A 56483-nucleotide genomic window follows, 5' to 3' on the forward strand; every position below is an offset into this window, starting at 1 on the left:
TCATGCCCAGCCCGTGCGCCATCGCGATGACCGCACCGACGAGGTTGCGGTGCCACTCCTCGTCGGCGCCGCGCTCGACCTTGACCACGCTCACGGGGAACCGGGGCAGGCGCGCGAGCGACGTGTACGTCGCCCCGAAGTCGTCGACCGCGAGGCGCACACCCAGCAGGTTCAGCGCCTCGAGGGTCTCGCGGGCGTCCGGCCCGTCCTGGACGAGCGAGCGCTCGCTGAACTCGAGGCAGAGCTGCTCGGGGGCGAGCCCGTGCCGGTCGAGGACCGTGCACACCTGCTCGAGCAGGTCGGGCTCGCGCAGCTGCCGACCCGAGACGTTGACGGCCATCGACAGGGGGCGCGCCGTCGGGCCGCGCTGCGCGCACCACAGGGCGAGCTGGGCGCAGGCCGCGTCGAGCACCCACGCGCCGATCGGCCCGATCAGGCCGCGGCTCTCGGCGGCCGCGAGGAAGTCCTTGGGCCCGAGGAGGCCGCGCTCGGGGTGCTCCCAGCGCAGGAGTGCCTCGAACCCGAGGAGGCGCTGGTCGCTCAGGCTCAGCAGGGGCTGGTACCGCAGCCGCAGCTCGTGGCGCTCGAGCGCACCCCGGAGCTCGGCCTCGAGGGTCATGCACTCCGTGGTGCCCTCGTGCTCGCGCGGGTCGAACACCTGGAACCGGTTGCGCCCGCCCTGCTTCGCCTTGTACATCGCGGCGTCGGCGCTGCGGATGAGCTCGCCCGGGTCCGACGTGGGGTCGTCGGTGATCACCGCGCCGACGCTGCCCGACAGGCGCAGGTGGAGCTTGCCCTCCACGAGGGGCTGGCCGAGCGCGTGGACGATGCGGTCGGCGATGTCGGACGCGTCCTCGTCCGTGAGCACCCGGTCGCACAGCACGACGAACTCGTCACCACCGAGGCGCGCGACCGTGTCCTGCTTGCGCGCGACGCCCTCGAGCCGGCGCGCGACGTCCGCGAGCACGCGGTCGCCGACGTCGTGCCCGTACGTGTCGTTGACGTCCTTGAAGTAGTCCAGGTCGATGAAGAACAGGGCGATGCGCGCGGGGTAGCGCTCCATGCGGACCAGCGCCTGGGCGAGGCGGTCCGTGAGGAGGTAGCGGTTCGCCAGGCCCGTGACCGAGTCGTGCATCGCCTGGTGGGCGAGCGCCTGCTCGGCGCGCTTGACCTCGGTGATGTCACGCGTCGACGTCAGCACGCCGACGACGTCCCCCGTGGTGTCGCGGTCCGGGGAGATCGTCGTGTGGAACCAGGTCTCCTCGCCGTCCGCACCGTCGGGCACGCTGAACTCGACCTCGTCGGGCTCGCCCGTCTCCAGGACGCGGCGCAGCGCCGGCTCCCAGATCTCCAGGGACGCCTCGGCCATGCCCGTCTCACGGTCGGTGCGCCCGAGGAGCTCCGCGAGGCTCGTCCCGCGGGAGCGCTCACCGGCGGGGTTCATGTACTGGTAGCGCAGCTCGTGGTCGTAGCGTGCGATCGCGTCCGTCGAGCCGTCGAGCACCGCCCGGAGCTGCGACTCGACCCGGCTGAGCTCCGCGTTGGCCTCGACGGTCATGTCCGCGAGGCGCGCCATCTCCTGCTCGTTCTGCACCAGGGACGTGACGTCGCGCGAGATGCCGAAGGTGCCGATGATCGACCCGTCGGGCGCGCGGAGCGGGAACTTGCTGCTCGAGACGAACGTGTCGGGCCGGTCGACCCAGCGCTCACGCTCCTGCTTGTTGAGCATCGGCTCACCCGTGGCGATGATCTGCTGCTCGTCCGCGTACGCGGCGCTCGCGTGCTTCTCGTCGAACAGGTCGAAGTCGCTCAGGCCCAGGAGCGCGTCCTGCGTGGTCCGGTGGAGCTCGGCGCAGCCCAGGCTGACCCGGATGAACCGGCTCTCGAGGTCCTTGAAGTAGATGACCTCGCGTGACGAGTCCAGGAGGTTGCTCGTCCAGATGTGGTCGAGGCCGGGGTCGAGGCCGTTCGGCGCCGAGCCCGTGCCAGGTTCGTGGCTCATCGTCGCGCCTGTCAGTCATGTCGGAGGTTGTGTGGAGGTTACTAGACCGTGCGGCCACGATCGGGCACCTGTGAGCGTTTCACGCCACGCAACCGCGCAGGTGCGTCAGTTCGGCCTAGCCGAGCGTGGCACCGAAGGCCGTACCCAGGCCGTAGGTCACGGCCGCCGCGCCGGCACCGATGGCGAGCTGACGCAGGGCCCGGCGCACCGGCGGACCGCCCGAGATGAGGCCGACGATCGCACCCGTGACCAGGAGCGCGACGCCGACCGCGACGGTCGCGGCCACCAGGGCGGCGGTCGAGGACAGGCCGAGCAGGAACGGCAGCACCGGGATCAGCGCGCCGGAGCCGAAGAAGCAGAAGCTCGACAGCGCCGCACCGACGTCCGTGCCCACGACCTCGTGCTGGTCGGCGGCCGGGTAGTCCGCGTGGAACTCGCGGCTCGCGGGGCCCAGCGCGGCGATGTCGTCGAGGACCTCGGTCGCGCGCCGCTGGGCCTCCTCGGGCGTCATGCCCCGGGCCCGGTAGACGAGGGTCAGCTCGTTGCGGTCGACGTCCAGGTGCGGCAGGGCACCGGCCGCCTCGGCGCTCGGGTTCGACGCCGCGAGGAGCTCGCGCTGCGACCGCACGGAGATGAACTCCCCGGCGCCCATCGACAGGGCGCCGGAGAGCAGGCCGGCGAGCCCGGTGATGAGCACCGTCCCCGTGGGCGTGCCCGCGGCGGCCACGCCGATGACCAGGGCGAGGTTGGACACGAGGCCGTCGTTCGCGCCGAACACGGCGGCACGGAAGGTCCCCGAGAGCTGGTTGCGGCCGCGCGTCGCGAGCGCACGCACGACCTCCTCGTGGATGCGCTCGTCGGCGGCCATGGCGGGCGTCGCGTCGATGTCCACCTCGTACGTCGCGCGGGCCTCGGCACGCTGGGCTAGCGCGAGGACGAACACGGACCCGAAGCGCCTGGCGAGCCACACGAGGATGCGGAAGCGCGGGTCGCTGCGGCGGGGCTCGCCGACCTGGTCGCCGAGAAGCCGCTCCCAGTGCTCGGCGTGGCGCCCCTCGGCGTCCGCGAGCGCGAGCAGGATCTCCTGCTCCTCGCCGCTGCGGTGCCGGGCGAGCTCGCGGTACACGCCGGCCTCGGCGCGCTCGTCGGCCAGGTGACGGCGCCAGCGGCGCAGGTCGGCCGGGGTGGGGGCGCTCACGCCGTCAGCCTGCCACGGTCACGTCATGGTCAGGTCGCGGTCACGCCACGGGGACGCCGCGGGCCCGGGCGGCGCGTGCGGCCGGGTCGGCGAGCCCGGCGCCCTCGAGGAGGTCGACGACGTCACGCGACTGGTTGAACGCGTAGAGGTGGAGGCCTGGCGCACCCGCGTCGAGGACCGCCTCGACGAGCTCGACGCCCATCGCGACACCTGCGGCACGGCGGCGCTCGTCGTCCTGCTCGGCGTCGAGGCGGGCCAGGATCGTGGCCGGGACGTCGACGCCGCTGATCTCCTGCAGCCGGCGCAGACGCTGCGGGTCGGCGAGCGGGACGATGCCCGGGAGCAGCGGGATGTCGACGCCCGAGGCGCGCGCGACCTCGACGTACCGCACGTAGTCCTCGGGGCGGAAGAACACCTGCGTGATGGCGTGGTCGGCGCCGGCGGCCTGCTTGGCGACGAGCGCCTGGAGGTCGCCGCAGCTCGCCGGGCCTCCGCCGTCGGCCGTGGCCGCGACGAGCGCCGCGGGGCTCGCTGCGACGGCGATGCTCAGGGGCTCGCCGGCCGCGCGCTCGACGTCGCGGAGCAGCTCGACGAGCTCGCTCGCGCGCTGGAGGCCCGCCGGGTCGGGGCGCCAGTCCGGGACGCCCGCGGGCGGGTCCCCGCGCAGCGCGAGGAAGTCGCGGACGCCGTCGGCGACGAGCTGCTCCGCGACGGCACGCACCTGCGCGTGGGGCGAGCCCAGGCACGTGAGGTGCGCGACCGTCGTCGTCGCCGTGTGCTCGAGGATCCACTGGACGACGGCGCGGGACGTCTCCCGGGACGACCCGGAGGCGCCGTAGGTGACGGAGAAGAAGTCGGGCGTGACCTCGGCGAGCCGCGGGATCGTGCGCCACAGGGACGCGGTCGCGGCCTCGCTGCGCGGTGGGTAGAGCTCGAACGACACGGTGGGGCCGGCGTCCGACGCGCGGAGCCGTGAGGGCAGGGCCGGGAAGGCGGCCGGGCCGGTGGGTGCCGCGGGCGCGGAGGCGGTGGTCGGGTGGGCGGGTGCGTCGCTCATGCTGCTCCATCGGTTCTGGCGTGAGCACCCGCACCCTGTCGCGAGGGGGGTTGCTGCGGCGTCGACGAGCCAGATCTCTCGGCCGCTCTTGATGGGTCGCCCACACTGTAGGGCGTCCCGGGCCGCGATCCCAAGGCCAACCGTCCCGGCTGTCGAGACACGCCGTCTCACGTCGGCATCGACCTCCGACGGCGCGCCACCGTCCGCGGGGCCCGGCACGACCCGGCGGCGCGCCGGCACAGGCCGTGATGCCGCCGACGACGCGGGCCCTACCTCCTCATCCCCCCGGGGACGCCGCGCGCAGTCGCTCGAGCAGCGGGCCCGCGGCGTCGTCCAGGAACTCCTGCTGCTTCTCGTCCCCCACCTGGAGGATCGCGAGATCGGTGAACCCGGCCTCCCAGAACGCTGACGCCGCCTCGACGACCGCGTCGAGGTCCGGCCCGCACGGGATGGTCTGCGCGACGTCGTCGGGCCGCACGTACTGCGACGCCGCGTCGAACGCCTGCGTCGTCGGCAGGTCGGCGTTGACCTTCCAGCCGCCGCCGAACCACCGGAGCTGCTCGTGCGCCCGGGCCTTCGCGGCGGCGGGGTCCGGGTCCCAGGAGATCGGGAGCTGCCCGATCTTGCGGGACGGGCCCAACCCGGCGCCCTCCCGCACGCGGTCCCACCGGCCGACCACGTCGGCGTCGGGTTCCGTGGTCACCAGGTGGTCGGCCATCGTCGCGAACCGCTCCACGGACTCCGGCCCGGACACGGCGACGCCGATCTCGACGGGCGCCTCGGGCCTGTCCCACACGTACGCCTGGTCGACACGGAAGTGCTCACCCTCGAAGGTCACGTGCTCGCCGTCGAGGAGCGGGCGGATCACCTGGAGCGCCTCGTCGAGCATGTCGTGCCGCTCGGCCACGGCCGGCCACCGCTCACCGACCACGTGCTCGTTGAGGTTCTCGCCGGCGCCGACGTTGAGCTGGAACCGTCCGTCGCTCAGCACCCCGAGCGTCGCCGCCTTCTGCGCGACGACGGCGGGGTGGTACCGCATCGTCGGGCACGTCACGTACGTCATGAGCTCGGTGCGGGACGTCGCCTGCGCGACCGCGCCCAGGACCGACCAGGCGTAGGGCGAGTGGCCCTGGGCGTCGAGCCACGGGAAGTAGTGGTCGCTCGAGACCTGGAAGTCGAAGCCCACCCGCTCGGCCCCGACCGCGTACCCGACGAGCTCGCGCGGCCCGCTCTGCTCGGTCATCAGCGTGTATCCGAATCGCATGCCCCCAGGCTCACACCGCGAGCGCCGCCCGGCATCCCGGGGCCGGCCGCGCGGGCGGGCGGCCCGTCGGCGCACGCAGGATCTCCACACGGCTCCGAGGCTGCTCCCAGGCAGAGCACGTAGAGTCGGCGGGTCCGCACGAGCGGACACGTTCCCGCGCCACCGGCCACGTCCGGTGACAGCGGCTTCGATGACCGATCACGAAGGACCTGCCCGTGCGCCGACTGGCTGCCGCACTCATCGCCACGACCCTGCTCCTCGCCGGATGCTCCGGCGGCTCCGGGGACGCCGAGGCCGAGAAGACGAACGACTCGACAGCGACGCCCGACGACGCCGCGACGCTCGAGGCCGTGGAGGTCGAGGGCGACCTCGGGGCCGCCCCCACGCTGACCTTCGAGCAGCCCTTCACGATCAGCGAGCCCGTCGCCCGCGTGGACGTCGAGGGTGAGGGCGAGCCGCTCGAGGACGGCCAGACCCTGAGCATCCACTACGTCGCCGTGTCGGGCGACGACGGCACCTCGTTCGGGTCGACCTGGGACCTCGGCACGCCCGAGTCGCTCATCCTCGGCGACGAGGCGATCCTGCCGGCGCTGACCGAGGCCCTCACGGGCCAGAAGGTCGGCGCGCGCGTCCTGTTCGCCGCACCCGGTGGTGCGGCGACCGAGACGTCGGAGGCCTACCCGGCGACGATCATGGCCATCGAGGTCCTCGCGGCGAAGACGCTCCCGACGCGCGCCGAGGGCGAGGCCGTCGCGCCGGCCGAGGGCCTGCCGACCGTGACCCTCGCGGAGAACGGCGAGCCGTCGATCTCGATCCCCGCCGGCTACCCGACGCCCGCCGACCTCGTGGTCCAGCCCCTCATCGAGGGCACCGGGCCCGTCGTCGAGACCGGGCAGAGCGTGACCGTGCAGTACAGCGGCTGGACCCTCGACGGCGAGCAGTTCGACTCGTCGTGGGCGCGGTCACCCTTCACCACCACGATCGGCGCTGGCGCGGTCATCACCGGCTGGGACGAGGCGATCGTCGGGCGCACCGTCGGCAGCCAGCTGCTGCTCGTGGTCCCGAAGGAGAAGGCGTACGCGGGCACGGAGAACGCGCTCGCGGAGGAGACCCTCGTCTTCGTCGTGGACATCCTCGACGCGAGCTGACCTCCGCACGACCGAGACGAGGCCCCGGCCGGACCGCCCCACAGGCGGCCGACCGGGGCCTCGTCGCGTCCGGGGCCGCGCCCTCAGAGGTCTTTGCGCCCGTAGATGCGTCGGCTCACGAGGCAGGACGCGACGAGCACGGCGAGCGAGGTGACCACGACCACGGCTCCGGCGCCTGCGGACGGCTCCAGCCAGGCGGGCAGGCTCTGGGCGTCCGGGGCGGCCTGCGTGAACGCCACGACCGCTGCGAAAACCAGCAGGAACGGCAGGTACGCGAGGAGCTTGGCGCGCGTGTAGCCGAGCGCGAAGAACAGCGGGAACTGCACGCCGATCGTGAACGCGAAGATCGCGAAGGACACCGCGAGGACGGCGAGCACCTCGGTGGCCGTCAGCGTCTCGCCCTGGAAGGCCGAGAGCAGCGCCGCGAGCGCCGTGGAGACCGCGCCGATGACGACGAACATGAGGAGCGCACCGACGTAGCGGCCGACCACCACGACGTCGCGCGGCACCCGGAGCGTCCCGTACAGGACGGAGAGACCGTCCTTGTCCTCGATGGCGAACGCGTATGACGACGTGAGGATCCCGTAGACCACGGAGATCGCGATGACCGAGGACGAGTCCTCGAGCATGAGCCCGAACAGGACGCCCATGCCCAGCAGGAACAGGTAGGACCGCAGCTGGGGGCGCACCGTGAGCGCGTCCAGCCGCACGAATGCTGCGACGGTCGACATCACAGGCTCCCTTCTGCATGGTCGAACGCGCCGTCGGACGCACGTCCGACGTGGATGACGATGTCGTCGAGGCTCGCGGGCTCGACGACGACGCCGTCGGGCAGGTCCCGGACCGCTTCCGCGCGGGCGAGCGCCTCGAAGCCGCTCCCGTGGCGGCGCGTGCTGACGAACCCGGGCGTCCCCGGGGGTGGCGCGTCCTGCGGCCCGCCGCGCACCACGCGGTAGGCGTCGAGCAGGTCGTCCTTGGTGCCGGTGGACACGATGGCGCCGTCGCGGATGAACGTGACGTAGTCGGCGATGCGCTCGAGGTCGGTCGTGATGTGCGTGGAGAACAGGACGCTGTGCTGCTCGTCCTCGAGGAACTCGGAGAGGATGGTCAGGAGCTCGTCGCGCGCGGCAGGGTCCAGGCCGCTGGTCGGCTCGTCGAGCACGAGCAGGCGTGCGTCGTGCGACAGGGCGGCCGCGACCATGAGCTTCATGCCCATGCCACGTGAGAGGTCCTTGACCTTGCGGCGCCGGTCCAGCTCGAACCGGTCGAGCAACGAGGACCAGCGGTCGCCGTCCCAGCGCGAGTAGAACGGGCGGAGCGCGCTCTCGACGTCGTCCAGCCGCCAGTCCGAGACGTAGTAGGGGCGGTCGAGCACGACGCCGACGTCGTCCGCCGGGCCCGGCGCACCGGCGTCGACCCGGCGGCCGAGGACCTCGACGGTCCCGCCGTCGATCCGCAGCATGCCGAGCAGGCACTTGATGGTCGTCGTCTTGCCCGCGCCGTTGGGCCCGACGAACCCCATGACGTACCCCGTGGGGAGCGTCAGGGTGACGTCGCGGAGCGCGAAGCCGCCGAACGACTTGGTGAGCCCCTGTACGGCCAGGGCGTTCTCGGTGGTCACTGGTTCCCTTCCTCGTGGATGGTCAGGAGCTGGTCGAGGACCGCGACGACCTCGTCCCGGCCCAGGCCGGCGACGCGTGCCGCGGTGAGCGCCGCCGTCAGGCCGTCCTCGACGTCGCGGAGCAGCTGCTCGCGCACGAGCTCGGAGCTCGCGGGGAGCACGAAGCTGCCCTTGCCCTGGACGTTGGTGACGAACCCCTCGCGGGCGAGGTCCGCGTAGGCGCGCGTGGTGGTGATGACGCTGATGCGCAGGTCCTTGGCGAGGGAGCGCACGGACGGCAGGGCGTCGCCCTCACGCAGCTCGCCGGCGAGGATCGCGGCCTTGACCTGCTCCTTGATCTGCTCGTAGAGGGGCACTCCGGCCGTGTTCGAGATGACGACCCGCATGCTGCCTCCCGCCTGTCATGTGTCGACGCCTCGTGCGCCGCTCGCTGCCTCACTGTATATGTGCAGTACGAACAGTATGCACAGTCAGGGCGGGACCGACGCCGGGACCATCGACCCACCCCCCCACCCCCACCCCTTCGCCCCCTGCACCCCGCGAGATCGCACATCCGCACCCAGATCGCACCGTCACATGGCCGGCCTCGGTGCGGATGTGCGATCTCGGCAGGGCGACCTGGGGCTGGCGCCGGGGGCGGGGGCGGGTGTCGACGGTGGGGCCGGGCGGGCGGGTGGATGCCGGCAGGCAGACGGCGAGGCGTTGCGCCGTGCGCTCAGGCCTGATTCAATGCATCAACTCATTGATTCATTGGAGCGTCATGGCTGGTGTGGTCCTTCTCGTCCTGCTCACCTTCGTGGTGGGCCTTCTCGCGCTCGTCGCCCTTGTGGTGGCGGCCGTCGTCGCCGGCAGCCCGGCCGCCGACGCCCCCACCGTGGCGCGCGCCGCCCGCCGCCACGAGGCCCTGATGTCGCTCGGAGCCGCCGTCGCGAGCCTCGGGTCGGTCATCGGGGTGACGACGCTCCCGGTCGTGTGGACGTCCGGCTTCGAGCCGACCCCCGCGGCGCCGGGCATGCTGGTCTACACCAGCCCGTTCCTGGGAGCCGTCGTCTTCTGCCTGGCCCGCGCCCTCGGGGAGCTCTGGTGGCCGCGGCCGAGCGGGACGGTTCGGACGGCGACGCTCGCGCGGCGCACCGTGCGCGAGCTCGGCGGCCGCCGGCTCCTCGCGCTCGCGGCGACGGTGGCGCTGGGCCTGGTCGCCGTCGTGGCGTACGGGCTGACAGCCGCACCGGGCGGGCGCACCGTCGCGCACGTGCCGACGCTCGACACCGACGGCACGGTGATCGGCACCGGGGCGTCAGGCCCCTACCCCGGGTGGCCCTTCGGTGTGCCGATCGCCGTCGGGATGCTCGTGTCTCTCGCAGCGGCGGTGCTCGTGCTGTGGGTGGTCGCCCGGCGACCGGCGCTCGCACTGGTCCCGCGCGAGCACGACGACGCCGTGCGCCGCACCTCCGCGGCACGCGTGCTCGCCGGGGTCCAGGCCTGGGTCGGCGGCGCGACGGCGCTGATGATGGCCGTCGCCGCAGTGCCGCTCCACGGTGCAGAGCACACGGGCGGCGCACTCGTCTCGCTCGTCGGCGCGCTCGCCGTCGGCGCTGCGTCCCTCGCGCTCGGTGCGTCCGCCCTCCCGGGGCTGCGCGCTCGCCCGTCACTCACCACCGCGACGGGGACCGCGAGGGCATGACCGAGCTCCGCGTGGACCTGGCCGCGCCCACCCCCGTCTACGAGCAGATCCGGGCCCAGGTCGCCGGGCTGGTCGCGGTCGGCGCGCTCACCGTCGGGGAGCGGCTGCCCGCGTCGCGGGACCTCGCCCGCGACCTCGGCGTCGCCGTCGGCACCGTGCAGCGGGCCTACCGCGAGCTCGAGGCCGCCGGCGTCGTGACGTCCCGGCGCCGCACGGGCACGGTCGTGGCCGGGCTTGCCGTGGCGGGGCCGGACCCCGGGCCGGCGGACCCCGGCGCGCCCCGCGCCGGGGACGCGGGACCCCTCGACGACCTGCTCGAGGACGTCGCTGCGCTCGTCGCGCGTGCACGCGCTGGCGGGCTGGGCGACGGCGAGCTGCTCGCGCTCGTGCGCGGCGCGCAGGCGGGGTGGGGTGACGCCGGAGGGCAGTGAACGTTGCCGGCGCGACGTTCCTCGCCACCGCACTCAGAGCAGAAGAAGGCGCCATGGAGGTCGTGCAAGCCAGCGACCTGTCGGACGGCGACGAGAGAGCAGTCCAGATCCTCACTAACCACCGGTTGTCCGCGACATGAGGAGCGAACCGGCCCGGCTATCGAGCACAGCGACCGGACCGGCTCGCCGACACTGCGTGACGCGGCTGCGGGGTTCGACGCCCGGCAGCCGTCAGGGTTCGCAGGGCTCGACGCCCGGCAACCGTCAGAAGGCGTAGGGACCGAATCGGCCCCAGGCCACGAACAGCGCGAGCGCGAGCAGGACGACGTTGACCGCGATCATCGGCCTCTCGCCGCGCCTGCCGTGGGTGACGATCGCGCCGACCATCACGACCGCCAGACCGACCGCAGCGAGCGGGGTCAGCACCTGGGCGATCCCGGTCAGTGCAGGCAGGACTAGACCGAGGGCGCCGAGGACCTCGACCGCCCCGATGAGCTTGATCGAGGTGGGGCTGAAGCTCTCGGCCCACGCCAGCAACGTGACGAGCTTCTCCTTGGGCTGAGTCAGCTTCATGGCCCCGGCACCGAGGAAGGCGACGGCGAGCAGGGCCTGGACGATCCACAGAGCGATGTTCACAAGGACTCCTTCGGGGGGCACGCCGAGGCCGGCTTTGTTGCCGCGGAAAGCAACCTTGTCCGGCTTTCACTTGCCGTGTCAAGTAGTCTGAGTCCATGAGCGCGACGGAGCCCCGGTGGCTCGACGAGGAGCAGACCAAGGCGTGGATCGCACTGTCCGCCGTGCTGGTCGAGCTGCCCACAGCCCTGGACGCCCAGCTCCAGCGCGACTCCGGGATCAGCCACGTCGACTACCAGGTGCTCTCGTGGCTGTCGATGACCCCGGGCCGCGCCGCGCGCATGAGCCAGATCGCCGAGATGGCCAAGGTCAGCCTCTCCCACCTGTCACGCATCGCCGCCCGCCTCGAGCGGCAGGGCTGGCTCCGACGCACCCCCGACCCCCACGACGGCCGAGCCACCCTCGCGGTGCTCACCGAGGCCGGGTGGGACAAGGTCGTGGCCGCCGCACCCGGCCACGTCGAGGAGGTGCAGCGTCTGGTCTTCGACAACCTCACGCCCGCGCAGGTCCGCCAGCTCGAGAGCATCGGGCACCGCGTGCTCAACGGCGTGCGCCCCGGCTTCTCCCTGCGGCTCCCCACCGCGTCCCCCCCGGCGGACTGAGCCGGACAGGCGGCGAACGGACGTCAGGCGTCCGGGAGCACCGGCCGACCGCCCTCCCAGGTCAGCGGGAGCACGTTCATCGCACGGTAGGTGGTCGAGCCGTACCAGGAGTGGAAGACGAGCCGGTCCTCGCCGTCCGGGCCGGCGACGACGTCCTGGCCGCCGGGCCCCGCGTACCTGCCCTCGAAGGTGTCGGTGGTGAACAGCGGCTCGGGAGCCTTCGTGTACGGGCCGAGCACCGACGTCGCAGTGGCGTAGCCGATCGCGTACGCGGGCCCGCCGTAGTCGTTCGCCGAGTAGAGCAGCACGTACGTCCCGTCCCGCTCGACGAGCGTCGGCGCCTCGACCAGGCTCCCCTCCCACGGCTGGTCCTGCTGCACGAGGCGCACCGGTTCACCGGCGAGGGCGGTGCCGTCGGCCGAGAGCGGCGCGAGCTGAAGCCACGTGTCCAGCCCGCAGCAGTTGCCGTCGTTCTTCCACAGCAGGTACCGGGTGCCGTCGGCGTCGGTGAAGGTCGACGCGTCGATCGCGCCGCCCTCGGCGTCGGGGCACACGAGCATCTGCTCGCCGACCGCCACGAACGGCCCCTCGGGCGAGTCCGCGAGCGCGACGCCGATGCACTGCGCCGTCGGGCGGAAGCTCGTCGCGGTGAAGTAGAGGGCGAAGCGGCCGTCCTCGAGCCGTGTGACCTCGGGCGCCCACGTCTTGCCCGGGATGACCCACGTCGGCAGGTCGGGCATCGCGTCGGGCAGCTCCTCCCAGGTCACCAGGTCCGCGGACCGGGCCACGCGCACGTTGCGCGAGTTCCCGTTGGTCGCGTACGCGTACCAGGTGCCGTCGACCTCGAGGACGTCGGGGTCGGGGAAGTCCGTGTCGATCACAGGGTTGGCGTCGTGGACGCCTCCCGCTCCGGACTCCCCGTCCGCGCCGTCGTCGTCGCCGCCGTCCTCATCCGGGGACGCCGAGCCGCTCGGCCCGGGGCTCGACACCCCGTCCCCCGCCGGTCCCCCCGTGCACCCGGTGAGGAGGAACGCGATCGCGGCGACGACGGCGCCGGTCCCGCGGGCCCGGGCGCTCACCCCTTGAGCCCCGAGCGTGAGACGCCCTCGATGATGAACCGCTGCAGGAACGCGAACAGCACGAGCACCGGCACGCTGGCGATCACGGCGCCCGCCATGAGCAGGTCGTACCGCACCGCGTTGGCGGACTGCAGCGTCGACAGCCCCGCGGGGAGCGTCTGCATCTCAGGGCTGAACAGCACGTACACGGGCCACAGGAAGTCGTTCCAGTTGGTCAGCAGGGCGAGCAGCGCGAGGGTCGCGAGCGCCGGCCGGGACAGCGGCAGGAGCACGCGCAGGAAGATCTGCCACGCGTTGGCGCCGTCCAGGCGTGCGGCCTCCTCGAGCTCGGCGGGGATGCTGAGGAAGAACTGGCGCAGGAAGAACACGCCGAACGCCGACGCGGCGGTCGGGACGATCACGGCGGCCAGGGTGTTGAGCCAGCCGAGCTCACCGACGACGAGGTAGTTGGGGATGATGAGGATCACGGGCGGCACGAACAGGGTCGCGATGATGGCGCCGAACACCAGACCGCGGCCGCGGAACTCCATGCGCGCGAGGGCGTAGGCGGCCATGGCCGCGGTCCCGACGACGAGCGCCGAGTTCGCGAGTGCCGCGACGAGGCTGTTGGCGAACCACCGGAGCACGGGTGTGCCGCGCGCCGTGAGGATCGACTCGTACGCCTGCGTGGAGAACGGGTCGGGGATCCAGGACGGGGGGATGCCACCGGCGTCGCCGCGCGTCTTGAAGGACGTGACGACCATGAACACGAGCGGGCTCAGGAACAGCAGCCCGAGCAGGACGAGGAGCGTGTAGCGGACCACCTGGCCCGCGGTGCCGGCCCTCATCGGGTCCTCCTCTCGCGGAAGAGCCAGAAGATCGCGACGGACAGCACCATGAGCACCGCCGTGAGCACGTAGCTCATCGCCGCAGCGCTGCCCATCTGGTAGTTGCGCAGACCCGTCTCGGCGATCTGGTAGATCGCGGTGCGGGTCTCGCGGCCGGGACCGCCCTGGGTGATCAGGTAGGACTGCCCGAACATGTTCGCCGAGGCGAGGATCGTGATCATCGTGACGAAGGCGAGCACGGGACGCAGGCCCGGCACCGTGACGTTCCAGAACTGCTGCCAGGCGTTCGCGCCGTCCACGCGCGCCGCCTCGTAGAGCTCGCGCGGGATGTCCTGGAGCGCGGCGAGGTAGATGACGGAGTTGTACCCGAGCGTCCACCAGACGGTGACGCCGACGAGCGCGACCCACGCGGCGGGCAGCGACGTCGTCCACGCCGTGTCGTCGGGCAGCCCGAGCCGGCCGAGGTAGTAGTTGATGAGGCCGATGTTGTTGTCGAGCAGGTAGCGCCACAGCACGGCGACGACGGCGACGCCCAGCACGTACGGCGCGAAGAACACGGCGCGGAACAGGTTGCGCCCCCGGAACCGCTGGTTCATCACGAGGGCGACCAGCAGCGGCACGACGAGCAGCAGCGGGACGCTGAAGAGCGTGAAGACCCCGGTCGCACGCATCGACCGCCAGAACGACTCGTAGGAGATGGACTCGGGGTCGAACAGGTCGCGGTAGTTGTCCAGGCCCACGAAGGGCTTGCCGGGCAGCGTGAAGTCCCACTGGTGCAGGCTGATCCACGCGCCGAGCACCACGGGCAGGATCACGAACGTGACGAAGAGCGCGAGGTAGGGGGCCAGGAAGAGCCAGGGCGTGGCCTTCCCGTGCCGCGGGACGCCACGCCGCGGCGCGCCCCGGCCGGCGGCCCCCACGGCCAGGCCGGCCGGGGGCGCCGCGACGGGCGTCGACGTCATCTCAGCCCCCGAAGCTCTCGAGGTTGCGGGCCATGAGCTCGGTCGCCTGCTCGGCCGCACCGGTGAGCGCGGCGGCGGGTTCCTGTGCGCCGAGGGTCGCGTCGGCGACGGCCGGCTCGAGCGCCTCGGCCTGCACCGAGCCGAGGCCCGGGACGGGCGGCAGGAACCGCATCTGGTCGATCTGCTCGGCGATCGGCTGCTGTGCCGCGCCGTCGAGCACACCGCTGTCCCGCACCGACTGGCGCGCCGGGATCATCCCGGAGCCCGCCCAGTCGCCCGAGTGCTCGCTCATCCAGGCGATGAAGACCTGCGCGGCCTGGTACTTGTCGCCGTCCTCGGTCGCCTGCTTGGTGATGAAGAAGTTGTGGGAGTTGGCCCAGACCGCGGTCTCGTCGCCGATGGTCGGGACCGGCGCGAGGGCGAACGGCGTGCCCGAGTCCGTCAGGTCGTTGATCTGCCAGATGCCGTCCCAGGTGATCGACGTCTCGCCGTTCTTGAACGCGACGTACTGGGAGTCGATCGCGACGTCGCTGGGGCTGTAGCCGCCGTCGATGATCGACCGCTGCCACTCGAGCGCCTCGACGCCCTCGGCCGAGTCGAACAGCGCCTCCGCGCCGTCCTCCGAGTACGGCTCACCGCCGTTCTGCCACAGGAGCGAGAGGAACATGAGGTGGCTCGGCCACAGCGACGGCATCCAGAACGGCGTCTCGTAGCCGGCGGCCTTCAGGGCGTCCAGGGCGGCCATGAAGGACTCGGCGTCGGTCGGTGGCTCGGTGATGCCCGCGGCCGCGAAGTGCTCGGTGTTGTAGTACATCGCGAGCGAGTGGACGTCGAGCGGGATGCCGTACCGCTTGCCCTCGTAGACGCCCGCGTCCCACACCTCGGCGGTGAAGTCGTCGGCGCTCAGCTCGAGGTTCTCGGCGAGCTCGTCGACGGGGACGATGACGTTGCGCGCGGCGTTCGTCGCGAGCTGGTCGAGGTGCATGACGCCCACGTCCGGGCCCTCGCCCGCCTGCACGGCGGCGGGGACGCGCTGGTAGAAGTCGGACCACTGGATCGTGTTGGGGACCACGGTGATGTTCTCGTGCTCCTCGTTGAACTGGTCGACGAGCTCCTGCATGAACGGGCCGTCGCCGCCCGTGAAGCCGTTCCAGTACGCGAGCTCGACCTCGGGGCCCGTGTACTCGCCCGTGAACTCGGCGGCGTCCTCGGCGCCGCCCTCCGCGGCCTCCTCGGGGGTCATGCCGCCGCCGCACGCGGCGAGCGCGAGCGCGGCGGTCACTGTCAGCGCGCCGGCGGTAAGCCTGCGCGGTCGGGGGATCCCGGCGTGCCGGGAGGGTGCGGTTCTCATCGTTGAGCTCCTCTGCGGTGAGGTCGGCCGGCTCGCCGCGGTGCGTGCCTGCCAGGGGACCCGGACAGACCTGTCGAACGGCGGTAAACCTTGTACCGCAGTTCCTACCTCATCACGGTAAACCTTTACAAGGGTTCGTGGTAAACCTTGTATCGATCCTGCCGATCTCAGTAGGGTCGCCCCGTCGCACCGGTCCCGCGACCGGAGACGGCGAACGTCCCGACGAGCAGCGAGGGAGGTGCCCGTGGCCCGCATCCGGCTTCAGGACGTCGCCGAGATGGCAGGCGTGTCCATCAAGACCGTCTCGAACGTCGTCAACGGCAAGGGCACGATCACGCCGTCGACGCGCTCCAAGGTCGAGGACGCCCTGGCCCAGCTCCGGTACCGACCCAACGTCGCGGCCCGGCACCTGCGCCACGGCAACAGCGGCATGATCGCCGTCGCGCTCCCCGAGCTCACGCAGCCCTACTTCGCGGAGCTCGCGTCCGAGCTCGTGCGCGCCGCCAAGGCACGCGACCTCACGGTGCTGCTGAGCCAGACGGACGGGACGGCCGACGCCGAGCGGGCGATCAGCGACGGCATCGACATGCCCCTCATGGACGGCCTCATCCTCTCCCCTCTCGTCCTCGGCGCGAACGACCTGCGCCACCGCCTCGACGCCGGACCCCTCGTGCTCCTGGGCGAGCACGTGGGTGACGACTCCCTCTTCCCCCACGTCGCGATCGACAACCGGCAGGCGGCCCTCGCGGCGACCGCGCACCTCGCGTCCCTCGGCCGCCGCCGGATCGCCGCGATCGGCGCGAAGGTGCCCGGGCAGAACGCGACGCCCGCCGAGACCGCTGAGCTGCGGCTCGACGGGTACCGCGCAGCGCTCGCGGCGGCCGGACGCCCCGCGGTCCCCGAGCTCGTCGGCCACGTTCGCGACTTCCACCGGGCCGACGGCGCGGCCGCGATGCACGCGCTCCTCGACCTGCCCGAGCCGCCCGACGCCGTCTTCTGCTTCAACGACCTGCTCGCGCTCGGGGCACTGCGTGCGCTGCGCGACCGCGGCCTGACCGCACCGGCCGACGTCGCGGTCATCGGCATCGACGACATCGAGGAAGGCAGGTTCAGCGCCCCGAGCCTGAGCACCGTCGCACCCGACAAGCGTGCGATCGCGGAGACCGCCGTCGACCTGCTCCTGCGCCTGCGCGCAGGAACCGAACCACACCCCGTCCACGCCGTGGTCGGGCACCGCGTGGTCCCGCGTGAGAGCACCCTCGGCCCCGGAGGCACCCCATGACCGCACCGCAGCGCTCACCCGAGACCCCCGACGTGCGCGCTCGGCGCGACGCCCACGCCGCCGCCGTGGAGGGCCACCCCGCCTCGGGGACGCTCCGCGCGAGCGCGCAGGACGGCACCTACCCGCGACCCCAGCTCCTGCGCCGCCACTGGGCCGACCTGTGCGGCCCGTGGGAGTTCGCGGCCGACCCGGACGACACCGGTCGCGACGCCGGGTGGTGGACCGGGACGGACGCGACGGCACCCGGCACCAGCCCGTTCGACCGTGTCATCCAGGTGCCGTTCCCGCCCGAGTCCGCGGCCTCGGGCATCGCCGACCCGCGGCCGTGCCGGGTGGTCTGGTACCGCCGCCGCCTCACCTCCGACGACCTCGACGCCGCGGGCCTCGACGTCCAGGGGGACCGGCTCCTGCTGCACCTGGGCGCCGTGGACCACTCGGCGGACGTGTGGCTGGGGGGGCACCACGTGGGCCGTCACGTCGGCGGCCAGTCGCCGTTCACGGTGGACCTCACGCCCGTCCTGCTCGACCACGGCCGCCGGTCCTCCACCGGACAGGTGCAGCCGGCGCCGGGGACGGCTCGGGAGGGCGGACGCTGGAGCGACCTGCTGGGCCCGCAAGGCCTCGCCCTCGTGGTCCGTGCGGAGGACGACCCCGCCGACGTCGCGCAGCCGCGGGGCAAGCAGGACTGGCGCGAGCGCCCGCACGTCATCTGGTACGAGCGGACCACGGGCATCTGGCAGCCGGTGTGGCTCGAGGCGGTTCCCGGGGTGCACCTCGAGCACGTCGCCTGGCGCACGGACGTCGCCGACGGCAGCGTCCTGCTCACGGCCCGCCTGAGCGCCCCGCCACGCGCCTGCACGACGCTCGCGGTGAGCCTCCACCTCGGCGAGGAGCTGCTCGCCGAGCACCAGGTCCGCGTGCTCGACCGCGACGTGCGCGTGCGCGTCGACATCCCGCGGCAGGCCAACGGGCAGCAGGAGGAGGAGCTGCTCTGGTCACCGGAGCGCCCGACCCTCGTCGACGCGGAGGTCGTGCTGCACGTCGCCGACGACGGCCTCACGGGCGCCGGCACCGCGGCCGACCTCGAGCGGGACGTCAGCCCGCTGACGCACCACGCGGGACCGCACGTGACGGACACGGTCGCCTCCTACCTCGGCATCCGCAGCGTCGCGGTGCACGACGGGGTCCTCCTGCTCAACGACCGGCCCTTCTACGTGCGCTCGGTGCTCGAGCAGGGGTTCTGGCCGCAGAGCCACCTGACCGCCCCGAGCGCCGCCGCGCTCCGCGAGGAGGTCGAGGTCATCAAGGCGCTCGGCTTCAACTCGGCGCGCGTGCACCAGAAGGCCGAGGACCCGCGGTTCCTCTTCTGGGCGGACCGGCTCGGCCTGACCGTCTGGGCCGAGACGGCGAACGCGTACGCGTTCTCGCCCCGCTCCGTCGAGCTCCTCACGCGGGAGTGGCTCGAGCTGGTGCGCCGGGACGCCTCGCACCCGAGCGTGATCACGTGGGTTCCGCTCAACGAGAGCTGGGGGCTCCAGCACGTCGCGCACGAGCCGGCTCAGCAGCACTACTCGCTCGCGCTCGCCCACCTGACCCGCGCCGTCGACCCGACCCGGCCCGTCGTGTCGAACGACGGGTGGGAGCACACGGACTCCGACATCTGGACGGTGCACGACTACACGGCCCACGGGTCGCAGGTCCGCGCCCGGTACGGGACGCCCGAGGCGGTGCACGCCCTGCTCGACGGCATCGGCCCCGCCGGGCGACGCATGCGGCTCGACGACGCCGCACCCACCGTGGACCGCGGCCAGCCGCTCATGCTCACCGAGTTCGGCGGCGTCAGCTACGCGGGCGGCCGCGAGGACGCGTGGGGCTACTCGACGGCCACGGACGACGCCGACTTCGAGGCCCGTGTCGCCGACCTGCTCGACGCCGTGCGCGCGAGCGCCCCGATCGCGGGCTTCTGCTGGACGCAGCTCACGGACACCGGCCAGGAGACCAACGGGCTGCTGCGCGCCGACCGCACGCCCAAGCTGCCGATCGAGGTGCTGCGCCGGCTCGTGACCGGGCACGGCTGAGGCCGGGCGTCAGCCGGGCACCGGTCCCGGGTCAACCGGTGTCAGCCGGGCGTCAGGTCGCGGTAGAGCCGCAGGTAGTCGAACTGCGCCGTCGCGCCGGCCCCGCCGTGGGAGACGAGCCCGACCTTCACGTCCGCATCGGCCGGGAACGTCCAGACCCCACCGGCGACCCACGTCGCGCCGTCGGTGCTCGTGAACGCCTGGACCTCCTGCTCGCCGTCGCGCACGCGCAGGGACAGGCGCAGCCAGGTCGTGTCCGCGGGCGGCCCGACGATGGTGCCGCCGAAGGCGAGCCGTCCGGCGTACGGCACCTCGGTCCCGAACTCCGTCTGCCGCGTGTTCCAGATGGCCACGTGGGACAGCCGCGCCCAGCGGTCGTCGTCGACGTACGCCACGAGGCCCGCCTGCTGGAAGTTGCGGACGTCGTCCGTGCCCAAGTCGATGGTCACGCGCGTCTCGGCCGTCCACGCCCCGTCCGGTGGGTCGCGGAGCAGCACGCCCGCGTCGTTCCCCGTACCGACGAGGTCGGCCGCCTCGGTGGGCCACACGAGCGACCCACCCTCCACGCGCACGTCAGGGTCCCGCAGCGCCGTCCAGCCTGCACCGAGGGCCGTGCCGTCGAGCTCGTCGCTCGCCGCCGGGTCGGGGATCCCGGGCACCGGGACGGGAACCACGTCGGCCACGGGGATCGCCCGCGGCAGGACGCTCACGTTGTCCACCTGGACGCCCGGCCCACCGGCGACGACACCCGCAGCCCCTGCCGTTCGGGTCCCGTCGGGAAGGGCGAGCCGGACCTCTGTGGCGTCCCCGAGCCGAGCGTCGCTGACCTCGGCGCGCGCGACACCGTCCGCGACCTCGAGCACGGCGGAGTGCCACGCCGACGCCGCGAAGCCCGACGGGAGCGGCCCGGCCGCACGGGCGACCTCGGCACCCCGCGCCTCGACCGTGACGACGAGCTCGCCGGCCACCGGGTCCACCACTGCCCGGATCGCGTCGCCCTGGTGCCGCGAGCCCGCGACGAGGCCGGCCGTCGTCGGCTCGTCCCCCTCGGCGAGGCGCACGTCGGCCTCCACCCGCACCGGCTGGGCGATGGTCCGCCGCGTCACCAGGGCCGCCTCACCGCCCGCCTGCGCCAGGCCGCCCGAGTCGGCGTCCCGCGTGGCGGTCCACGGGCCCGCGAGTCTCCAGGCGTGGCCGAGGCCACGGCCCAGGCCGTCCTCGAGACCGGTGACCTGGCGCCCGGACGTCACGGGCGCGACCTCCTGGCCCTGCGACGCCCAGGCGCCCGCCCGGACGCTCGGCCAGCCGTCGACCCAGTCCAGCCGGTCCAGGAGCATGGGGCGCTCGTTGATGCCGTCCGTGCCCTCCAGGTACGGGTCCTCGCGGTCGATCGCGTGGTAGACCATCCAGTCCTGGCCCGCGAGGTCGGTCACGACGGCGTTGTGGCCCGTGCCGACCCAGCGGTTCCCGTTCGGCGCCAGGACCGGCGTGCCGCCCGCGCGCGACACGTCCAGGCGCGCACCCTCGCGGTCCACGTAGGGACCCGTCACCTGCTCGGACCGGCCCACGTGCACGCTGTAGCCCGTCGTCGGGCCCGCGCAGCAGTTCGCCGACGACGCGAAGAGGTACCAGTACCCGCCGCGGCGCACCACGTACGCGCCCTCGTACTTGTTGTCGACGGCCACGGGCGTGGGCTCGCCGACGGCCGTCCGCCCGTCGTCCGACAGCGCGGTCACGTGGATGCCGCCGTAGTAGGAGCCGTAGAACAGGTACTCGGTCCCGTCCGGGGCCGACACGTGCGACGGGTCGAACGTCCACAGGAAGTCACCCTCCCCGCCCGCACCGTGCCGCGGCCCGACGACGGGCGCGCCCGTGTCCGTCCACGGGCCCGCGGGCGAGGGGGCGGTGGCGACGCCGATCGCGTTGTCGTTCGGCTCGGGAGTGAGCGTCGTCTCGGTGACGACGTAGTACAGGCGGTACTCGCCGTCGACGTACCGGACGTCCGGCGCCCAGAGCGCAGCGCCACGCTCGGCGTCCGCCCAGGCCGGCAGCGCGCCGTCGGCGAACGCGTCGCCGACGTGCTCCCACGTGACCAGGTCGGACGAGCGCGAGATGGGCAGCATGCTGCGCTCGTCACCCTCGCGCAGCGGGTCGGTCGTGCCGTACGCGTACCAGAGGCCATCCTTGCCGCGGATCACCGCGGGGTCGGCGTAGGTGTCCGCGAAGCCCGCGCTCACGGGGTTCGTGTAGGTCGCGGGGGCGCGCCCGGGGCCGCCCCGCGCGGCGTCCGAGTCGTCGGACCTCGGCGGTGCGCCCGGGGCGCCGAGGGGCAGGCCCGCGGCGAGCGCCGCGGCGGCGAGGACGGAGACGAGGGCGATCCGCTGCATCGAGGTACCCATCGAGGTCGGGACGGTTCCCCCGTTCTACGCCCCGTCCCCGACCCTCGCACCCCGAGGCCTCGCCCGGCGAGGTGGCCGGGTACCGGGCGCAGCGGCCCGCGTCGGGCGGAGGCCAGCGTCGGGCGTCACTCGGGTACGGCCGCGCCGAGCCCCGCCGTCAGGCGCTCAGGACCTCGCCGGAGAGCGTCGCGACCGACGCGGCGACGGCCTCGCGGGCCGGGCGCAGGTAGCCGCGGGGGTCGGTCGCCGCTCCGTCGGACGCGAGCGTGCGGCGCACCTCGCCCGTGTAGGCGACGTTGAGCGCCGTGCCCACGTTGATCTTGCGGATGCCACGCGCGACCGCCTCGCGGATCATCGCGGACGGCACGCCCGAGGAGCCGTGCAGCACGAGCGGCACGGGGACGGCCTCGGCGAGCCGCTCGATGAGGCCGAGGTCGAGGGTCGCCGTCGCGGTCGTCATGGCGTGCGTGCTGCCGACGGCGACCGCGAGCGCGTCGACGCCCGTGGCCGCCACGAAGGCGCGCGCCTCGTCGGGGTCGGTCCGGACGCCCGGCGCGTGGGCACCGGCCTTGCCGCCGATCTCCCCGAGCTCGGCCTCGACCCACAGCCCCACGCGGTGCGCGGCGGCCGCGAGCTCCGCCGTCCTGGCGACGTTGTCCTCGTAGCCCAGATGAGCCGCATCGACCATGAGGGAGCTCACGCCGATGCCCTCGGCGGAGGCGATCACGTCCTGGCACAGGTCGAGGTCCTGCACATGGTCCAGGTGCAGGGCGACGGGTACGCGTGCCGCGCGGGCGACCTCGCGGCAGGCCGCCACGAGGGGTGCGATGGCGCCGTCGTGGAAGCGCAGAGCGTTCTCACTGACCTGGAGGATCCCGGGCAGGTCGGCGCGTTCGAGGCCCGCGACGATGCCCTCGGCGTGCTCGAGCGTGATGACGTTGAACGCGAGCACCGCGCTGCCCGACGCGACGGAGGCGTCGACGAGCGCGCGCGTCGTCGTCCAGGTCACAGCGTGCCCGCCGGGACGGGCACGCGCAGCGCCTCCGGGAGCAAGGACCCGTGCGCGGCGACGAGATCGTCGCACAGCAGCCAGATCTGCTCGGGCGTGAGGCTCGACGACGCGTTGGGGTCCATGAGGACGGCCTGCCGCACGAGGCGCGGGTCGCCCGTGCGGGCCGCCTCGATGGTCAGCCGGTTGACCGAGAGGTAGGGCTGGTTGGCGGCGGCGCACTGGACGGGCAGGGCGCCCATCGCCACGGGGTGCAGGCCGTCGGCGTCGACCGCGCAGGGGACCTCGACGACGGCGTCCTGCGGCAGGTTGTCGATGAGCCCGCGGTTGACCACGTTGACGTGGACCTCGCGCTGCGTGCCGGTGACGATCGAGTGGATGATCTGCGGCGCGTACTCGCTCGCGCCCTCCTCAAGGGGCAGCGGGGTGCCCTCGGCGAGCATGGTCCGGGTCGCGGCGAGCTCGGCGAGGTTGTCGCGGCTGATGCCGATGTACTGAAGCGGCTCGATCCGGTACCGCTCGACCTGCGCGTCCGAGCGCAGGAACCAGGAGAGGTACTCGGCGGAGTGCTCGCTCGTCTCGGTCGGGTAGTAGCCGAGGCGCCGGAACATCTCGACGCGCACGCGGCGCTCGAGCTCGGGCTCGCGGCGGATGCGCTCGCGGAGGAGGGGGTACAGGTCCTGGCCGTCGTGCGTCCACTCGAGCATCCAGGCCTGGTGGTTGACGCCCGCCGCGCGGTACCGCGTGCTCTCGACGGGGACGCCGACGAGCTCGGCGAGGTCGTGCGCGGTCCAGTAGACGCTGTGGCACAGGCCGGCGACCTTGAGGTCGGGCGCGACGACGGAGGCCCACCACACGTTCATGGCCATCGGGTTGGTGTAGTTGAGCAGCCAGGCCTGCGGGCAGAGCTCGCGCATGTCGGCCGTGATCGCCTCGAGGACGGGGAAGGTGCGCAGAGCCCGGAAGACGCCGCCGACGCCGGTCGTGTCGCCGATCGTCTGGCGCAGGCCGTAGCGGGCGGGCAGCTCGAGGTCGGTGAGGGTCGCGTCGATGCCGCCGACCTGGATCATCGTGATGACGAAGTCGGCGCCGCGCAGCGCCTCGCGCCGGTCGAGGGTCGCGGTGATCGTGGCGCGCGTGCCGAGCCGCGCATCGATCTGCCGCGCGGTGCCCTCGGCGACCGCGAGGCGGTCCGCGTCGATGTCGTGCAGGGCGAGGTGGACGTCCGCGAGCTCCGGGTAGCGCAGGAGGTCGGCGACGAGCTGCCGGGTGAACACGACGCTGCCAGCGCCGAGGAACGCGATCTGGACCATGGCGAGATCATGGTTGCGCCTGAGCGAGCCGTGCAAGAATACGATCAGTACGCGACCAAAGTGCTCAGTTTTGGTGATCAGTTCGCCGCACCCGAGGAGTGCCATGTTCCCCCCGGCCGACGCCACGCCCACGGCCGTCTCGCACAAGCGGTCGGCGCGCATGCGCCGCACCCTCGAGCTCGTCAACGGCGCCGGCGCCGTGCGCCTGACCGACCTGGTGCGTGACCTCGGCGTCTCCCCCGCGACCGTCCGGCGGGACCTCGCCGACATGGAGGAGCAGGGCCTGCTCGTGCGCACCCACGGCGGCGTGCGCGCCTTCGACGCCACGAGCGAGCTGCCCGTGCGCCTGCGCGACTCGCACTTCCGCGAGGCCAAGCTGCGCATCGCCGTCCGCGCCGCCCAGCTGCTCCCCGCGGGCCGGTACTCCGTCGCGATCAGCGGCGGCAGCACCGCCGCCGCCGTCGCGCGCGTCCTCGCGGAGCGGCCCGACGTCGCGATCGTCACCAACGCGCTCACGACCGCGATCGAGCTGGCAGCCGGCAGCAACCTCCAGGTCATCATGACCGGCGGCGTCGTCCGCTCGACGTCCCTCGAGGCCGTCGGCGTGCTCGCCGAGCACACGTTCAACGCGATCCACGTGGGAACCGCGTTCCTCGGCACCGACGGCATCAGCGTGCGCGGCGGCGCGACCACGCACGACGAGATCGAGGCGCGCACCAACCACGCGATGGTCACGCACGCCGAGCGCGTCATCGTCGTCGCCGACGGCTCGAAGGTCGGCCGGATCACCCTCGCGAAGATGGCCGACCTCTCGGAGGTCGACGTGCTCGTCACGGACGCGAGCGCCGACCCCGAGCACCTCGCCGCGATCCGGGAGGCGGGCGTCGAGGTGCACGTCGTCGAGGCCTGACCCGACGCGCCGTCACGCTCCGGCGAGGACCCCCACGCGCACCTCGGGCACGAGCCGCCCGACGAGCTCCGGCGAGAAGACGGCGGCGCCCGGCACCTGCGCGTTGGCGGTCGCCGCGGCTGTCGCGAGGGCCAACGCGTCGGCGAGCCCGTCCCCGCGGTCGAGCGCGACGAGCAGCGCCCCCAGGAACGAGTCGCCACTCCCCACCGGGTAGTCGCCGACGTGCCCGTCGAGCCGCGCGACCAGTCCGACGTCCCCGTCGCTCGCGGCGACCCCCGCGGTGCCGTCGGTCACGACCGCGAGCACACCCGCACGGGCCCGGAGCGACCGGACGAGCTCGCCCAGGGGTGTGTCCACGGGCAGGCCCAGCACCTCCGCCGCCTCGGCGCGGTTGACCTTGACCAGGTCCGGCGGGTCGGTGTCCACGGCGCTCGCGAGCGCGGGGCCGTGGCTGTCGACCGCGACGCGCACCCCGGCGTCGTGCAGCACGCGCACCAGCCGGCTCAGGGTGTCGTCCGGGAGCGACGTCGGCAGGGCGCCGGAGACGAGCCACCAGCCCGGCCGGGCACGCGCGCGGGCCGCGACCCGCGCGAGGAGGCTCTCGAGCTCGTCGGGCTCCACGCGGGTCGCCTGCTCGTACACCTCCGTCAGGTCACCCGTCGAGGCTGCGGACACCGAGACGCACGTGCGCGTCAGGTGCCGCCCGGCGACGGCGTCGACCCGCACACCGTCCTCCTCGGCCGCGCGCCGGACGACGTCGCCCGTCCCGCCGCCGAGCACCGCGACCGCAAGGACGTCGGCCCCCAGCCGTGCGGCCGCCCGTGCGGCGTTGAGGGACTTCCCGCCGGCCACGCGCCGGGTCGCCTCGGGACGCTGGATCCCGTGCAACGACGCGACGCGGTAGGTCACGTCCAGGCTCGGGCTCAGCGCGACCGCGCTGATCACACGACCCCCGCCCGGCGCAGGTCGGCGAGCGTCGCCTGGTGACCCGTGCCACCCGCGCCGAGGGTCGACAGGGAGCCCGCGGCGGCGGCCCACCGCAGGCGGCGGCCCTCGTCGACCACACCGTGCGCGACCGCGGCGAGGTAGCCGGCGTCGAAGCTGTCACCCGCACCCGTCGTGTCCACGACGTCGACCGTGAGGCCCGGTGCGTGCACCACGGGACCGTCGGGCGCGACGGACCAGCCGCCGTCGGCGCCGGCCTTGACGACGACGCGCGGGCCGAGCGCTGCGACGTGGCGCGCGGCCGCCTCGTCGGAGCACCCCGGTGGTGCCCCGAGCGCGGCGGCGATCGCCTGGAGCTCGTTCGTGTTGGGGAGCAGGACGTCCACGTACGGCAGCACCTCGGCGAGCCCGGCCCAGCGTTCGGTCGGGTCCCAGTTGGTGTCGAGGCTCGTCGTGAGCCCCGCGGAGCGCAGCTCGGCGAGGAGCGCGGGGAGCTCCGCCGCGAGGCCGGGCTGGAGGAAGTAGGACGCGACGTGCACGTGCGCCGGCCCGGTGCCCCACACGGCGGCGGCCCGCACGTCGGCGGCGCGCAGCGTCGGGATCGTGCCCGGCACGGTGAGGATCGCGCGGTCGTCGGGCGTCGAGAGGATCACCGAGAACCCTGTGGGCGTGCGCGGGTCGACGGCGACGTCGCCCACCTGGACGCCCGCGTCCACGAGCGCCTCCAGGGTGAACCGGCCGAACGCGTCCTCACCCACGCGAGCGACGAGGGTCGTCGGCACACCCAGCCGCGCCGTGCCGCACGCCGCGATCGACGCGGAGCCGCCGAGCACGAGGTCGCCCGAGTCCGCGAGCTGCTCGGCCTGCCCGAACCGCGGCACGACGTCGCCGCGCAGCACGAGGTCCACATTCGCGTCGCCGAGCACGACGAGCGGACGTGGTCCGCTCGGCCCGGCCGGGGCCTTCGGCCGCCCGGGCGCGGCCGGCCCGTCGTCGGGAACCCTCCCGTCCACGGCGCTCACCCCTTGATCCCGGAGAACGTCATGGTCGCGAGGAACTGCCGCTGCGCGACGAGGAAGAACGCGATGAGCGGGAGCGTCGCGACGACGTTGCCCGCCATGAGCAGCGACCAGTCGGTGCGCCGGGCGCCCTGGAAGTTGGTGATGCCGAGCTGGAGCGTGAACTGCTGTGGGTCGTTGATCGCGATGAGGGGCCACACGAGGTCGTTCCACGAGCCGAGCAGCGTGAAGATCGCGAGCGTCGCGAGCGCGGGGCGGGCGAGCGGCAGGATGATGCGCCAGAACGCCTGGAGGCGCGTGCAGCCGTCGACGATCGCGGCCTCCTCGAGCTCGGGCGGCAGCGACAGGAAGAACTGCCGCATGAGGAAGATGCCGAACGCCGAGGCCAGCCACGGGACCATCGCGGCCGCGAGGGTGTCGATGATGCCGAGCCGCGAGAACAGGATGTACGTCGGCACCATGAGGAGCTGGGTCGGGATCATGATCGTCCCGACGATCATGAAGAAGCCGACGTCACGCCCCTTGAACGTCAGGCGGGCGAAGCCGTAGCCCGCGAGCGAGCACAGGATGAGGTGGGAGACGATCGCGACGGCCGAGACGAGCACCGTGTTGCCCATCCAGCGCAGGATGTCCGACTGCTCGAACAGCTTGGCGTAGCCCTCGAGCGTGACGCTGCTCGGGAAGAAGCGCGGCGGGAAGGTGTTGATGTCCTCCTTCGGCGTCAGCGACGTGAGGAACATCTGGACGAACGGCGTCGCGAAGAGCAGTGCGACGGGTGCGAGCAGCAGGTGCCACCACAGGGACCGCGGGCGCGTGCGGCGCGCGGGCGGTCCGTCGACGACGGGTGCGACGGGGTCGCGCAGGAGCAGGGCCATCAGAACGCACCGACCTTCGTGCGACGGGAGTAGAGGGTCACCGCGATCGTGATGAGCAGCGTCACCGCGAACAGGCCGTAGGCGACCGCCGACGCGTACCCGAGCTCGAGGTCCTTGAAGGCCGCGCTCCACAGGTAGTAGACGATCGTCTCCGTGGCCTTGAGCGGCCCGCCGCGCGTCGTCGTGTACACGAGGTCGAACAGCTGGATCGCGCTGATCGTCTGCCAGATCGCGACGAACACGGTCACGGGTGCGAGCTGCGGGAACGTGACGTGCCAGAACGCCTGCCACCGGTTGGCGCCGTCGATCCGCGCGGCCTCCGTCAGCTCCGCGGGGATGTCCTGGAGCGCCGCCAGGTAGATGACCGTGGTGAACGCCGCCTGCCCCCACAGGGACATGAGCGTGATGACGACCATCGCCTGCGCGGGGTCCTCGAGCCAGCCCTGCTGCGGCAGCCCGACGACGCGAAGCACGTTGTTGACGAGGCCGAACTGCGGGTTGAACAGGTAGGTCGTGAGGATGCCCGTGGCGGCCGCGGATGCGACGAACGGCAGGAAGATCAGCGTCCGGTACACGCCGATGAGGACGATGCGCCGGTTGAGCAGCACGGCGAGGAGCAGGCCGAGCAGCACCGACGCCGGGACGAACAGCGCCGTGTAGACGACCGTGTGCGTCACGGCGGCGTGCAGCTCGGCGTCGCTCACCATCGCCGAGTAGTTCTCCAGACCCACGGGTTCGGCGGTCCCGAAGCCGTTCCAGTCCTGGAGCGAGAGGATGAACGCCCACACCGCGGGGAAGGCGGACAGGCCGAGGACGACGGCTGTCGCGGGGGCGACGAACCCCCACCCGGTGAGGTTCGCCCGGCGGGCACGCGCCCGGGCGGGCCGGCGGGCCGTCCGGCCTGGGTGCGCCTCGACGGGGTCCGCCGTGGCTGTCGCCGCGCTCACTGGTCGGCCAGCTCCGCGGTGGCCTGGGCGGCGGCGGTGTCGAGCGCCTCCTGCGGCTCGCCCTGGCCCTGGAGCACCTGGGAGATCGCCGTCCCGACAGCCTCGGAGACCTTGACGTAGCCCGCGACGGTCGGCCGGGGCTCGGTCGCGTTGACCCCGTTGGCGGCCATCACGTCCAGCCCGGGCATCGCCTCCACCTGCGCGGCGAACTCGGGGGTGTCGATCTCCGCGGCGCGCAGCGGCAGGTTGCCGTACTCCACGTTCCACCGGACGTCCTGCTCGGCGTCGGTCAGCCACCGGATCAGCTCGTACGACCAGTACGCCCGGTTCACGTCCTCGTGGTCGAACAGCACCCACAGGTCCGGCCCGGAGACCGTCGTGTGCACGCCGTCGACGCCCGGGAGCTGGACCACGCCGTAGGACGTCCCGGCGACGCCGAGGTCGTAGAGCGTCCACGGCCCGGAGGTCACCATGCCGATGCGGTCGCTCGCGAAGAGCTGCGTGAACTTGGTGTCCGTCTGGTCGAGGTACACCGACTTGTCCTCGACGGCCATGTCACGCAGGAACGTCAGCGCCTCGACACCCGCCTCGGAGTTGAACGTCGCGGTCGTGCCGTCGTCGGACAGGATCTCGCCGCCGCGCTGCCACAGGTGCGGCCAGAACTGCCACGTGGTCTCCTCGGTGCCCGAGACCGAGTAGGCGTACCCGTAGGTGTTGGTCGAGGGATCGGTCAGCTGCTTCGCAGCCTCCCGGAAGTCCTCCCACGTCCAGTCCTCGGTCGGGTAGTCCACGCCCGCGGCGTCGAAGACCGTCGTGTTGTAGATCAGGGAGAGGTTGTCGACGACCGCGGGGAACCCGATGGTGACGTCGCCCGTGGGCTGCGCCGTCTGGCGGGCCGCACCGGAGAACTCCTCCCAGCCGACCTCGGGGTCCGCGACCTGTTCCGTGAGGTCGAGCGTGCGGCCCGAGTCGGCGAGCTCGCTGGCCCACGACCCGAACGCGTAGGACACGTCCGGGTACGTGCCACCGGCGAACGACGCCGAGAGCTTCTGCAGCAGGTCCTCCGTCGACGGGGCGCCCGACGAGATGTCGATCGTCACGTTGGGGTGCTCGTCCTCGAACTCCTGCGCGAGGCCCTCGAGGATCGTCTGGGCCGCGTCGGCCTGGCCCGTCCACCACGTCAGGGTCACGTCCGCCTCGGTGTCGAGGGTCGTGGCGCCCTGGGGCGACGACGTGCAGGCAGCGAGCGTCGTCGCGGCGGCGAGCAGTGTCAGGGTGCCGAACGCTGCGCGCCGGCGGTGGGGGATCGGCATCGTGGTCCCAGTCTGTCGGAGGGGCGGGGTGGGTGCGGGGCTCGTGCGGGGGATCTGGTGCGGGCGGGTCGGGCGGGTGTACGGGTCAGGCGGCCGGGTGGGCCGCATGGACCGGGCGGGCCGCCCTGGTGGACGGGCTCACAGGACGACGGAGCGCGTCAGGCCCCGCGGGGTGTCGGGCGAGAGCCCACGGGTCTCGGCCAGGCGGACCGCGAGGCGCTGGGCCTGAGCGAGCTGGACCAGCGGGTCGACGTCGAGGTGGAGCACCGTGGCACCGGTGCGCTCGACGTCCGCGACGAGCGCGGCGTCCAGGTCGCCGAAGAGCATCACGAGCGACCGCGGGCCGGCGACGGCGATGGGCCCGTGGCGGTAGTCGAGCGCGGGGTAGGACTCGGACCAGGCCTGCGCGGCCTCGCGCACCTTGAGGGCCGCCTCCTGGGCGAGGCCGTACGTCCAGGACGAGCCGAGGTAGACGAAGTGGTCGAAGTCCGCGACGTCGACGGGAAGGTCCTGGGCGAGGGAGTCGCGGGCCTGGGCGACGAGCCCGGAGAGGTCTGCGCCGAACGCGGCGCGTGCCGCGGCGAGGACCGTCGTCGGGAACCGCGTCTGGACCACCGACTGCTCGTCCGCGTAGTCGAGCACGAGGTTCTCGTCGCAGGCGAGCGTCACGGGTGTGCCGGCGACGGCGACGACCCCGGCGGTCACGACGCCCGCGTCGACCCGGGCCAGCGCGTCGAGGACCTCCGTGGTGGTCCCGGAGCGGCTGATCGCGACCACGCGGTCGTAGGGACGGCCGGGCCGCCACTCGGAGGCGTACGCGGCGTCGGTGTGGCCCAGGCCGGCCGCCTCACGCAGCGCGGCGAGCGACTCGGCGACGAACGCGCTGGTGCCGCAGCCGAGGATGAGCACGCGCTCCCCCGGGCCGCCCAGCAGCGGAGCGACCGAGGGGCCGGACAGAGCACGCGCCCACGTGTCGGGCTGGGAGCTGATCTCGAGGGCCGTGATGCTGGTCACTGAGGATCCTTCGGTCGAGGTGCGGCGACGCGGTTCTCGGCGCCTCCGATGCCTGCCCATACTGCTCATCGACTGCGTGGCCGTCAGCAATACTGACGAAAGTGCGCAGTTTCTCTGAGCACTTGATGCCAACTCGTCGGTCCGCGTCGGCCGTCGCGGCATGCTCTGGGCAACCGGTCGAGGAGGACCCATGACCCCCACCACGCCACCCGAGCCGTCGCCGGACGCGCCCCGCGCCGCCGCGCCCGAGGCGTCCCCCGGCGTCACCCACGCCGCCGCGTCAGCCGCGCCGCTCGACGCGCCCCCGCCGTCGGGCGACGGCCCCGACCTCCGCCTCGCGGACTGGGCGCCCCGGCGCACGCTCACCGTGCCCGTCACGCACGTGCCGCGCGCAGCGGTTCCGGCGGTCGACGCGCACAACCACCTCGGCCGCTGGCTCACCGACGGCGTCTGGTGCGCACCCGACGTCGGCGCGCTGCTCGCGCTCATGGACGACGCGAACGTGACGACGATCGTCAACCTCGACGGCCGCTGGGGTGCCGAGCTCGAGGCCAACCTCGACCGGTACGACAGGGCGCACCCCGACCGGTTCCTCACCTTCTGCCACGTCGACTGGACGCAGCTCGCGCTGCCCGACGGCGAACGGCGCATCCACGCCGACCTGCGCGCGAGCGCCGCACGAGGCGCACGCGGCGTCAAGGTGTGGAAGGACCTCGGTCTCGAGGTGCGCGACGCCTCAGGTGCGCTCGTGCTCCCCGACGACCCGCGCGTGGTCAGCACGATGGCGCTCGCCGGCGAGCTCGGCCTGCCCGTGCTCATCCACGTGGCCGACCCCAAGGCGTTCTTCGCGCCCCTCGACCGGCACAACGAGCGCGTCGACGAGCTCCTCGCCCAGCCGCAGTGGTCGTTCGCCGACGCGCGGACCTACCCGACCTTCGAGCTGCTCATGGACGCCCTCGAGGCGCTCCTGGTGGCGACGCCGGGCACCCGCTACATCGGCGCGCACGTCGGGTGCGTCGCCGAGGACCTCGACCACGTCGAGCACCTGCTGCGCGTCGCCCCGAACCTCGTCGTCGACATCGCGGGCCGCCTCGCGGAGATCGGGCGCCAGCCGCGCCGCTTCCGGCGCCTCGTCCTCGACCACCCGGACCGGGTGCTGTTCGGCACCGACGCCTTCCCGCTCGCACGCGAGGACCTCGAGGTGCACTTCCGGTTCCTCGAGACCGCCGACGAGGCCTTCGACTACGCGCCGGGCGCAGACGTGCCGCCCCAGGGTCGGTGGACCGTCTCGGGCGTCCACCTGCCGGCGGACGTGCTCGCATCCGTCTACCGGGACAACGCGCGGCGGGTGCTCGGGCTCGACGCCTGAGTGGCGCGGGCGCAGAGCCCGGCGCCGTGGCAGAGGCGGCCGTGGGCGCAGAGGCCGACGCGGACCTCCTCCGTGGCGAGGCGGCCGGGCGTCCCCCTGGACGGGACGCCCGGCCACCGGCTCAGAGGCGGGCCGTGACCTGCACGATGCTGCCGGGCGCCGCGTAGGGGACCTCGTTGCCCGCGATCTCGACGCCGTCGACCGTCAGGGTCGCGCGGGCGCCGGGTGCGCCGGAGTTGACCACGCGGATCTCGTACGTCGCGCCGCGCGCGACGCGGGTGACCGAGAACTCGGGCACGTCGGGGCCGATCTGCGGGTCCACGACCAGGCCGTCGTGCCCCGGCCGCACACCGAGCAGGTACTGGCTCACCGCGACGAAGTTCCACGCCGCCGTGCCCGTCAGCCACGAGTTCTTGGCCTCGCCGTGGCGCACCGCCTGCTTGCCGGCGATCATCTGCGCGTACACGTACGGCTCGAGCCGGTGCACGTCGCTGATGTCCTCGCGGTATGCGGGGGTGATGCGGCGGTAGTAGTCGAAGGCACGCTCGCCGCGGCCGAGGATCGTCTCGCCGATGATCACCCACGGGTTGTTGTGGCAGAAGATGCCGCCGTTCTCCTTGTAGCCGGGCGGGTACGTCGACACCTCGCCGAGCTCGATGCGGTACGTCGTGTACGCCGGGTACTGCAGCACCATGCCGTGGTCGGTGGCCAGGAGCTCGCGCACCGAGTCCAGGGCGGCGACGGCGGGGCTGTGCGCCGACTCGGCGCTCGTCGGGTCGGTGCTGTCCACACCGATCCCGGCCATGACCGCGAAGCCCTGCGGCTCGATCCAGATCTTGCCCTCGGGCTCGGCGTCGGTCCCGATCGGCTTGCCGAAGTAGTCGTACGCCCGCAGGAACCAGCGGCCGTCCCACCCGTGGCTGAGCACCGCCGCGCGCATCTGCTCGACCGACTCCCGCGCGTCGGCCGCGACGTCGGGCTTGCCGTAGCGCTCGGCGAGCTCCGCGTACTCGAGGCCGTACTTGACGAACATCGCGGCGATGAAGACCGACTCGGCGACGCCGCCGCCCTTGTTCTCGGTGGTCTGGAAGGACTCGCCCGGCTCGCTGCTGAAGCAGTTGAGGTTCAGGCAGTCGTTCCAGTCGGCGCGCCCGATGAGCGGGAGGCCGTGCGGCCCGACGTGCGTGCGCGTGTACTCGAACGAGCGCGTGAGGTGCTCGAACAGGCTCTGCGCGAGCGACTCGTCGTTGTCGAACGGGACGCTCTCGTCGAGGATCGTGAAGTCGCCTGTCTCCTTGACGTAGGCGGACGCACCGGCGATGAGCCACAGCGGGTCGTCGTTGAAGCCTGAGCCGACCTCGAGGTTCCCGCGCTTCGTCAGCGGCTGGTACTGGTGGTACGCCGAGCCGTCCGGGAACTGCGTCGCGGCGACGTCGAGAAGCCGCTCGCGTGCGCGCTCGGGCACGAGGTGCACGAACCCGAGGAGGTCCTGGCTCGAGTCGCGGAAGCCCATGCCGCGGCCGATGCCGGTCTCGAAGTACGACGCGGACCGCGACATGTTGAACGTGACCATGCACTGGTACTGGTTCCAGATGTTGACCATCCGGTCGAGCTTCTCGTCGGTCGAGCGCACCGAGTAGGTCGAGAGCAGGTCCGTCCAGTACTGCTGGAGCGCGGCGAACGCGGCGTCGGTCTGCTCGGTCGTCGCGAAGCGCTCGAGGAGGGCGTGTGCGCCGGCCTTGTTGACGACCTGGTGGGCGTCGTCGGCCCACTTCTCGTCCTGCGGGTTCTCGAGGTAGCCGAGCACGAACGTGAAGGTCTGCGACTCGCCGGGGGCGAGGGCGACGTCGAGGCTGTGCGAGCCGATCGGGTACCAGCCGCTCGCGACCGAGTTGGCGGAGACGCCGGCGCGGGGCACGTCCGGCTCGCCGAGGCTGTTGTAGAGGCCGACGAACGTCTCGCGGTCCGTGTCGAAGCCCGTCGCGCGGGCGTTGACGGCGTGCACGGCGTAGTGGTTGCGCCGCTCGCGGTACTCGGTCTTGTGGTAGATCGCGCTGCCGTGCGGGCCGTCCTGCTCGACCTCGACCTCGCCGATCGACAGGTTCCGCTGGTAGTTCGTCTGGTCGTCGTGCGCGTTCCAGAGCGCGAACTCGACGAAGCTGAAGAGCGTCAGCTCCACCGGGGCGTCGGACGTGTTGGTGACCGTGACGCGCTGGACCTCGGCGTTCTCGCCCACGGGGACGAAGAAGAGGGTCTCGACGCGCACGCCGCGGCGCTCGCCCGTGATCCGCGTGTAGCCCAGGCCGTGGCGCGCCTCGAAGTGGTCGAGCTCGGCGCGCACGGGCATGGACGACGGCGTCCAGACGTCTCCGTCGTGGTGGACGTAGAGGTAGCGGCCGCCCGCGTCCGTGGGGATGTTGTTGTAGCGGTACCGCGTCAGGCGGCGCATGCGGGCGTCGCGGTAGAACGAGTAGCCGCCGGCCTGGTGCGAGATGAGCGAGAAGAAGTCCTGCGAACCCAGGTAGTTGATCCACGGGTACGGGGTGTTCGGCGTCGTGATGACGTACTCGCGGGTCTCGTCGTCGAAGTGCCCGTAACGCATGGTCCTCGGTGCCTCTCGTCGGGGTTGTGCGGCCGGGGATCAGGTCCGCGGGAGCGCTCCCACGCCAACCGGCGTCGCCATCATAGGGTCGCCCGGCCGTCAAGGGCCAGGGTCCGAAGGTCCCGCGATCACCCGAGAGGCGCGTGCCGACGCGCCGCGCCGCCGTCGACGGACGGAGGTCCTGTTCTGCCCAGCGGGCCGTGGCTAGCCTGCCTCCAAGGGCCACTCCAACGAAGGAGATCCGGAATCATGGACCAGGCAGCAACGCCGAGGATCCGCAACGTGGCCCTGGTGGGCCACAGCGGTGCCGGCAAGACGACGCTCGTCGAAGCGCTCCTCAGCCGAGCCGGGGTCATCCCCCGCGTCGGCCGGGTCGAGGACGGCTCGACCGTGTGCGACACCGAGCCCGAGGAGATCAAGCGCGGGATCTCGCTCTCCCCCACGATCGCCCCGTTCACCTGGAAGGCGTCCGACGGCGAGACGTACAAGGTCAACGTCATCGACACGCCCGGTTACGCCGACTTCGCGGGCGGCGTCGACGCCGCGCTGTCCGTCGCGGACCTCGTGGTCGCCGTCGTGAGCGCCGTGGACGGTGTCGAGGTCGGCACCGAGACCGTGTGGGAGCAGGCCGCCGCCGCGGGCATCCCGCGCATGGTGTTCGTCACCAAGGAGGACAAGCCCCGCGCCGACTTCCACCGCGTCCTGGACCAGCTCCGCGCGACGTTCGGGCCAGGGTTCGTCCCCCTCGAGCTGCCGATCGGCGAAGAGGAGGCCTTCCACGGGGTGGCCGACGTGCTCTCCGACCAGGGCTTCGAGTACGCCGCCGACGGGACCCACCACGCGGGCGCGATGCCCGACGACGTGGCCGAGGAGGAGCGTCGCCTGCACGACGAGGTCGCCGAGGAGATCGTGTCCGGGGACGACGAGCAGCTCGAGCGCTACCTCGGCGGCGAGGTGCCCGGCGCGGCCGACCTCGAGCGTGCCCTCGTCCACGAGGTCCGCGACTGCCAGGAGTTCCCCGTGCTCGTCGGCTCCGCGCTGACGGGCGTCGGCGTCGACCGCCTGGCGGACTACATCTGCGAGCTCGGGCCGTCGCCCGCAGACAGGCCCGCGCGTGTCATCGTCGGCGAGCAGGAACCCGGCGTCGGCGGGTCGGAGATCTCGGTCGCGTCGGACCCCGCCGGGGACACCCTGCTGCACGTGTTCCGCACGGTCGCGGACCCGTTCGTCGGGCAGGTGTCGGTGTTCAAGGTCCTCGCGGGGACGGTCGGCAACGAGGACCACCTGACGAACGCCGCGACGGGCGCGAACGAGCGGCTCCACGGGCTCTTCTTCCTCCGCGGCAAGGAGCACCTGCCGACCGACCGCGTCGTGGCCGGCGACATCGCGGCCGTCGCGAAGCTCACCGCGACGCCCACGGGCTCGACGCTGTCGAAGCGCGGGACGCCAGCGCGCGTCGTCGCACCCCCGGCGCGGCCGACCCCGTACGCGCTCGCCCTCAAGCCGCTGACCCAGGCCGACGACGACAAGCTGTCCTCGGCCCTCCAGCGCCTCGTCGGCGAGGACCCGACGCTGATGATCGACCGCACCGCCCACGCGGGCCAGACCGTGCTCCGCGGCACGGGCGACACGCACCTCGCGGTGGCGCTCGAGCGGCTAGCCCGCAAGTTCGGCGTCAACGTGACGACCGAGCCGGTCCGCATCGCGTACCGCGAGACCATCGCCGGGACCGTCGAGGCCGAGGGCAAGCTCAAGAAGCAGTCGGGCGGGCACGGGCAGTTCGCCGTCGCTCAGCTGCGGGTGAGCCCGACGGCGCGTGGCGAGGGGTCGGTGTTCGTCGACTCGATCGTCGGCGGCTCCATCCCGCGCAACTACATCCCGGCCGTCGAGCGCGGCGTCATGGAGGCGATGGCGGCGGGCGGCGTGCACGGGTTCCCGGTCGTCGACGTGCGCGTCGAGTGCTACGAGGGCAAGTACCACTCGGTCGACTCGTCCGACATGGCGTTCCGGACCGCCGCGTCCCACGGGCTGCGCGAGGCGCTGACGAAGGCGGGCTCCGTGGTGCTCGAGCCCGTGTCGCTCGTGACCGTGACCGTCCCGGCGGCGCTCCAGGGCGACGTGATGGGTGACCTCTCGGCTCGCCGCGGCCGCATCGCGGGGACCGACACGTTGCCCGACGGCCGCCAGCAGATCCAGGCGATGGTGCCGGAGGCCGAGATCGGCCGGTACGTGCTCGACCTGCGCTCGCTCACGGGCGGCCGCGGGACGTTCACGGCGGTCCACGACCACTACGACGTGGTGCCGCCGCACCTGGTGGAGAAGATCTCCGCGGCGAGCTGAGCCCTCCGGTCGGACCCGACCGAGACCTCTCCTGCCCGCGGCCGAGCTGGCCTCTCCGGCACCCCCGCCCCGCCCCGCCCCAGAACTGCCCTGGCCGCCGAGACTGGCTGCCGGCGAGGGCGAGGGCGAGGGCGAGGGCGAGTTAGGGTGACCTTAGGCGCATGCCGATGTCACCTCGCGACGGGACTCCGATGAGCACATCTTCCAGCTCGACCGCTCAGGCGCGCGGGGCGACCTCCCGCCGGAGCGGGGTCGGCACGGGCGGCCCCGCCGTCGCGGGCGCGCCGACGTCGCCGGTGCGGAAGGTGCCGTTGCGGATGGCGGCGCGGCGGCTCACGGTGCTGCGCGTGGTGGACCTGAGCCGGAGCATGCGTCGGGTGGTGCTCGGCGGGCCGGAGCTGGCGGGGTTCGTCTCGGACGGGCCGATCGACCACTTCAAGCTCTTCTTCCCGGACGCGTCCGGCGCGTTGGTCATGCCGCGGCTAGATGAGGAGCGGTGGGTCAACCGCGATGAGCCGGGGCTGCTGTACCGGGACTACACGGTCCGCACCTTCGGGGTGCCGGCGCTGACGCACGACGCAGCGGTCGACGAGCTTGTGGTGGACCTCGCGGTCCACGACCACGGACCGGCCGGCCGGTGGGCAGGTCAGGCCGCGCCCGGGCAGGAGCTGGGGACGCTGGGTCCGCGGAGCACCAAGGCCGCGCCGTTGGACCGTGACTGGTACGTGCTCGCGGGCGACGAGACGGGGCTGCCCGGGGTGCTGAACTGGCTGGACCGGTTGCCTGAGCAGGCTCCGGTCCAGGTGTTCCTCGAGGTCGACGGCCCGGCTGACGAGGTGGAGCTCTCTGCTCGGGCGGCGATGACGGTGACGTGGCTCCACCGCAACGGGGCACCCGCTGGGTCGACGTCGCTGCTCTCGGACGCGGTGGCTGCCGCGGACTTCGGTGCGCGCGCCGCCGGCGAGAGCACGGGCACGGGCACGGGCCTGGGTTGGGTGTGGGCCGCCGCGGAGGCGAGCGCCGTGCGCGCGATCCGCACGCATGTGACCGCGGAACGCGGGCTCGACCGGTCGTCGTTCGCGATGACGGGCTTCTGGCGCCTGGGCGTCGAGAATTTCGACCACCACTCGCCCGAGGCCTGACGCCGATCGCTCGGGAGTCGCGTCGATCGCTCGGGAGCCGCGTCGGCGAGGCCGGCTGCGGCTCGGCAGATGGGCGACTGCAAGGCGCCGACGACACCGGCCGGCGCCCGCTGCGTGCGGGCGCCGGCCGGCTGCTCACGTCGCACCATGACCGGGTCAGCCACCGAACGACCCCCAGGTGGGCGGCCGCCGAGCGAGGCCCCGGGTGGGTGGGTGCCGAGCGAGGCCCCGGATGGGCGGCCGCCGAACGGTCGTGAGGTACTCAGCCGCGACCTAGAGCCGGTCGGGCTCAGCCGCCGAGCGCGGCGTCCGAGGAGAAGACGAGGCCGACGCTGATCGCGCCGCTTGTCAGGGCCGACTTGGTCTGCGGGCCGCCCGCGTCGAGCGAGCTGAAGGAGCCCGCCTCGAAGCCGTAGACGTCCTCGAGCCCGGCCTGGCACTTGGGCCGCTCCGGGCACTCCGGCGGACCGCCGAGGACTGTGCCCTCACCGGAGCACTTCTCGGCGAGCTCGGTCAGGGTGCTGACGCCGTACGTGTCGGCGAACTCCTGGGTGACCGCGAAGGCGTTCTGGTCCTGGGCCTGGGACGGGGCGCCGAAGACGATGCCCACCTGGTCACCGAGCTGCTGGAGGGCACCGACCGTCTCGCCGAGGTCCGAGGACGACACGGCTTCCGCGTCCGCGCCGTTGACCTTGCCGTTGAGGAAGTCGGCCATGGTCGCCGCGTACTCGGGGACGACCTGGACCTCACCCTTCTCGAGCGCGGGCTCGTAGAGCTCGCGGTTGCCGATCTGCTGCACCGTCACGTCGTACCCGACGGCCGTGAGGGCGATCTTGTAGAGCTCGGCGAGGGTCTGGTTCTCGCTGAAGTTGGCCGCCCCGACGGTGAGGGGCCCGCTCTGGGTCGCGGTGATGGTCGCCGTCAGGTCGTTGGCCTCGGCGTACTCCTCGGCGGCGACGACCGGCGTCTTGCGGTCGATGTCGACGGCCTTGTTGAGGTCGATGAGCGCGGCCGTGTCGAGGCTGTCGGAGACCGCGTCGAGCGCCGCGACGAGGTCGGGGTTAGCGGCCTCGGCGTTGATGGCCGGGATCACGTTGTCCGTGTTCTGGAGCAGCTGGTCGTCCTCGAGGACCACGAGCTGGTCGCCTGCGACGGGGACGCAGCCCGCGGCCCCGCCCTCGGTCGAGGTCTCGGGAGCCTCAGCGCCCGAGGAGCCGGCCTCGCCGCAGGCGGTGAGGAAGCCTGTCAGGGCCAGCAGGCCGGCGGCTCCCGCCGCCAGTCGAGCATGTGCGCGCACTGCATCCCGCCTTTCGTGTCCCGGCGCGATCCTGATGACCGGCCGCGTGTCCGGCGGGCGACGTCACCGCCACCCGCTCCGTCGATGCCAACACGCACGGGTGCGCGCCACCATCCCTTTCTCATGCCCGACGGGCGTTCCGTGACCGAATCGTCACCTTCGCCCCGTCGGCACTACTGCATCACGGACCACTGACACGGGCACGCGCAGGCCCGGCGAGCCGATCGGCGCGGCTGCCCCGGGCACCCGGCCCGACGTCACGCGCGTCGGCGGCGCCCGCCACGTCACGGGGGTGTCGACGTACACGCAGGGCGCTCAGTCGACGAGTCCCGGAGCGTGCTCCACGACCCAGTCCGCGTCGCGGAGATACAGGTCGACGTGCCGCAGGAGCTCAGCGTCCCCGTCCGCGCGTGCCCGCGTGAACCGCGCGAGCTCCGTGAGCCGCTCGACGACGGTGCCGAGCAGGTCGGCCGGGCCGATGTCACCGTAGGCGCGGCACAGGAGCTCCAGGCGGCGGCGACGCTCCCGGTCGGGAACGGGTCCGCTGTCGGCTGCGGCCGGGCCCAGGGGGACGAGCCGGTACGCCAGGTACGCGAGGTCCCATGAACGCGGGCCCGGAGCGGCCGTGTCCCAGTCGATCAGGGCGACGAGGCGACGGTCCCGGAAGACCATGTTGTACGGGGCCGCGTCGTTGTGGCACACCACCTCGGCGGGCTCGCGCGGCTCCAGCCGCCACACGGACTCGGCCCTGTCAAACGACACGGACGCGTCGTGCACGCTCCGTAGCAGCGCCACCGACTCGGCCAGCACCTCGTCGCTGAACACCCACGAGGGCATGGGGTACGTCGGGACCTCGCCGGGGACGTACTCCGTGACGTCACGCCCCTGCTCGTCGGTCCCCAGCGGGCGCGGGGTCGTCCGGACGCCCTGCGCGTGCAGGTGTCGCAGCAGGCGCTGGATCGTGGGCGTCCAGGGTCCGGGGGCACGGCGCACGGTCTCGCCTGACCGCACGGCACCGTCCATGCCTCCGCCCGGCAGCCGGGTCTCGTGGTCCTGATCACTCACGGTCCGACGCTAGTGGCCTCAGGTCGACCCGTCCGGAGCGAGCAGCGCCCGTCAGGACTACCCGTCCCTACCCCCGGCGCGCCGGCACCCGTCGCGTCACGCGCGGCCCGCCTGACCACGTCGGGCCCGACGCAGGGGTCGCGGCGTGACGGCCCGCTCACCGGCCGCGAGGAGCAGGTCGGCGAGCAGCGCGAGGAGCGCGACGAGCACACCGCCGGCGAGGATCTGCCCGCCCCCGACGGCCATGCCGAGCCCGAACCCCGCGCTGATGATCTGGCCGAGCCCTCCCCCGTTGACGAACGAGGCGAGCGCCGCCGTGGCGACCACCTGCACCGCCGCGGTGCGGAAGCCCGCGGCCAGGTAGGGCACCGCGAGCGGCAGCTCGACGCGGCGCAGCACCTGGCCCGAGGAGAGACCCATGCCGAGGGCGGCGTCGCGCGCCTCGGGGTCCGCCTGGAGCACCCCGGTGTGGGCGGTGGCGAGGAGCGGCGGCACGGCGAACACCGCGAGCGCGACGATCACGGGTGCGCGCCCGAACCCCAGGAACGTCAGGGGCAGGATGGTGAGCAGCGCGATGACCGGGATTGCGAGCGAGATGTTGGACAGCACGACGACGAGCCCGCCGCCGCGCCGCGCGTGGCCGAGCCACAGCCCCAGGGGCCACGCGACGAGGCACCCGATCGCGACGGCCGCGACCGAGATGACGAGGTGCTCGCCGAGCCGGTCCAGGATGCCGCCGGGGTTGGTCCAGTTGAGCGGGTCGTTGACCCACGCGAACGCCTGCTCGAGCGGGTTCATGCGGCCACCCGCCGCGCGGCCCACGGGGTGAGCAGGCGACCGACGCCGGCGATCGCCAGGTCCAGGACCAGCGCGAGCAGCACGCACAGGACGGTCCCGGTGAGGATCTCCGCCTTGTAGAAGTTGTTGCGGAAGCCCCCGAGGATGAGCTGCCCGAGCCCACCGTGCCCCACCAGCACGCCGACGGTGGTCAGGGCGACGGTCGAGACCGTCGCGAGCCGCAGCCCCGTGAGGATCCCGGGCAGGGCCAGCGGGAGGTCGATGCGCAGCAGGCGGCCGAACCTGCCATAGCCCATGCCCTCAGCGGCGTCCCGCACCTCGGCGGGCACCTGGGTGAGGCCCGCGAGCGTGTTGCGGATGATCAGGAGCAGCGCGTACAGCACGAGACCGAGCACCACGGTGCGTGTCCCCGTCCCCAGGTACGGTGCCACGAACGCGAAGAGAGCGAGCGAGGGCACCGTGTACAGCACACCCGTCACTGCGAGGATCGGCCCTGTGAGGCGCCGGAACCAGTACGCGGCGACCGCCAGCGGGATGGCCACGGCGGCGGCGATCAGCACCGACTGGCCGGTCAGTTCCGCATGCTCGCGCAGCGCGTTCAGCACCGTCCCGGAGTTGTCCCGCAGGTACTGCGCGGAGAACCACGGGTTCCCAGGATCCGCGACGTAGGCCAGAGGCGAGGACATACGTGGACGCTACCCCGGCCCTGCGACAGGGCGACCTTCCCGACGAGCCCGCTGCCCCGCGGACCGGCTCACCCCCGGCCGGGGGCCCGGCGACGGCCTCCACCGGGTCGGCGGCCTCGATCACGCTCGAGCAGATCCGCAAGGACTACGCCGGCGGCACCGTCGCCGTCGAGGACCTGAGCCTGCACGTCCCGGCGGGTGAGCTCGTCGTGCTCATCGGGCCGTCGGGGTGCGGCAAGTCCACTGTCCTGCGGATGATCAACCGGCTCGTGGAGCCGACGTCGGGCCGCATCCTGCTCGACGACGAGGACGTGACGACCGCGGACCCGGTCCAGCTGCGCCGGCGCATGGGCTACGTCATCCAGAACGTCGGCCTGTTCCCGCACCAGACCATCGCCACCAACGTCGGGACGGTCCCCCGGCTGCTCGGGTGGCCGACGGCGCGCATCCGCGAGCGCACCGAGGAGCTCCTCGAGCTCGTGGGCCTCGACCCGGCCCGGTACGGCCCGCGCTACCCCAACGAGCTCTCCGGCGGGCAGCGCCAGCGCGTCGGCGTCGCCCGCGCCCTCGCCGCCGACCCCGTCGTGCTGCTCATGGACGAGCCGTTCTCCGCGGTCGACCCGATCGCCCGGGCGCGGCTCCAGGATGAGTTCCTGCGCCTCCAGGCCGACGTCCGCAAGACGATCGTGCTCGTCACTCACGACCTCGACGAGGCCGTGCGGCTCGGCGACCGCATCGCGATCCTGTCCCAGGGCGGCCGGCTCGAGCAGTACGCGGACCCGCGCACCGTGCTCGGCGAACCCAGCTCGCCGTTCGTGCGCGAGTTCGTCGGCGGGGACCGCGCGATCCGGCGCCTCGTCGTCACCCCGGTGACGAGGGACCTCCTGGCCCCGCTCGCGACGGTCGAGGACGCGGCGGGCCTGCCGACGATCGCCCTGGGCGCGTCGCTGTACGACGCGCTCGCGGTGCTCCTGACGACCAACGCCGACGTCGCACGCGTGACCGACGGCGGCCGGGCCGTCGGCGCGCTGAGCCGCCACCGGCTGCTCAGCATCGACTACCCGGCCGACGTCGTCGACCAGCGCGAGTAGCGACCCGCCCGCGAGCGGCGCTCAGGCGCCCGGCCCGCCCGCGAGCGGAGCTCAGGCGCCCGGCCGCCAGGTCCTCGGGGACGCCGGAGCCTCAGGCGGGCAGCGACGTCGCCCGCTGGTCCGCGCCGTCAGTCGAGCCCGAGCTCGTGCAGCGCCGCCTCGATGCCGCGGTGGAACGTCGGGTAGGCGTAGATCATCGACTCCAGGGTCGCGACGGGCACGCGGGCGTGCACGGCGACGACGAGCGCACCGAGCACCTCGCCACCCATCGGGCCGGCCGACGTCGCACCCACGAGGGTGCCCGTCGCGCCGTCGGCCACGAGCTTGATGAAACCCTCGTTCCCGACCTTCTCGATCCAGCCACGTGACGTGTCGGCGACAGCCACGGTCGCCACCCGCACGTCGTCGTACTGCTCCCGCGCCGCACGCTCCGTGAGCCCGACCGCCCCGATCTCCGGGGCCGTGAACGTCACGCGCGGCAACGCCCGGTACTCGGCCTCCGGTCCCGCCTCGCCCAGGATGTCGCGCACCACGATCGCCGACTGGTACATCGCGACGTGCGTGAACGGCCCCGCGCCCGTGACGTCGCCGACCGCCCAGACCCCGTCGGCGACGCGGCACCGCCCGTCGACCGGCGCGGATCGCCCGCCGGTGTCGACGCCGACGACGTCGAGCCCGACCGCCGCCAGGTCGACGCGCCGGCCCGTGGCCACCAGGAGCCGCTCAGCCTCGACCCGCTCACCCGAGTCGAGCACCACGACGACGCCGCCCGGCGCGCGTCCGGCCGACGACGCGCCGCCACCTGCCCCGTCGTCGGGACCCGGCTGCTCGCCGCCCCCGGCCCGCTCGACCCGCACCGCACGCACCCCGGTCCGCACGTCGACGCCGTCGGCCCGCAGCGCCTGCGCGGCGAGCTCCCCGGACTCGGGCTCCTCGAGCGAGAGCAGGTGTGCCGACGCCTCGAGCACCGTGACCCGCGTGCCGAACCGCGCAAAGACCTGGGCGAGCTCGCACCCCACCGGTCCCCCGCCGAGCACGACCATCGACTCCGGGAGCACCTCGGCCTCGACGGCCTCGTGGTTGGTCCAGTACTCCACGGTGTCGAGCCCCTCGAGCGGCGGGACGAACGCCCGGCTCCCGGTCGCGACGACGACGCCCCGGCGTGCCCGGAAGCGCTCGCTACCGACCTCGACCACGTCGTGCTCCACGAGCCGGCCGTGGCCCCGCACGAGTGTCCCGCCCTTGCCCGTGAAGCGCTCGGCCGCGACCGTGTCGTCCCAGGTGTCGGTGGCCTCCTCGCGGATGCGGCGCGCGACGACGGACCAGTCGGGCCGGACCTCGCCCACCGTCCCCGCGAGCTCGGCGACGCGCCGGGCCTCCGCGAGCGCACCGGCCGCGCGCACCATCATCTTCGTGGGGACGCAGGCCCAGTACGGGCACTCCCCGCCGACGAGGTCCGCCTCGACCGCCAGGACGTCCAGGCCGCTCTGCGCGAGCCGCCCCGCGACGTCCTCGCCCCCAGGCCCCATCCCGATCACGATCACGTCGTGCTCCTGCATCACCGCTCCCGTCTGCCGTCGCGTGCAGCACGCCCGGGCGCGGCGCCGTCGGGCGCCACGCGGTCGGGCCTCGGGGCCAGTCCTACCCTGTCGCACCCGCACCTGGCGAGGCCGGTCCACCATCGCGCCCCGCACGACGACGAGCCCCGCGCACGACGACCAACCGGCACCCGCCTGCCCCTCGGCACGACGACCGACCCGCACCCAGCGACTCCCGCGGACGCAGAAGCACGCGCACCCCGCACGACCCCGGCCTACGACGGCCGACCCGGTCGACCGCAGTGCTGACCCGAGGCAGTGCCGAGCCGAAGCGGTGCCGAGCCGGACACGGAGGTTCGCACGCGCCGTCGGGCCCGCGTAGCGTCGGGGCATGCGCCGACAGACCCGCTGGGAGGCCAAGGCCGCGTCCGACCCGAACCACTCGCACTGGTACGTGGAGCGGTTTCGCCGGATGCGCGCCGAGGGCGCCGACCTGGCGGGCGAGGCGCGGCTCGTCGACGCGATGGTCCCGCGGGCCGCACGCGTGCTCGACGCCGGCTGCGGCCCGGGCCGCGTGGGCGGTGAGCTCGCGCGCCTGGGCCACACGGTCGTGGGCGTCGACGTGGACCCTGTGCTCGTCGACGCAGCCCGCGCGGACCACCCGGGCGGCCGATGGCTCGTGGGGGACCTCGCCGAGCTCGACCTCCCGGCGCAGGGGATCGCCGAGCCGTTCGACGTCGCCGTGTGCGCCGGCAACGTGCTGACGTTCGTCGCGCCCGGCACGGAGGTCGAGGTGCTCCGCCGGCTGGCGGGCCACCTCGCGCCGACGGGGCGCGTCGTCGTCGGCTTCGGGGCGGGGCGCGGCTACGCGTTCGACGCCTTCTTCGCCGACGCCGAGGCGGCGGGCCTGCGCCGGGACGCGGCGTTCGCGACGTGGGACCTGCGCCCCTTCGAGGCGACCTCCGACTTCCTCGTCGCGGTGCTGAGCCGCACAGCCTGACCGACGGGCTCGCGTCGCCCCGCCCGGCGTGACGGGCTCGCGTCGCCCCACCGGCCGGCACCGTCGGCCCAGGCAGCCGCGAGCCCCGCCGCCCGGCACCGTCAGCCAGGCAGCCGTGGGCCGCGCCGCCGGTGACGGCGCGGCCCGCACCGGGTCTCAGGCCGCGTCGCCCGCAAGGGTGCGCAGCGCGTCCGCGAGGGGTGTCGTCGGGCGCCCCAGGAGCGTCGACAGGTCGTGCGACCCACCGGCGAGCAGGCCGTCGCGGATGTTGCCGTCGAGCGCGACGACGAAGCCCGCCGTGCCCTCGTCGAGACCGGCAGCCAGCAGGGCCGCGAGGTGCTCCTCGGGCGTGACCTCGCGGTACACCACGGGTGCACCGATGACGTCGCCGATGGTCGCCGCGAGCTCCGCGTGGTCCCAGGGCTCGTCGCCGCCGAGCTCGTAGGCCACGCCGTCGTGCCCCGGCGTGCGGGCGACGACGGCCGCCGCCTCGGCGTAGTCGGCGCGCGGCGCGCTGGCGACCCGGCCGGCCCCGGTGCTCGAGACGACCTCGCCTGTCGCACGCGCCTGCTCGAGCGTCGCGGCGTAGTTCTCCGTGTACCAGTTGTTGCGCAGGATGGTGAAGGCGAGACCCGACGCCCGGATGAGCTCCTCGGTGGCCTTGTGCTCGGGTGCGAGCACGAGCGCGGACGTGTCGGCGTGCGAGGCGCTCGTGTAGACGACACGGCGCACTCCCGCGGCGACGGCCGCGTCGATCGCGTCGCCGTGCTGCTCGACGCGCCGGCCCACCTCGCTGCCCGAGACGAGGACGAGCGTGTCCGCCCCCGCGAACGCCGCGGTCATGCCTGCGACGTCGGCGTAGTCGATCGCGGCGGTCCGGACCCCGCGCTCGGCGAGGTCCGCGAGGCGTTCGACGCGGCGGCCGGCGGCGACGACGTCGGCCGCCGGTGTCCCGGACGCGAGCAGGTGCTCGACGACGTGGCGGCCGAACGGTCCGGTGGCTCCGGTGACGACGACGGGCATGGGTTCCTCCTGGGGCGAGCGGCGCCCGGACGGACCTGGGCGGCGCGACGTCGGCCGCGCACCCGGCACAACCGACCCCGCGCGCACAGCCTTCCCGCCGGGAGGTACCCACTTTCACGTAAGGTACGTACATGCCGGTAAGCCAGCAGGTCACGAGCGTGCGCCCCGTCCAAGGAGGGGCAAGCTCCCCCGGCGTCGCCGTCCCGACGGCGCTTCAAGCGCTCGCTCCGGCCGGTGTCCTGCCCGCCGCCTGCCCCAGCCGCGTCGTGCTCGACCACGTGACGAGCAAGTGGGGTGTCCTCGTGCTCGTCGCACTGTCCGACGGGAGCCTGCGCTGGGGCGAGCTGCGCCGCGTCGTCGAGGGCATCAGCGAGAAGATGCTCGCCCAGACCCTGCGGACCCTCGAGCGGGACGGCATCGTGGACCGCGCCGCCGCACCGACGATCCCGCCGCGCGTCGACTACTCGCTGAGCGAGCGGGGACGGGAGCTCGTGGCCCACCTGCTGCCGCTCGTCGGGTGGGTCGCGGCCCACGCCGAGGAGATCGTGGCGCCGACAGCCCCCGCGGACGCGGACGTCCCGGCCTAGGCTCGGCTCATGGCCCGGTACTTCGACGTCCACCCGCACGACCCGCAGCCGCGTGCCATCGCCCAGGTGACAGCGATGCTCCGCGACGACGACGCCCTCATCGCGTACCCCACGGACTCCTGCTACGCGTTCGGCGCGCGCATGGACAGCCACACGGGCGCCGACCGGATCCGGCGCATCCGGCACCTCGGGGACCGGCACCACTTCACGCTCGTGTGCGCGGACTTCGCGCAGCTCGGGCAGTTCGTGCACCTCGACAACTCGGCGTTCCGGGCCATCAAGGCGGCCACGCCGGGCCCGTACACGTTCATCCTGCCCGCGACCAAGGAGGTGCCCCGTCGCCTGGCGCACCCCAAGAAGAAGACCGTCGGCGTGCGCATCCCCGATCACCCTGTCGCGATGGCGCTGGTCCGCGAGCTGGGTGAGCCGCTCCTGACGAGCACCCTTCTGCTGCCCGACGCCGACGAGCCGCTCACCGAGGGCTGGGCCGTCAAGGAGGAGCTCGACCACGTCATCGACGCCGTGGTCGACGCCGGCGACTGCGGTACGGAGCCGACGACCGTCGTGGACTGGTCGGAGGGCTACCCGGAGGTCGTCCGCGTGGGCGCGGGCGACCCCAGCCGCTTCGAGTAGAGGACTACGCGCTCTCGCGCGCGAGCGCCGCGGCGTCGGCCTGACGCTTGCCGAGCAGGCTGTGCCGGTAGGAGTAGCCGAAGTAGATCACGACGCCCACGAGCAGCCAGACGCCGAACCGCACCCACGTGAGCGTGGTCAGGTTGAGCATGAGCCACAGGCACGCCACGCCCGCGATGATCGGCACGACGGGGTTGCCGGGCACCCGGAACCCGCGCGTCAGGTCGGGGCGGATGCGTCGCAGCACGGGGATGCCGAAGCTGACCAGCACGAACGCGGAGAGCGTCCCGATGTTGATCATCTCCTCGAGCAGCTCGACCTTCGAGAGCCCCGCGATGAGCGCCACGACGACGCCCGTGGCGACCTGGAGCCGGACGGGCGTGTGGAAGCGCGGAGAGGTGCGCGAGACGCCGCGCGGCAGGAGGCCGTCGCGGCTCATCGCGAACACGACGCGCGTGAGGCCCAGGAGCAGCACCATGAGCACGGACGTGAGGCCCAGGAGGATGCCGAGCGAGATGATGCGGCCGGCCCAGTCGGCGCCGACGAGCACGAACGCGGTGGTCAGCGACGGGCTGTCGGAGGCCGCGAGGTCCTGGTAGGACACCATGCCGGTGACCACGATCGTCACGAGGATGTAGAGCACCGTGACGAGCGCGAGCCCGCCGAGGATCCCGCGGGGGACGGTGCGCTGCGGGTCCTTGGTCTCCTCCGCCGTCGTCGCGACCACGTCGAACCCGATGAACGCGAAGAACACGAGCGCGGCACCGGACAGGACGCCGACGACGCCGTACGTCGTCGGCTCCATGCCCGTGAGGAACGCGAAGAGCGGCTGCTCGAGGCCCGTCTTGCCCGGCGCGGCCTCGGCCGGCGGGATGAACGGCGTGAAGTTCTCCGCCTTGACGTAGAAGAAGCCCGCGACGATCACGAAGAGCGTGATGCCGACCTTGATGATCGTGAACACGCTGTTCACGCGCGAGCTGAGCTTGGTGCCGATCGCCAGGAGCGTCGTGAACACGGCCGTGATGACGACCGGTCCCCACTCGACCGCGACGCCGCCGACGTGGATCGTCGTCGGGATGTCCACGCCGAACAGCCCGAAGGCGTCCGAGAGGTAGACGCCCCAGAACTTCGCGATCACCGCGGAGGCCAGGAGCATCTCGAGGATGAGGTCCCAGCCGATGATCCACGCGACGAACTCGCCCATCGTCGCGTAGGAGAACGTGAAGGCCGAGCCGGCGACCGGCAGCGTCGAGGCGAACTCGGCGTAGCACATGATCGCGAGCGCGCACACGACGGACGCGATGACGAAGGACAGGATGACGCCCGGCCCCGCGTAGTTCGCGGCAGCGGTCGCGCCCACCGAGAAGATGCCCGCCCCGACGGCGACGGCGACGCCCATGACGGCGAGGTCCCACGCCGTCAGGTCGCGCTTGAGCGACCGGTCCGGGTCGTGGGACGCCTCGAGCGAGTCCTCGACCGGCTTGCGCCGGAAGATCCCCTGCATGGCCATGATGTCCCCTCGCTGTGCTGCACCGGCGGTGGTGCGACGTCGAACGCTCCAGGATGCCCGTTCGCCACTCCCCTGTCGCGCACGCTCCGCAGTGCGGGCATTTGTCACGGCGAGAACGGGGGCGACCGCGCCGGGAATGGACCCGGCGTCCGGCGTCGTTCTGCCTGACATGCCACTGACCGGGAAGTACGCACCGAGCACGTCCGACTGGGCCCGCACCCAGGCCGAGGGTTTCGAGGCGTCCGGCGGCGCCGAGTTCAACACCCTCCGGGGCGTCCCCATCATCGTCATGACGTCCGTGGGCGCGCGGAGCGGGAACCTGCGCAAGACGCCGCTCATGCGCGTCGAGCACGACGGCGAGTACGTCGTCGTCGCCTCCAAGGGAGGGGCACCCACGCACCCCACCTGGTACCACAACCTCGTCGCCCACCCCCGGGTCGAGCTCCAGGACGGGGCCGTGCGCAAGGACTACGACGTGCGCGAGCTGTCCGGCGACGAGCGGGCCGTGTGGTGGGAGCGGGCCGTCGCCGTCTGGCCGGACTACGCGACCTACCAGACGAAGACGACCCGCCTCATCCCGCTCTTCCTGCTCACGCCGGCGACGGACTAGCGGCCACCCCCACCACCCATCTCGCCGCCGCTCGCCTCGGTGCTCGCGGTGACGGTCCCCAGGCTCGTCGCACCGGCGTGGTCGCCGTCGAGGCTGATGCCGCCGACGACGGTCCCGGAGACGGTGCCTCCGCCGAAGACCTCGTAGCTCTCGCCCCCGACCACCTCCGGCGTCACGACCACGAGGCTCTGGAACTGCTTGGTGGACTCGAAGGAGAGGACGGTCGCGCCGCCGCCGTCCACGACGTGCACCACCGTCCCGGCGCCCTGGACGGCCTCGAAGGTCAGCGAGAGCGCGCCCGCGGGAGCCATCGCCATGCCGACGCTGCCGGCCGCGACGAGCGTGACGCCCGAGGCCTCGAACGTGCCGTTCACGTCGATCGCCCCGTTCATGCTCTCGGTGGGACCGTTGACCACGACCGTGCCGCCCGTGAGCGTCGCGTCCCCGTTCGAGTCGAGGCCGTCACCGCCCGAGTCGACCGTGACGGTGCCGCCCGTGATCGTCAGGTGGTACTCGCCCGTCGTCGCGAACTCGTCGGCCGCACCGCCCTGGGCCTGCGGGCCGGCGGCGGCCGAGCTGTCGTTCCCACCGGCGACGTTGATGCCGTCGTCGCTCGCCGTGAGGTCGATCACGCCGTCGCTGATCGTGACTGTCGCGCCCTCCAGGCCCTCGTACGACTCGCTCACCGTGACCGTGCCGCCCGAGACCAGGACGTCGCCGTCGGCGTGGATGCCGTCGTCGCCCGTCGCGAGCGTCGTGGTGCCGCCCGAGACGACGACGTCGGTGAACGCGTCGATGCCGTCGACCCCGGCCGTGAGGTCGAGCGTCCCGCCGGTGACCGAGACGTAGCCCGCCGTCGGGTCCTCCTCGTCGGTGGACTTCACTGCGTCGCCGCCCGCCGTCACGGTCACGTCGCCGCCGTCGACCACGACGTAGTCCTTGCCGCGGATCCCGTCGTCGACGGCGTCCACCGTCACGGTGCCCGAGGCGATCACGAGGCCGTCCTTGCTGACGATCCCGTCGGCGCTGCGGCCGACGACCTCCAGGGTGCCGGTCCCTGCGATCGTGAGGTCCGCCGTCGAGAAGAGCGCCGCGTCGGGCTCGTCGGTCTCCGCATCCGGGTACACGTACGTCTCGGCGTCCGTGAGCGAGCTCGTGGTGCCGTCCGCGAGCACGACCATCACCTCGTCGGCGTCCGTCACGACGAGCGGTGAGGTGGTCGAGCTCGTGAGGTCGACCCCGTCGAGGACGAGCCGGACGATACCGTCCTCGGCAGAGCTCACGGCCACCTGACCGTCCTCGAGGGTCCCGCTCAGCCGGTAGGTGCCCGGGGCGGTGATGACGACGTCCGTGCCGTCGATCACGACGGCGCTGCTGCTCGACGACGCCGTGTCGCCCTCGAGCGTGATGGCGACCTCGTCCGCCTCGTCCCACTCGTGGTCGGCCGCGTCGTCGTGGTCCTCGGCGTGCTCCGCCGTCGTGCTCGCCGTGGACGTCGCGTCGGTCGTGCCGGTGGTGGTGGTCGTCCCGGTCGCCGCGCTGGTCTGGCCGCACGCGGTGAGCAGCAGTGCGAGGGCCAGCGGCACCGCGAGGTGGGCGGGTCGGGAGAAGGGCTGTGGACGTCTCATCGGGCGCTCCGGTCGTCGGGGTCCAGCCCGGCCGTGGGCCGGTGCTCGGTCGTGGGCACAGGTCTACGCAGCCGCACTGGACGGTCCCTACGTGCCCGTTGTGAGCCGGCTGTGCGTCAGGGCGGGGGGAAGGTGCGGACGGCGGGCTCCGACAGGCCGGCCCGGGGCACCGGGGGCGGGGCGAGGCGCGTACAGGGTCGGCGGCCAGACCGCGGCCAGGCCCGACGCACCGGCCGGCAGCGAGTGCAGGCACTCAGGGCGCGTGGCGCCGACGGGGCCGACCGGGCGAACTTTCGCCCACGATGGGGCTTTTCTGCCGGTATGAGGCCTAGTCTCGGGTGATGCGGGGAGGTGGTCGGCGATGATCGAGCTGCCAGAGGCCACGACGATGGCCGAGCAGATCCGACGGTCGCTCGCGGGAGCGATCGTGACCGAGGTCGAGGTCAACCGGACCCCGCACAAGATGGCGTTCTTCACCGGAGACCCCCACGCATACGCGGACCACCTCAAGGGCCGCCCCCTCACGGGCGCCGTCGCGCGCGGCGGGCTGATCGAGATCACGGTGGGCGACCACCAGCTCGTCCTCAGCGACGGCGCGTACCCGCGCCTGGTCGACCCGGACGAGGCGGTGCCGGACAAGCACCAGCTGGCCCTGGTGCTCGAGGACGGGGCCTCGCTCGTGGTGTCCGTCCAGATGTACGGCGGGATGTCCCTGCACCCGATCGGCGAGAACGACAACCCGTACTACCTCACGGCCGTCCGGGCGCCCTCCCCCCTCGGCCCGGCGTTCGACGACGCCCACGCCTCCCGGCTCCTCGCCGCGCCCGGCGTGGACCGGTTGTCCGCGAAGGCGTTCCTCGCGACCGAGCAGCGCATCCCCGGGCTCGGCAACGGCGTGCTGCAGGACATCCTCTGGTTCGCGCACGTCCACCCGAAGCGCAAGATGGGCACGCTCGACGGGCGCGAACGCGCCGAGCTGTTCCACTCCGTGCGTCAGACGCTGCGCGAGATGACCCACCTCGGCGGCCGCAGCACCGAGCGCGACGCCCGGGGCAACGCGGGCGGCTACTCCGTCGTCATGGGCCGCACGACACGGTCGCTGCCGTGCGCCCGTTGCGGGTCACGCATCGTCAAGGAGGCCTACCTCGGAGGCGCCGTCTACTACTGCCCGGACTGCCAGCTGTAGGGCGCGCCTGCTCGGCGTCCAGACGTCGGGCGCTCACCGCAGCACGGCCTCGAGCACCGCGTCCGTCCGTGCGACGTCGAACGTCTCCATGAGCTCGAGCACCTCGGCGGGGCTCAGGCCCGGGTAGTGCACCGCGAGCTCGCGCTCGTCACTGACGGCACCGCCGGCCGGGCCACCGGTCCCGGCCGGACGACCGGTCCCGGCTGTGTAGCCGCGCCCGGCTGCGTCACCGCTCCCGGCCAGTCCACCGGCCGCGTCGTCCGCAAGGGCTCCCGAGGCGCGCCTACCGGCCGCGTCCTGCGAGCGGGGACCCGGCGGGCCGCCTGCGCCGGTACCGGCCGCACGGTCCGCGAGGGCTCGGGCGAGGCCGACGAGCGGCTCGTAGCTCCACACGGTCGCGAGGTACTCGGGCGGGCACGCGCGCCGGCCGGCGAGGACGCGCGCCCGCCCCGCGCCGTCGACCACCTTCTCGAGCCGGACCAGGTGCTGCCACCCGACGCCGTACCGGTAGTGCAGGCGGTCGCCCGGCACCAGGAGGACGTCCCGCACGCGGACGACGCCCGCCGACCATGGCTCGTCAACCAGATCGTCGAACGGCCCGTCCGCGCCCTCGGCCCCGCGCTCCTCGCGGCGCCACGCGTCGAGCACCTGCGCGGGCAGGATGCGTTGCCGGTACGGGTCCCGGCAGCTCGTGCCCAGGCTGAACTCCCGTCCGGCCCTGCCTGACCAGCCCATGGCGACGTCGAGGACGACCGCGAGCTCGTCGAGCGTCAGGTCGCAGGGCACCTCCACGCGTCGCCAGATGCGCAACCGGGTACGGAGCAGGCGGACGTGGAGGCGGAAGGTCAGGGGCGGGTGTCCAGGCACGCGACCATCGCATCAGCGGGGGCCGACACCGAGCTCCGGCAGGGACCCTCGCCTGTGGACGGAGGCCGTCGGCCGCGCAGCCGGCCGGTCCGGGACCCAGTGGGTCGCAGGCGTCAGTCGCCAGGCGCGGGCCGACCGCCGGCGCCGACGCCGTCAGCCGGCTCGCCCCGCCAGAGGTCCCACAGGGGGAACATCGCGCTCGACGTGATGAGGCCGACGACGGCCACGAGCACCACGGGCTCGAGACCGGTCGCTCCCGGGACGTCGACGACCCGCAGCAGGAGCGTCAGGCCCACGACCACCACGGCCGTCGTCCCCATCGTCAGCATCACCGCGCCGAGCCGTCTGCCGCGCGGGAAGAGCGCGCGGGCGGCGACGACGAGGCCGATCACCCAGACGAGCACCGCGAGGCTTGCGCCCGCCATCGCCCCGAGGATGACCCCGGCGAGGTCGGACCAGGCGTCGCCGTCGGACGAGGCGGTGAACAGCCAGATCGCGAGCGCGCCGAGCACGATCCCGGCGACCAGGCCCGCGAGCGCGGCCACGACCGGACCCGCGACGAGGCGCACGGTCCGGGCGGTCCGGGCGGTCCGGGCGGTCACGATGCGCCGTCCGGCGTCGTCCGGGACGGACGTCGGGCGCCCGACCCGGCCTCGGGCACCCGGCCACCCACCGGGCCCGACCCGACCTCGGGCACCCGGCCACCCACGGGGCCCGACCCGGCCTCGGGCGTCGAGTCCGACCCGGCCTCCGGCACCGGGCCACCCACCGGGACCGACTCGACCTCGGGCGCCGGGCCCGGCACCGGGTCAAGCCTCGCGTGGAGCACGGCCGCGAGCGCCGCGCCCGCGAGGTAGGCGACGAGATCGACCGGCGCGAACGTCGTCCCGAGCAGGTACCGGAAGGGAGCCCAGGCGTCGACGAGCTCGGCAGGGACGGACGTGAGCTGCGCGAGCTCGACGGCCGCGCACCAGGCGAAGGCCCCGGCCCCGAGGGTACGAGGCCGCACGCGGGGGGCGACGAGCGCCAGGAGGAGGTACACGAGGACGGCGTACAGGCCGTCGCCCAGCAGGTCCGGCGCCGTTCCCTTGAGGCGGGTCGTCGCGAGGCCGAGCGCGACGGTGACGAGGAGCGCCACCGCGAGACGCGCGCGCCGCGCGCCGAGACCGTCCGGCGCGGCGGTCGCCCCACGCACGCCCCGCGTCCGACCCCCCGCGCGTCCGATCATGACCCGAGCCTAGGTGTCGCCCTGCCCGACGCCGCCGACCCCGCGCCGCAGTGCCGCAGTGCCGCAGCGCCTCGGCCTGACGGTCGAGACCCCACCGGGGGGCTCGCCGTCTCACCCAGTGACCCCGATCACACCGAAACTCCTGCCCTTCCACGCACGAACCGCCCAAAGGTCCCAGGAACACCACCCCAGCCAGACGTAATGCTTCGGCAAAGCCCGTGCCCACGGTGATCCCGATCAGCACGACGGCGAGAGCAAAGGAGCTCGAGACCTTCCCCTGGTTCGACCGAGGAGCTGACAGTGAGCCGACCCTTTGCCGGCATGGCACCCACCAGCGCAGTGCTGCCCGACGTGGCCCTGCCCGACGCCGTGCGCACCACGCTCGAGAACGCGAGGTCCGTCGTCGTGCCCTCGTCGCGGGCCGAGCTGTACGCGCTGGCCCTGGGCCCGGACGGCGGCCCCCGGTTCACGGTCGAGTACGACGTCGACGGCACGATGGTGCCCGAGGCCGACGTGGTGCGCTGCCGCAACGGCCTCGCGGTGAACTACCCCGAGGACTACATGCGCCGCCGGGACCCCGACTGCATGCGCATCGCCGACGACCTGCCGACGGACAAGCCGCGCTACCGCGACGTCTTCGGCACGGAGTTCGCCGACGTCAAGGCGGAGACGCTCGACTGGCTCGCCGGGCAGGACCTCGTCGTCGTGCCCTACAAGGCCGGCGGCCCCACGTACGGCTACCCGTCGGTCGCGATCTGCCCGGTCAACGCCGCGTTCTTCATGGTCGCGCTCGTCGACCTCCAGGGCTGGGTCACGTTCGAGGAGCTCGGGCCGTTCGCGCCCCGCTCGATCCTGTACGTCGCGCCGCCGTTCCGGCACACCCGGTTCGGTGGTCGGCAGGTCGTCGTGCACGACCGCACCGATTCCCTGCACGAGCTGTTCGCGTACAACCTGTACCCGGGGCCCAGCGCCAAGAAGGGCGTGTTCTCGGTGCTGCTCGACATCGGCGAGCGCGAGGGCTGGCTCACCGCGCACGCCTCGTCGGTGCGCGTCACGACGCCGTACGAGAACGAGACGATCGTGATGCACGAGGGCGCCTCGGGCGGCGGCAAGTCGGAGATGTGCCAGGAGATCCGCCGCCAGGACGACGGCCGCATCCTGCTCGGCACGAACGTCGTCACCGAGGAGCCCTACTTCATCAACCTCGGCGAGACGAGCAAGCTCGCACCCGTCACCGACGACATGACGCTGTGCCACGCGTCGCTGCAGAACAGCGCCGGGCGGCTCGTCGTGACGGACGCCGAGGACGGCTGGTTCGTG

50 protein-coding genes and 1 riboswitch (2 of these 51 running past the window's edge) are annotated in these 56483 nt (G+C 73.2%); of the genes, 17 read left to right on the forward strand and 33 right to left on the reverse strand.

The window, feature by feature from the left end; translation table 11 throughout:
• From FZ988_RS06410 to FZ988_RS06425, 4 genes are all read right to left on the reverse strand, one after another.
• Window positions 1-2002: the 5' portion of an EAL domain-containing protein gene (locus tag FZ988_RS06410; protein WP_149203195.1), read on the reverse strand. Its footprint begins 275 nt before the window's first position; only the first 2002 of its 2277 coding nucleotides appear in the window; its start codon is at window positions 2000-2002; its stop codon lies off the left edge, out of view.
• Window positions 2003-2117: 115 nt separating this feature from the next.
• Window positions 2118-3200: a VIT1/CCC1 transporter family protein gene (locus FZ988_RS06415; protein ID WP_149203196.1), complete on the reverse strand. Its 1083-nt coding sequence runs from the start codon at window positions 3198-3200 to the stop codon at window positions 2118-2120.
• 40 nt (window positions 3201-3240) lie between these two features.
• The gene (locus tag FZ988_RS06420; protein WP_149203197.1) at window positions 3241-4257 is read right to left on the reverse strand and encodes a methylenetetrahydrofolate reductase; all 1017 of its coding nucleotides are present in this window, start codon (window positions 4255-4257) and stop codon (window positions 3241-3243) included.
• 3 nt (window positions 4258-4260) lie between these two features.
• Window positions 4261-4355: riboswitch (SAM riboswitch) on the reverse strand.
• Between the two features lie 179 nt (window positions 4356-4534).
• The gene (locus tag FZ988_RS06425; protein ID WP_149203198.1) at window positions 4535-5521 is read right to left on the reverse strand and encodes a TIGR03557 family F420-dependent LLM class oxidoreductase; all 987 of its coding nucleotides are present in this window, start codon (window positions 5519-5521) and stop codon (window positions 4535-4537) included.
• Between the two features lie 215 nt (window positions 5522-5736).
• Between FZ988_RS06425 and FZ988_RS06430 the strand changes: the two genes are divergently transcribed.
• Complete coding sequence (locus FZ988_RS06430) at window positions 5737-6669, forward strand: FKBP-type peptidyl-prolyl cis-trans isomerase (RefSeq protein WP_246169276.1); 933 nt, start codon at window positions 5737-5739, stop codon at window positions 6667-6669.
• Between the two features lie 83 nt (window positions 6670-6752).
• Here the strand turns inward: FZ988_RS06430 and FZ988_RS06435 are convergent, their stop codons facing one another.
• The 3 genes from FZ988_RS06435 to FZ988_RS06445 are packed head-to-tail and all read right to left on the reverse strand — an operon-like array spanning window position 6753 to window position 8676.
• Window positions 6753-7400, reverse strand: coding sequence for an ABC-2 transporter permease (locus FZ988_RS06435; RefSeq protein WP_149203200.1), 648 nt, complete (start codon window positions 7398-7400; stop codon window positions 6753-6755).
• Entirely contained in the window at window positions 7400-8290 is an 891-nt protein-coding gene (locus tag FZ988_RS06440) for an ABC transporter ATP-binding protein (RefSeq protein WP_223145051.1), read from the reverse strand. Before FZ988_RS06440 ends, FZ988_RS06435 begins: the two co-directional genes overlap by 1 nt.
• Complete coding sequence (locus tag FZ988_RS06445) at window positions 8287-8676, reverse strand: GntR family transcriptional regulator (protein ID WP_149203201.1); 390 nt, start codon at window positions 8674-8676, stop codon at window positions 8287-8289. Before FZ988_RS06445 ends, FZ988_RS06440 begins: the two co-directional genes overlap by 4 nt.
• Window positions 8677-9050: 374 nt before the next feature.
• Here FZ988_RS06445 and FZ988_RS06450 point away from each other — a divergent pair, with 374 nt between their 5' ends.
• Window positions 9051-9974 (forward strand): hypothetical protein, encoded by a 924-nt coding sequence (locus FZ988_RS06450; protein ID WP_149203202.1) that lies wholly within the window; start codon window positions 9051-9053, stop codon window positions 9972-9974.
• Window positions 9971-10405, forward strand: a complete 435-nt coding sequence (locus FZ988_RS06455; protein ID WP_149203203.1) for a GntR family transcriptional regulator — start codon at window positions 9971-9973, stop codon at window positions 10403-10405. Before FZ988_RS06450 ends, FZ988_RS06455 begins: the two co-directional genes overlap by 4 nt.
• 264 nt (window positions 10406-10669) lie before the next feature.
• On the opposite strand, the gene FZ988_RS06460 is transcribed toward FZ988_RS06455, so the two are convergent.
• Window positions 10670-11041, reverse strand: a complete 372-nt coding sequence (locus FZ988_RS06460; RefSeq protein WP_149203204.1) for a DoxX family protein — start codon at window positions 11039-11041, stop codon at window positions 10670-10672.
• Window positions 11042-11136: 95 nt separating this feature from the next.
• On the opposite strand from FZ988_RS06460, the gene FZ988_RS06465 reads away from it, so the two are divergent.
• Window positions 11137-11640 (forward strand): MarR family winged helix-turn-helix transcriptional regulator, encoded by a 504-nt coding sequence (locus FZ988_RS06465; RefSeq protein ID WP_149203205.1) that lies wholly within the window; start codon window positions 11137-11139, stop codon window positions 11638-11640.
• A 23-nt stretch (window positions 11641-11663) separates the two neighbouring features.
• Here the strand turns inward: FZ988_RS06465 and FZ988_RS06470 are convergent, their stop codons facing one another.
• The 4 genes from FZ988_RS06470 to FZ988_RS06485 are packed head-to-tail and all read right to left on the reverse strand — an operon-like array spanning window position 11664 to window position 15859.
• Window positions 11664-12719 carry a glycoside hydrolase family 43 protein gene (locus tag FZ988_RS06470; protein WP_149203206.1) on the reverse strand — a complete coding sequence of 352 codons (1056 nt, stop codon included), beginning with the start codon at window positions 12717-12719 and terminating at the stop codon, window positions 11664-11666.
• The gene (locus FZ988_RS06475; RefSeq protein WP_149203207.1) at window positions 12716-13546 is read right to left on the reverse strand and encodes a carbohydrate ABC transporter permease; all 831 of its coding nucleotides are present in this window, start codon (window positions 13544-13546) and stop codon (window positions 12716-12718) included. Before FZ988_RS06475 ends, FZ988_RS06470 begins: the two co-directional genes overlap by 4 nt.
• Window positions 13543-14508, reverse strand: a complete 966-nt coding sequence (locus tag FZ988_RS06480; RefSeq protein WP_149203208.1) for a carbohydrate ABC transporter permease — start codon at window positions 14506-14508, stop codon at window positions 13543-13545. The genes FZ988_RS06475 and FZ988_RS06480 overlap by 4 nt, the downstream gene beginning before the upstream one ends.
• A gap of 1 nt (window position 14509) precedes the next feature.
• Complete coding sequence (locus tag FZ988_RS06485; RefSeq protein WP_149203209.1) at window positions 14510-15859, reverse strand: ABC transporter substrate-binding protein; 1350 nt, start codon at window positions 15857-15859, stop codon at window positions 14510-14512.
• Between the two features lie 244 nt (window positions 15860-16103).
• On the opposite strand from FZ988_RS06485, the gene FZ988_RS06490 reads away from it, so the two are divergent.
• Both FZ988_RS06490 and FZ988_RS06495 read left to right on the forward strand, forming a co-directional pair.
• Window positions 16104-17141 carry a LacI family DNA-binding transcriptional regulator gene (locus FZ988_RS06490; RefSeq protein WP_149203210.1) on the forward strand — a complete coding sequence of 346 codons (1038 nt, stop codon included), beginning with the start codon at window positions 16104-16106 and terminating at the stop codon, window positions 17139-17141.
• Window positions 17138-19219: a glycoside hydrolase family 2 protein gene (locus FZ988_RS06495; RefSeq protein ID WP_149203211.1), complete on the forward strand. Its 2082-nt coding sequence runs from the start codon at window positions 17138-17140 to the stop codon at window positions 19217-19219. The genes FZ988_RS06490 and FZ988_RS06495 overlap by 4 nt, the downstream gene beginning before the upstream one ends.
• A 41-nt stretch (window positions 19220-19260) precedes the next feature.
• On the opposite strand, the gene FZ988_RS06500 is transcribed toward FZ988_RS06495, so the two are convergent.
• The 3 genes from FZ988_RS06500 to melA all read right to left on the reverse strand — a co-directional run bounded on the left by FZ988_RS06500 (window position 19261) and on the right by melA (window position 23940).
• Window positions 19261-21606 (reverse strand): glycoside hydrolase family 43 protein, encoded by a 2346-nt coding sequence (locus FZ988_RS06500; RefSeq protein ID WP_188079003.1) that lies wholly within the window; start codon window positions 21604-21606, stop codon window positions 19261-19263.
• A gap of 169 nt (window positions 21607-21775) precedes the next feature.
• Complete coding sequence (locus FZ988_RS06505; protein ID WP_149203213.1) at window positions 21776-22627, reverse strand: class II fructose-bisphosphate aldolase; 852 nt, start codon at window positions 22625-22627, stop codon at window positions 21776-21778.
• Entirely contained in the window at window positions 22624-23940 is a 1317-nt protein-coding gene (gene melA / locus FZ988_RS06510) for an alpha-glucosidase/alpha-galactosidase (RefSeq protein WP_149203214.1), read from the reverse strand. The genes FZ988_RS06505 and melA overlap by 4 nt, the downstream gene beginning before the upstream one ends.
• 103 nt (window positions 23941-24043) lie before the next feature.
• Between melA and FZ988_RS06515 the strand changes: the two genes are divergently transcribed.
• Window positions 24044-24850, forward strand: a complete 807-nt coding sequence (locus tag FZ988_RS06515; RefSeq protein ID WP_149203215.1) for a DeoR/GlpR family DNA-binding transcription regulator — start codon at window positions 24044-24046, stop codon at window positions 24848-24850.
• A gap of 12 nt (window positions 24851-24862) precedes the next feature.
• Here the strand turns inward: FZ988_RS06515 and FZ988_RS06520 are convergent, their stop codons facing one another.
• The 6 genes from FZ988_RS06520 to FZ988_RS06545 form a co-directional block, all read right to left on the reverse strand.
• Complete coding sequence (locus FZ988_RS06520; protein ID WP_188079004.1) at window positions 24863-25795, reverse strand: 1-phosphofructokinase family hexose kinase; 933 nt, start codon at window positions 25793-25795, stop codon at window positions 24863-24865.
• Window positions 25792-26817, reverse strand: a complete 1026-nt coding sequence (locus tag FZ988_RS06525) for a carbohydrate kinase family protein (RefSeq protein WP_246169277.1) — start codon at window positions 26815-26817, stop codon at window positions 25792-25794. Before FZ988_RS06525 ends, FZ988_RS06520 begins: the two co-directional genes overlap by 4 nt.
• On the reverse strand, window positions 26814-27689 hold the full coding sequence (locus tag FZ988_RS06530; protein WP_149203218.1) for a carbohydrate ABC transporter permease: 876 nt from the start codon (window positions 27687-27689) through the stop codon (window positions 26814-26816). Before FZ988_RS06530 ends, FZ988_RS06525 begins: the two co-directional genes overlap by 4 nt.
• On the reverse strand, window positions 27689-28636 hold the full coding sequence (locus FZ988_RS06535) for a carbohydrate ABC transporter permease (protein ID WP_149203219.1): 948 nt from the start codon (window positions 28634-28636) through the stop codon (window positions 27689-27691). The genes FZ988_RS06530 and FZ988_RS06535 overlap by 1 nt, the downstream gene beginning before the upstream one ends.
• A complete protein-coding gene (locus tag FZ988_RS06540) occupies window positions 28633-29949 on the reverse strand; it encodes an ABC transporter substrate-binding protein (RefSeq protein ID WP_149203220.1) in 1317 nt (438 codons plus the stop codon). Before FZ988_RS06540 ends, FZ988_RS06535 begins: the two co-directional genes overlap by 4 nt.
• Window positions 29950-30087: 138 nt before the next feature.
• Entirely contained in the window at window positions 30088-30963 is an 876-nt protein-coding gene (locus FZ988_RS06545) for an SIS domain-containing protein (protein WP_149203221.1), read from the reverse strand.
• A 190-nt stretch (window positions 30964-31153) separates the two neighbouring features.
• Between FZ988_RS06545 and FZ988_RS06550 the strand changes: the two genes are divergently transcribed.
• On the forward strand, window positions 31154-32332 hold the full coding sequence (locus FZ988_RS06550; RefSeq protein ID WP_149203222.1) for an amidohydrolase family protein: 1179 nt from the start codon (window positions 31154-31156) through the stop codon (window positions 32330-32332).
• A 121-nt stretch (window positions 32333-32453) separates the two neighbouring features.
• On the opposite strand, the gene FZ988_RS06555 is transcribed toward FZ988_RS06550, so the two are convergent.
• Window positions 32454-34934 carry a glycoside hydrolase family 94 protein gene (locus FZ988_RS06555; protein ID WP_149203223.1) on the reverse strand — a complete coding sequence of 827 codons (2481 nt, stop codon included), beginning with the start codon at window positions 34932-34934 and terminating at the stop codon, window positions 32454-32456.
• Window positions 34935-35183: 249 nt separating this feature from the next.
• On the opposite strand from FZ988_RS06555, the gene FZ988_RS06560 reads away from it, so the two are divergent.
• Window positions 35184-37274, forward strand: a complete 2091-nt coding sequence (locus FZ988_RS06560) for an elongation factor G (protein ID WP_149203224.1) — start codon at window positions 35184-35186, stop codon at window positions 37272-37274.
• Window positions 37275-37465: 191 nt separating this feature from the next.
• On the forward strand, window positions 37466-38416 hold the full coding sequence (locus FZ988_RS06565) for a siderophore-interacting protein (protein ID WP_188079006.1): 951 nt from the start codon (window positions 37466-37468) through the stop codon (window positions 38414-38416).
• Window positions 38417-38705: 289 nt separating this feature from the next.
• Here the strand turns inward: FZ988_RS06565 and FZ988_RS06570 are convergent, their stop codons facing one another.
• The 4 genes from FZ988_RS06570 to FZ988_RS06585 form a co-directional block, all read right to left on the reverse strand.
• The gene (locus FZ988_RS06570) at window positions 38706-39713 is read right to left on the reverse strand and encodes a glycine betaine ABC transporter substrate-binding protein (RefSeq protein ID WP_149203226.1); all 1008 of its coding nucleotides are present in this window, start codon (window positions 39711-39713) and stop codon (window positions 38706-38708) included.
• 315 nt (window positions 39714-40028) lie between these two features.
• Window positions 40029-40778: a phosphotransferase gene (locus FZ988_RS06575; protein WP_149203227.1), complete on the reverse strand. Its 750-nt coding sequence runs from the start codon at window positions 40776-40778 to the stop codon at window positions 40029-40031.
• 96 nt (window positions 40779-40874) lie between these two features.
• Complete coding sequence (locus tag FZ988_RS06580; RefSeq protein WP_149203228.1) at window positions 40875-41576, reverse strand: ABC transporter permease; 702 nt, start codon at window positions 41574-41576, stop codon at window positions 40875-40877.
• Window positions 41573-42262, reverse strand: a complete 690-nt coding sequence (locus tag FZ988_RS06585) for an ABC transporter permease (protein WP_149203229.1) — start codon at window positions 42260-42262, stop codon at window positions 41573-41575. The genes FZ988_RS06580 and FZ988_RS06585 overlap by 4 nt, the downstream gene beginning before the upstream one ends.
• Before the next feature lie 2 nt (window positions 42263-42264).
• Between FZ988_RS06585 and FZ988_RS06590 the strand changes: the two genes are divergently transcribed.
• Window positions 42265-43353, forward strand: a complete 1089-nt coding sequence (locus tag FZ988_RS06590; RefSeq protein ID WP_342781157.1) for an ABC transporter ATP-binding protein — start codon at window positions 42265-42267, stop codon at window positions 43351-43353.
• A gap of 128 nt (window positions 43354-43481) precedes the next feature.
• Here FZ988_RS06590 and FZ988_RS06595 read toward each other — a convergent pair whose 3' ends face one another.
• The gene (locus FZ988_RS06595; RefSeq protein ID WP_149203230.1) at window positions 43482-44912 is read right to left on the reverse strand and encodes a dihydrolipoyl dehydrogenase family protein; all 1431 of its coding nucleotides are present in this window, start codon (window positions 44910-44912) and stop codon (window positions 43482-43484) included.
• Window positions 44913-45282: 370 nt separating this feature from the next.
• Here FZ988_RS06595 and FZ988_RS06600 point away from each other — a divergent pair, with 370 nt between their 5' ends.
• Complete coding sequence (locus FZ988_RS06600; RefSeq protein WP_149203231.1) at window positions 45283-45891, forward strand: class I SAM-dependent methyltransferase; 609 nt, start codon at window positions 45283-45285, stop codon at window positions 45889-45891.
• A 156-nt stretch (window positions 45892-46047) separates the two neighbouring features.
• Here FZ988_RS06600 and FZ988_RS06605 read toward each other — a convergent pair whose 3' ends face one another.
• Complete coding sequence (locus FZ988_RS06605) at window positions 46048-46914, reverse strand: SDR family oxidoreductase (protein WP_149203232.1); 867 nt, start codon at window positions 46912-46914, stop codon at window positions 46048-46050.
• A gap of 131 nt (window positions 46915-47045) precedes the next feature.
• Between FZ988_RS06605 and FZ988_RS06610 the strand changes: the two genes are divergently transcribed.
• The gene (locus tag FZ988_RS06610; protein WP_149203233.1) at window positions 47046-47501 is read left to right on the forward strand and encodes a winged helix-turn-helix transcriptional regulator; all 456 of its coding nucleotides are present in this window, start codon (window positions 47046-47048) and stop codon (window positions 47499-47501) included.
• A 9-nt stretch (window positions 47502-47510) separates the two neighbouring features.
• Window positions 47511-48134, forward strand: coding sequence for an L-threonylcarbamoyladenylate synthase (locus FZ988_RS06615; RefSeq protein WP_149203234.1), 624 nt, complete (start codon window positions 47511-47513; stop codon window positions 48132-48134).
• Window positions 48135-48138: 4 nt separating this feature from the next.
• On the opposite strand, the gene FZ988_RS06620 is transcribed toward FZ988_RS06615, so the two are convergent.
• Window positions 48139-49638, reverse strand: a complete 1500-nt coding sequence (locus FZ988_RS06620) for an amino acid permease (protein WP_149203603.1) — start codon at window positions 49636-49638, stop codon at window positions 48139-48141.
• Between the two features lie 175 nt (window positions 49639-49813).
• On the opposite strand from FZ988_RS06620, the gene FZ988_RS06625 reads away from it, so the two are divergent.
• Window positions 49814-50254, forward strand: coding sequence for a nitroreductase family deazaflavin-dependent oxidoreductase (locus FZ988_RS06625; RefSeq protein WP_149203235.1), 441 nt, complete (start codon window positions 49814-49816; stop codon window positions 50252-50254).
• Here the strand turns inward: FZ988_RS06625 and FZ988_RS06630 are convergent.
• Window positions 50251-51882, reverse strand: a complete 1632-nt coding sequence (locus tag FZ988_RS06630) for a carbohydrate-binding domain-containing protein (protein ID WP_149203236.1) — start codon at window positions 51880-51882, stop codon at window positions 50251-50253. The genes FZ988_RS06625 and FZ988_RS06630 overlap by 4 nt on opposite strands.
• A 361-nt stretch (window positions 51883-52243) precedes the next feature.
• Here FZ988_RS06630 and FZ988_RS06635 point away from each other — a divergent pair, with 361 nt between their 5' ends.
• Window positions 52244-53068, forward strand: a complete 825-nt coding sequence (locus FZ988_RS06635; RefSeq protein ID WP_149203237.1) for a DNA-formamidopyrimidine glycosylase family protein — start codon at window positions 52244-52246, stop codon at window positions 53066-53068.
• Window positions 53069-53101: 33 nt separating this feature from the next.
• Here the strand turns inward: FZ988_RS06635 and FZ988_RS06640 are convergent, their stop codons facing one another.
• From FZ988_RS06640 to FZ988_RS18715, 3 genes are all read right to left on the reverse strand, one after another.
• Window positions 53102-53935 carry a plasmid pRiA4b ORF-3 family protein gene (locus tag FZ988_RS06640; protein WP_149203238.1) on the reverse strand — a complete coding sequence of 278 codons (834 nt, stop codon included), beginning with the start codon at window positions 53933-53935 and terminating at the stop codon, window positions 53102-53104.
• Window positions 53936-54048: 113 nt separating this feature from the next.
• A complete protein-coding gene (locus FZ988_RS06645) occupies window positions 54049-54537 on the reverse strand; it encodes a hypothetical protein (protein WP_149203239.1) in 489 nt (162 codons plus the stop codon).
• Entirely contained in the window at window positions 54534-55163 is a 630-nt protein-coding gene (locus FZ988_RS18715; RefSeq protein WP_223145052.1) for a DUF2809 domain-containing protein, read from the reverse strand. The genes FZ988_RS06645 and FZ988_RS18715 overlap by 4 nt, the downstream gene beginning before the upstream one ends.
• A gap of 321 nt (window positions 55164-55484) precedes the next feature.
• Between FZ988_RS18715 and FZ988_RS06655 the strand changes: the two genes are divergently transcribed.
• Window positions 55485-56483, forward strand: partial view of a DUF4914 family protein gene (locus FZ988_RS06655; RefSeq protein ID WP_149203240.1) — the 5' portion only. It continues 909 nt past the right edge of the window; only the first 999 of its 1908 coding nucleotides appear in the window; it begins with the start codon at window positions 55485-55487; the stop codon falls past the right edge of the window.

It is taken from the genome of Actinotalea subterranea, from assembly GCF_008364845.1.
Lineage (GTDB): Bacteria > Actinomycetota > Actinomycetes > Actinomycetales > Cellulomonadaceae > Actinotalea > Actinotalea subterranea.

Bases quoted from the DNA above. Each gene is read 5' to 3' on its own strand.
- FZ988_RS06605 (WP_149203232.1), bottom strand. From the start codon at position 46,914: ATGCCCGTCGTCGTCACCGGAGCCACCGGACCGTTCGGCCGCCACGTC.
- FZ988_RS06475 (WP_149203207.1), bottom strand. From the start codon at position 13,546: ATGAGGGCCGGCACCGCGGGCCAGGTGGTCCGCTACACGCTCCTCGTC.
- FZ988_RS06465 (WP_149203205.1), top strand. From the start codon at position 11,137: ATGAGCGCGACGGAGCCCCGGTGGCTCGACGAGGAGCAGACCAAGGCG.
- FZ988_RS18715 (WP_223145052.1), bottom strand. From the start codon at position 55,163: ATGATCGGACGCGCGGGGGGTCGGACGCGGGGCGTGCGTGGGGCGACC.
- FZ988_RS06480 (WP_149203208.1), bottom strand. From the start codon at position 14,508: ATGACGTCGACGCCCGTCGCGGCGCCCCCGGCCGGCCTGGCCGTGGGG.
- FZ988_RS06450 (WP_149203202.1), top strand. From the start codon at position 9,051: ATGGCTGGTGTGGTCCTTCTCGTCCTGCTCACCTTCGTGGTGGGCCTT.
- FZ988_RS06420 (WP_149203197.1), bottom strand. From the start codon at position 4,257: ATGAGCGACGCACCCGCCCACCCGACCACCGCCTCCGCGCCCGCGGCA.
- FZ988_RS06600 (WP_149203231.1), top strand. From the start codon at position 45,283: ATGCGCCGACAGACCCGCTGGGAGGCCAAGGCCGCGTCCGACCCGAAC.
- FZ988_RS06485 (WP_149203209.1), bottom strand. From the start codon at position 15,859: ATGAGAACCGCACCCTCCCGGCACGCCGGGATCCCCCGACCGCGCAGG.
- FZ988_RS06595 (WP_149203230.1), bottom strand. From the start codon at position 44,912: ATGCAGGAGCACGACGTGATCGTGATCGGGATGGGGCCTGGGGGCGAG.
- melA (WP_149203214.1), bottom strand. From the start codon at position 23,940: ATGGTCCAGATCGCGTTCCTCGGCGCTGGCAGCGTCGTGTTCACCCGG.
- FZ988_RS06455 (WP_149203203.1), top strand. From the start codon at position 9,971: ATGACCGAGCTCCGCGTGGACCTGGCCGCGCCCACCCCCGTCTACGAG.
- FZ988_RS06565 (WP_188079006.1), top strand. From the start codon at position 37,466: ATGAGCACATCTTCCAGCTCGACCGCTCAGGCGCGCGGGGCGACCTCC.
- FZ988_RS06610 (WP_149203233.1), top strand. From the start codon at position 47,046: ATGCCGGTAAGCCAGCAGGTCACGAGCGTGCGCCCCGTCCAAGGAGGG.
- FZ988_RS06620 (WP_149203603.1), bottom strand. From the start codon at position 49,638: ATGCAGGGGATCTTCCGGCGCAAGCCGGTCGAGGACTCGCTCGAGGCG.
- FZ988_RS06445 (WP_149203201.1), bottom strand. From the start codon at position 8,676: ATGCGGGTCGTCATCTCGAACACGGCCGGAGTGCCCCTCTACGAGCAG.
- FZ988_RS06495 (WP_149203211.1), top strand. From the start codon at position 17,138: ATGACCGCACCGCAGCGCTCACCCGAGACCCCCGACGTGCGCGCTCGG.
- FZ988_RS06425 (WP_149203198.1), bottom strand. From the start codon at position 5,521: ATGCGATTCGGATACACGCTGATGACCGAGCAGAGCGGGCCGCGCGAG.
- FZ988_RS06435 (WP_149203200.1), bottom strand. From the start codon at position 7,400: ATGTCGACCGTCGCAGCATTCGTGCGGCTGGACGCGCTCACGGTGCGC.
- FZ988_RS06540 (WP_149203220.1), bottom strand. From the start codon at position 29,949: ATGCCGATCCCCCACCGCCGGCGCGCAGCGTTCGGCACCCTGACACTG.
- FZ988_RS06625 (WP_149203235.1), top strand. From the start codon at position 49,814: ATGCCACTGACCGGGAAGTACGCACCGAGCACGTCCGACTGGGCCCGC.
- FZ988_RS06515 (WP_149203215.1), top strand. From the start codon at position 24,044: ATGTTCCCCCCGGCCGACGCCACGCCCACGGCCGTCTCGCACAAGCGG.
- FZ988_RS06630 (WP_149203236.1), bottom strand. From the start codon at position 51,882: ATGAGACGTCCACAGCCCTTCTCCCGACCCGCCCACCTCGCGGTGCCG.
- FZ988_RS06635 (WP_149203237.1), top strand. From the start codon at position 52,244: ATGATCGAGCTGCCAGAGGCCACGACGATGGCCGAGCAGATCCGACGG.
- FZ988_RS06585 (WP_149203229.1), bottom strand. From the start codon at position 42,262: ATGTCCTCGCCTCTGGCCTACGTCGCGGATCCTGGGAACCCGTGGTTC.
- FZ988_RS06550 (WP_149203222.1), top strand. From the start codon at position 31,154: ATGACCCCCACCACGCCACCCGAGCCGTCGCCGGACGCGCCCCGCGCC.
- FZ988_RS06615 (WP_149203234.1), top strand. From the start codon at position 47,511: ATGGCCCGGTACTTCGACGTCCACCCGCACGACCCGCAGCCGCGTGCC.
- FZ988_RS06560 (WP_149203224.1), top strand. From the start codon at position 35,184: ATGGACCAGGCAGCAACGCCGAGGATCCGCAACGTGGCCCTGGTGGGC.
- FZ988_RS06555 (WP_149203223.1), bottom strand. From the start codon at position 34,934: ATGCGTTACGGGCACTTCGACGACGAGACCCGCGAGTACGTCATCACG.
- FZ988_RS06580 (WP_149203228.1), bottom strand. From the start codon at position 41,576: ATGAACCCGCTCGAGCAGGCGTTCGCGTGGGTCAACGACCCGCTCAAC.
- FZ988_RS06530 (WP_149203218.1), bottom strand. From the start codon at position 27,689: ATGGCCCTGCTCCTGCGCGACCCCGTCGCACCCGTCGTCGACGGACCG.
- FZ988_RS06500 (WP_188079003.1), bottom strand. From the start codon at position 21,606: ATGCAGCGGATCGCCCTCGTCTCCGTCCTCGCCGCCGCGGCGCTCGCC.